Origin of the sequence: Trebonia kvetii (assembly GCF_007827045.1) — a bacterium.
GTDB lineage: Bacteria > Actinomycetota > Actinomycetes > Streptosporangiales > Streptosporangiaceae > Trebonia > Trebonia kvetii.
This window is the reverse complement of record NZ_RPFW01000004.1, coordinates 685,556-742,138: the sequence shown is the minus strand read 5'-3', so window position 1 is coordinate 742,138 and position 56,583 is coordinate 685,556. Positions and strand designations below refer to the sequence as shown.

The 56,583-nt window shown below is 70.3% G+C and carries 54 protein-coding genes, 1 tRNA gene and 1 pseudogene (2 of these 56 only partly in view); 23 read left to right on the top strand and 33 right to left on the bottom strand.

The annotated features are described in order from the left end of the window. A protein-coding gene (locus tag EAS64_RS23335; RefSeq protein WP_145856010.1) for an MFS transporter crosses the window boundary here: on the top strand, nt 1-494 show its 3' end. 793 nt of this gene lie to the left of the window's left edge; only the last 494 of its 1,287 coding nucleotides appear in the window; the start codon falls outside the window, past its left edge; its stop codon occupies nt 492-494. Here EAS64_RS23335 and EAS64_RS23330 read toward each other — a convergent pair. Then, on the bottom strand, nt 491-2,122 hold the full coding sequence (locus EAS64_RS23330; protein WP_222849525.1) for an amidohydrolase: 1,632 nt from the start codon (nt 2,120-2,122) through the stop codon (nt 491-493). The two genes, EAS64_RS23335 and EAS64_RS23330, sit on opposite strands and share 4 nt — an antisense overlap. A gap of 162 nt (nt 2,123-2,284) precedes the next feature. After that, nucleotides 2,285-3,496: a lytic transglycosylase domain-containing protein gene (locus EAS64_RS23325; protein ID WP_187366126.1), complete on the bottom strand. Its 1,212-nt coding sequence runs from the start codon at nt 3,494-3,496 to the stop codon at nt 2,285-2,287. Between the two features lie 194 nt (nt 3,497-3,690). Here EAS64_RS23325 and EAS64_RS23320 point away from each other — a divergent pair, with 194 nt between their 5' ends. Together EAS64_RS23320 and EAS64_RS23315 are read left to right on the top strand one after the other, a co-directional pair. Further along, nucleotides 3,691-4,431: a TetR/AcrR family transcriptional regulator gene (locus tag EAS64_RS23320; protein WP_222849524.1), complete on the top strand. Its 741-nt coding sequence runs from the start codon at nt 3,691-3,693 to the stop codon at nt 4,429-4,431. Nucleotides 4,432-4,535: 104 nt separating this feature from the next. Then, nucleotides 4,536-5,975: a GuaB1 family IMP dehydrogenase-related protein gene (locus tag EAS64_RS23315; protein WP_145856004.1), complete on the top strand. Its 1,440-nt coding sequence runs from the start codon at nt 4,536-4,538 to the stop codon at nt 5,973-5,975. Between the two features lie 43 nt (nt 5,976-6,018). On the opposite strand, the gene EAS64_RS23310 is transcribed toward EAS64_RS23315, so the two are convergent. Together EAS64_RS23310 and EAS64_RS23305 are read right to left on the bottom strand one after the other, a co-directional pair. Continuing rightward, nucleotides 6,019-6,885, bottom strand: coding sequence for an alpha/beta hydrolase (locus EAS64_RS23310; protein WP_246115821.1), 867 nt, complete (start codon nt 6,883-6,885; stop codon nt 6,019-6,021). A gap of 226 nt (nt 6,886-7,111) precedes the next feature. Next, a complete protein-coding gene (locus EAS64_RS23305; RefSeq protein ID WP_187366125.1) occupies nt 7,112-8,566 on the bottom strand; it encodes an ammonium transporter in 1,455 nt (484 codons plus the stop codon). A gap of 451 nt (nt 8,567-9,017) precedes the next feature. On the opposite strand from EAS64_RS23305, the gene EAS64_RS23300 reads away from it, so the two are divergent. After that, complete coding sequence (locus EAS64_RS23300) at nt 9,018-10,229, top strand: LacI family DNA-binding transcriptional regulator (protein ID WP_145856001.1); 1,212 nt, start codon at nt 9,018-9,020, stop codon at nt 10,227-10,229. Nucleotides 10,230-10,247: 18 nt separating this feature from the next. Here the strand turns inward: EAS64_RS23300 and EAS64_RS23295 are convergent, their stop codons facing one another. After that, nucleotides 10,248-11,090: an SDR family NAD(P)-dependent oxidoreductase gene (locus EAS64_RS23295; protein ID WP_145855999.1), complete on the bottom strand. Its 843-nt coding sequence runs from the start codon at nt 11,088-11,090 to the stop codon at nt 10,248-10,250. A 114-nt stretch (nt 11,091-11,204) separates the two neighbouring features. Here EAS64_RS23295 and EAS64_RS23290 point away from each other — a divergent pair, with 114 nt between their 5' ends. Continuing rightward, complete coding sequence (locus EAS64_RS23290; RefSeq protein WP_222849523.1) at nt 11,205-11,720, top strand: hypothetical protein; 516 nt, start codon at nt 11,205-11,207, stop codon at nt 11,718-11,720. A 43-nt stretch (nt 11,721-11,763) separates the two neighbouring features. On the opposite strand, the gene EAS64_RS23285 is transcribed toward EAS64_RS23290, so the two are convergent. The 8 genes from EAS64_RS23285 to EAS64_RS23250 all read right to left on the bottom strand — a co-directional run bounded on the left by EAS64_RS23285 (nt 11,764) and on the right by EAS64_RS23250 (nt 22,688). Next, nucleotides 11,764-13,116 carry an acyl-CoA dehydrogenase family protein gene (locus EAS64_RS23285; RefSeq protein WP_145855995.1) on the bottom strand — a complete coding sequence of 451 codons (1,353 nt, stop codon included), beginning with the start codon at nt 13,114-13,116 and terminating at the stop codon, nt 11,764-11,766. After that, a complete protein-coding gene (locus EAS64_RS23280) occupies nt 13,116-14,306 on the bottom strand; it encodes an acyl-CoA dehydrogenase family protein (protein WP_145855993.1) in 1,191 nt (396 codons plus the stop codon). Before EAS64_RS23280 ends, EAS64_RS23285 begins: the two co-directional genes overlap by 1 nt. A 19-nt stretch (nt 14,307-14,325) precedes the next feature. Further along, complete coding sequence (gene fabG, locus EAS64_RS23275) at nt 14,326-15,078, bottom strand: 3-oxoacyl-ACP reductase FabG (RefSeq protein WP_145855991.1); 753 nt, start codon at nt 15,076-15,078, stop codon at nt 14,326-14,328. 256 nt (nt 15,079-15,334) lie between these two features. Continuing rightward, complete coding sequence (locus EAS64_RS23270; RefSeq protein WP_145855989.1) at nt 15,335-18,220, bottom strand: FAD-binding and (Fe-S)-binding domain-containing protein; 2,886 nt, start codon at nt 18,218-18,220, stop codon at nt 15,335-15,337. A gap of 55 nt (nt 18,221-18,275) precedes the next feature. Beyond that, on the bottom strand, nt 18,276-19,997 hold the full coding sequence (locus tag EAS64_RS23265) for a DUF2079 domain-containing protein (RefSeq protein ID WP_145855987.1): 1,722 nt from the start codon (nt 19,995-19,997) through the stop codon (nt 18,276-18,278). A gap of 39 nt (nt 19,998-20,036) precedes the next feature. Then, the gene (locus EAS64_RS23260; protein WP_145855986.1) at nt 20,037-20,930 is read right to left on the bottom strand and encodes an ABC transporter permease; all 894 of its coding nucleotides are present in this window, start codon (nt 20,928-20,930) and stop codon (nt 20,037-20,039) included. Beyond that, nucleotides 20,923-21,759 carry an ABC transporter permease gene (locus tag EAS64_RS23255; protein ID WP_145855984.1) on the bottom strand — a complete coding sequence of 279 codons (837 nt, stop codon included), beginning with the start codon at nt 21,757-21,759 and terminating at the stop codon, nt 20,923-20,925. The genes EAS64_RS23260 and EAS64_RS23255 overlap by 8 nt, the downstream gene beginning before the upstream one ends. Next, a complete protein-coding gene (locus EAS64_RS23250; RefSeq protein WP_145855982.1) occupies nt 21,759-22,688 on the bottom strand; it encodes an ABC transporter ATP-binding protein in 930 nt (309 codons plus the stop codon). Before EAS64_RS23250 ends, EAS64_RS23255 begins: the two co-directional genes overlap by 1 nt. Before the next feature lie 97 nt (nt 22,689-22,785). Between EAS64_RS23250 and EAS64_RS23245 the strand changes: the two genes are divergently transcribed. After that, nucleotides 22,786-23,316: a GtrA family protein gene (locus tag EAS64_RS23245; RefSeq protein ID WP_187366124.1), complete on the top strand. Its 531-nt coding sequence runs from the start codon at nt 22,786-22,788 to the stop codon at nt 23,314-23,316. A gap of 10 nt (nt 23,317-23,326) precedes the next feature. On the opposite strand, the gene EAS64_RS23240 is transcribed toward EAS64_RS23245, so the two are convergent. Continuing rightward, complete coding sequence (locus EAS64_RS23240; RefSeq protein ID WP_145855978.1) at nt 23,327-24,175, bottom strand: biosynthetic peptidoglycan transglycosylase; 849 nt, start codon at nt 24,173-24,175, stop codon at nt 23,327-23,329. A gap of 85 nt (nt 24,176-24,260) precedes the next feature. On the opposite strand from EAS64_RS23240, the gene EAS64_RS23235 reads away from it, so the two are divergent. The 3 genes from EAS64_RS23235 to EAS64_RS23225 all read left to right on the top strand — a co-directional run bounded on the left by EAS64_RS23235 (nt 24,261) and on the right by EAS64_RS23225 (nt 25,229). Beyond that, a tRNA-Pro gene (locus EAS64_RS23235) sits at nt 24,261-24,336 on the top strand. Between the two features lie 269 nt (nt 24,337-24,605). Further along, nucleotides 24,606-24,935 carry a hypothetical protein gene (locus EAS64_RS23230; RefSeq protein WP_145855976.1) on the top strand — a complete coding sequence of 110 codons (330 nt, stop codon included), beginning with the start codon at nt 24,606-24,608 and terminating at the stop codon, nt 24,933-24,935. Nucleotides 24,936-24,977: 42 nt separating this feature from the next. Beyond that, nucleotides 24,978-25,229 (top strand): DUF6457 domain-containing protein, encoded by a 252-nt coding sequence (locus EAS64_RS23225; protein WP_222849522.1) that lies wholly within the window; start codon nt 24,978-24,980, stop codon nt 25,227-25,229. Nucleotides 25,230-25,308: 79 nt separating this feature from the next. On the opposite strand, the gene EAS64_RS23220 is transcribed toward EAS64_RS23225, so the two are convergent. After that, nucleotides 25,309-26,262, bottom strand: a complete 954-nt coding sequence (locus EAS64_RS23220) for a hypothetical protein (RefSeq protein WP_145855974.1) — start codon at nt 26,260-26,262, stop codon at nt 25,309-25,311. On the opposite strand from EAS64_RS23220, the gene EAS64_RS43755 reads away from it, so the two are divergent. Beyond that, nucleotides 26,252-26,401, top strand: coding sequence for a hypothetical protein (locus EAS64_RS43755; RefSeq protein WP_187366123.1), 150 nt, complete (start codon nt 26,252-26,254; stop codon nt 26,399-26,401). The genes EAS64_RS23220 and EAS64_RS43755 overlap by 11 nt on opposite strands. A 41-nt stretch (nt 26,402-26,442) precedes the next feature. Then, complete coding sequence (locus tag EAS64_RS23215) at nt 26,443-26,895, top strand: nitroreductase family deazaflavin-dependent oxidoreductase (RefSeq protein WP_145855972.1); 453 nt, start codon at nt 26,443-26,445, stop codon at nt 26,893-26,895. An 86-nt stretch (nt 26,896-26,981) separates the two neighbouring features. Here EAS64_RS23215 and EAS64_RS23210 read toward each other — a convergent pair whose 3' ends face one another. The 4 genes from EAS64_RS23210 to EAS64_RS23195 form a co-directional block, all read right to left on the bottom strand. Further along, complete coding sequence (locus EAS64_RS23210) at nt 26,982-27,755, bottom strand: MBL fold metallo-hydrolase (RefSeq protein WP_145855970.1); 774 nt, start codon at nt 27,753-27,755, stop codon at nt 26,982-26,984. Next, nucleotides 27,752-28,483: an SAM-dependent methyltransferase gene (locus tag EAS64_RS23205; RefSeq protein WP_187366122.1), complete on the bottom strand. Its 732-nt coding sequence runs from the start codon at nt 28,481-28,483 to the stop codon at nt 27,752-27,754. Before EAS64_RS23205 ends, EAS64_RS23210 begins: the two co-directional genes overlap by 4 nt. A 9-nt stretch (nt 28,484-28,492) precedes the next feature. Next, nucleotides 28,493-29,053, bottom strand: coding sequence for a DUF4232 domain-containing protein (locus EAS64_RS23200; protein WP_145855966.1), 561 nt, complete (start codon nt 29,051-29,053; stop codon nt 28,493-28,495). 130 nt (nt 29,054-29,183) lie between these two features. After that, nucleotides 29,184-29,732, bottom strand: coding sequence for a DUF4232 domain-containing protein (locus EAS64_RS23195; protein WP_187366121.1), 549 nt, complete (start codon nt 29,730-29,732; stop codon nt 29,184-29,186). A gap of 109 nt (nt 29,733-29,841) precedes the next feature. On the opposite strand from EAS64_RS23195, the gene EAS64_RS23190 reads away from it, so the two are divergent. After that, nucleotides 29,842-30,627 carry a class I SAM-dependent methyltransferase gene (locus EAS64_RS23190; protein WP_246115820.1) on the top strand — a complete coding sequence of 262 codons (786 nt, stop codon included), beginning with the start codon at nt 29,842-29,844 and terminating at the stop codon, nt 30,625-30,627. A 9-nt stretch (nt 30,628-30,636) separates the two neighbouring features. Continuing rightward, complete coding sequence (locus EAS64_RS23185) at nt 30,637-30,918, top strand: hypothetical protein (protein ID WP_145855963.1); 282 nt, start codon at nt 30,637-30,639, stop codon at nt 30,916-30,918. A gap of 113 nt (nt 30,919-31,031) precedes the next feature. On the opposite strand, the gene EAS64_RS23180 is transcribed toward EAS64_RS23185, so the two are convergent. Beyond that, the gene (locus EAS64_RS23180; RefSeq protein WP_145855961.1) at nt 31,032-31,595 is read right to left on the bottom strand and encodes a YceI family protein; all 564 of its coding nucleotides are present in this window, start codon (nt 31,593-31,595) and stop codon (nt 31,032-31,034) included. A 132-nt stretch (nt 31,596-31,727) separates the two neighbouring features. On the opposite strand from EAS64_RS23180, the gene EAS64_RS23175 reads away from it, so the two are divergent. Beyond that, entirely contained in the window at nt 31,728-32,138 is a 411-nt protein-coding gene (locus tag EAS64_RS23175) for a winged helix-turn-helix transcriptional regulator (RefSeq protein ID WP_145855959.1), read from the top strand. 278 nt (nt 32,139-32,416) lie between these two features. On the opposite strand, the gene EAS64_RS46850 is transcribed toward EAS64_RS23175, so the two are convergent. The 6 genes from EAS64_RS46850 to EAS64_RS23145 all read right to left on the bottom strand — a co-directional run bounded on the left by EAS64_RS46850 (nt 32,417) and on the right by EAS64_RS23145 (nt 38,014). After that, nucleotides 32,417-33,754: a dipeptide ABC transporter ATP-binding protein gene (locus EAS64_RS46850; RefSeq protein WP_281283304.1), complete on the bottom strand. Its 1,338-nt coding sequence runs from the start codon at nt 33,752-33,754 to the stop codon at nt 32,417-32,419. 29 nt (nt 33,755-33,783) lie between these two features. Further along, nucleotides 33,784-34,419, bottom strand: a complete 636-nt coding sequence (locus tag EAS64_RS23160; protein ID WP_145855955.1) for an ABC transporter permease — start codon at nt 34,417-34,419, stop codon at nt 33,784-33,786. Then, nucleotides 34,419-34,736: an ABC transporter permease gene (locus EAS64_RS46845; protein WP_222849521.1), complete on the bottom strand. Its 318-nt coding sequence runs from the start codon at nt 34,734-34,736 to the stop codon at nt 34,419-34,421. The genes EAS64_RS23160 and EAS64_RS46845 overlap by 1 nt, the downstream gene beginning before the upstream one ends. Next, nucleotides 34,682-35,323 carry an ABC transporter permease gene (locus EAS64_RS46840; RefSeq protein WP_281283303.1) on the bottom strand — a complete coding sequence of 214 codons (642 nt, stop codon included), beginning with the start codon at nt 35,321-35,323 and terminating at the stop codon, nt 34,682-34,684. The genes EAS64_RS46845 and EAS64_RS46840 overlap by 55 nt, the downstream gene beginning before the upstream one ends. Before the next feature lie 120 nt (nt 35,324-35,443). Then, a complete protein-coding gene (locus tag EAS64_RS23150; protein WP_187366120.1) occupies nt 35,444-37,342 on the bottom strand; it encodes an ABC transporter substrate-binding protein in 1,899 nt (632 codons plus the stop codon). 132 nt (nt 37,343-37,474) lie between these two features. After that, nucleotides 37,475-38,014, bottom strand: a complete 540-nt coding sequence (locus EAS64_RS23145; RefSeq protein WP_222849519.1) for an NUDIX hydrolase — start codon at nt 38,012-38,014, stop codon at nt 37,475-37,477. 410 nt (nt 38,015-38,424) lie between these two features. Between EAS64_RS23145 and EAS64_RS23140 the strand changes: the two genes are divergently transcribed. Then, on the top strand, nt 38,425-39,447 hold the full coding sequence (locus tag EAS64_RS23140; RefSeq protein WP_187366119.1) for a hypothetical protein: 1,023 nt from the start codon (nt 38,425-38,427) through the stop codon (nt 39,445-39,447). Nucleotides 39,448-40,185: 738 nt separating this feature from the next. Here EAS64_RS23140 and EAS64_RS46835 read toward each other — a convergent pair. Then, entirely contained in the window at nt 40,186-41,211 is a 1,026-nt protein-coding gene (locus EAS64_RS46835) for a hypothetical protein (RefSeq protein WP_281283302.1), read from the bottom strand. A 67-nt stretch (nt 41,212-41,278) separates the two neighbouring features. On the opposite strand from EAS64_RS46835, the pseudogene EAS64_RS47555 reads away from it, so the two are divergent. Next, a pseudogene (locus EAS64_RS47555) lies at nt 41,279-41,584 on the top strand (glycoside hydrolase family 73 protein); the annotation flags it as partial. Here the strand turns inward: EAS64_RS47555 and EAS64_RS46055 are convergent. Then, nucleotides 41,584-41,841, bottom strand: coding sequence for a hypothetical protein (locus tag EAS64_RS46055; protein WP_246115858.1), 258 nt, complete (start codon nt 41,839-41,841; stop codon nt 41,584-41,586). The pseudogene EAS64_RS47555 and the gene EAS64_RS46055 overlap by 1 nt on opposite strands. A gap of 917 nt (nt 41,842-42,758) precedes the next feature. Between EAS64_RS46055 and EAS64_RS46050 the strand changes: the two genes are divergently transcribed. The 5 genes from EAS64_RS46050 to EAS64_RS47975 all read left to right on the top strand — a co-directional run bounded on the left by EAS64_RS46050 (nt 42,759) and on the right by EAS64_RS47975 (nt 48,716). Then, complete coding sequence (locus EAS64_RS46050; protein WP_246115857.1) at nt 42,759-43,826, top strand: hypothetical protein; 1,068 nt, start codon at nt 42,759-42,761, stop codon at nt 43,824-43,826. Between the two features lie 113 nt (nt 43,827-43,939). Then, nucleotides 43,940-45,085 carry a hypothetical protein gene (locus EAS64_RS23130; RefSeq protein ID WP_145855947.1) on the top strand — a complete coding sequence of 382 codons (1,146 nt, stop codon included), beginning with the start codon at nt 43,940-43,942 and terminating at the stop codon, nt 45,083-45,085. A gap of 62 nt (nt 45,086-45,147) precedes the next feature. Then, nucleotides 45,148-46,110 carry an oxygenase MpaB family protein gene (locus tag EAS64_RS23125; protein ID WP_145855945.1) on the top strand — a complete coding sequence of 321 codons (963 nt, stop codon included), beginning with the start codon at nt 45,148-45,150 and terminating at the stop codon, nt 46,108-46,110. Next, entirely contained in the window at nt 46,107-47,465 is a 1,359-nt protein-coding gene (locus EAS64_RS23120) for an ABC1 kinase family protein (RefSeq protein ID WP_145855943.1), read from the top strand. Before EAS64_RS23125 ends, EAS64_RS23120 begins: the two co-directional genes overlap by 4 nt. A gap of 181 nt (nt 47,466-47,646) precedes the next feature. Beyond that, nucleotides 47,647-48,716 (top strand): IS630 family transposase gene (locus tag EAS64_RS47975; RefSeq protein WP_439333617.1). Its coding sequence is split into 2 segments (ribosomal slippage): nt 47,647-48,124 and nt 48,124-48,716, totalling 1,071 coding nucleotides; the frame shifts between segments, so codons are not numbered across the junction. Here EAS64_RS47975 and EAS64_RS23105 read toward each other — a convergent pair. Beyond that, the gene (locus tag EAS64_RS23105; protein WP_145855940.1) at nt 48,700-49,272 is read right to left on the bottom strand and encodes a CGNR zinc finger domain-containing protein; all 573 of its coding nucleotides are present in this window, start codon (nt 49,270-49,272) and stop codon (nt 48,700-48,702) included. The genes EAS64_RS47975 and EAS64_RS23105 overlap by 17 nt on opposite strands. 140 nt (nt 49,273-49,412) lie before the next feature. Between EAS64_RS23105 and EAS64_RS23100 the strand changes: the two genes are divergently transcribed. Next, nucleotides 49,413-50,399, top strand: coding sequence for an EamA family transporter (locus EAS64_RS23100; protein ID WP_222849517.1), 987 nt, complete (start codon nt 49,413-49,415; stop codon nt 50,397-50,399). Nucleotides 50,400-50,408: 9 nt separating this feature from the next. On the opposite strand, the gene EAS64_RS23095 is transcribed toward EAS64_RS23100, so the two are convergent. Then, nucleotides 50,409-51,971, bottom strand: a complete 1,563-nt coding sequence (locus tag EAS64_RS23095) for an outer membrane protein assembly factor BamB family protein (RefSeq protein ID WP_145855938.1) — start codon at nt 51,969-51,971, stop codon at nt 50,409-50,411. A 5-nt stretch (nt 51,972-51,976) separates the two neighbouring features. Further along, nucleotides 51,977-53,494 (bottom strand): outer membrane protein assembly factor BamB family protein, encoded by a 1,518-nt coding sequence (locus tag EAS64_RS23090; RefSeq protein ID WP_187366118.1) that lies wholly within the window; start codon nt 53,492-53,494, stop codon nt 51,977-51,979. Between the two features lie 217 nt (nt 53,495-53,711). Between EAS64_RS23090 and recQ the strand changes: the two genes are divergently transcribed. Beyond that, the gene (gene recQ / locus EAS64_RS23085; RefSeq protein ID WP_222849516.1) at nt 53,712-55,565 is read left to right on the top strand and encodes a DNA helicase RecQ; all 1,854 of its coding nucleotides are present in this window, start codon (nt 53,712-53,714) and stop codon (nt 55,563-55,565) included. A 15-nt stretch (nt 55,566-55,580) separates the two neighbouring features. Here the strand turns inward: recQ and EAS64_RS23080 are convergent, their stop codons facing one another. Together EAS64_RS23080 and EAS64_RS23075 are read right to left on the bottom strand one after the other, a co-directional pair. Next, nucleotides 55,581-56,066 (bottom strand): ArsR/SmtB family transcription factor, encoded by a 486-nt coding sequence (locus tag EAS64_RS23080; RefSeq protein WP_246115819.1) that lies wholly within the window; start codon nt 56,064-56,066, stop codon nt 55,581-55,583. Between the two features lies 1 nt (nt 56,067). After that, on the bottom strand, nt 56,068-56,583 hold the 3' portion of the coding sequence (locus EAS64_RS23075) for an SRPBCC family protein (protein WP_145855932.1). It continues 123 nt past the right edge of the window; 516 of the gene's 639 nt are visible here — the last part of the coding sequence; its start codon lies off the right edge, out of view — the gene reads right to left on this strand; it ends in the stop codon at nt 56,068-56,070.

Genomic DNA, 56,583 nt, shown 5'->3' with positions numbered 1-56,583 from the left:
ACCTGAGCACCGTCGACTTCGCCACCCGCCTCGGGCACAAGCCGCTCGCGGGCCTGCTGCTCGGCTGCTACGCGCTGGGCAGCGGCACCGGCGGCCTCTGGTACGGGTCGCGGAACTGGCACGCGCCCGCATGGAAGCGGCTCGCGGTGACCCTGACGCTGACCGTTTCCGGCGTGTGCACGTTCTGGGCGATGCCGAACCTGCTCGTGCTCGCCCCGGTGATCTACCTGTGCGGGCTGACGATCGCGCCCACGCTGATCGCCGGGTACAGCCTGCTCGAATCCACCGCGCTGCCTGGCAGGGCCACCGAGGCCATGTCCTGGCTGTCCACGGGCATCTCAGTCGGCGTCGCGTGCGGCGCGACCGCGGTCGGGTTCATCCTCGACGCCTTCGGCCCGCGCTGGGGCTACGCCTTCGCCGCGTCGATGGGGATCATCGCCACGCTGATCTACCTGGCAGGCGCGCGCCCGGTGTTCGGCGCGGGCCGCCGCTAGTCGTTTCTGTAGGCGAGCTCACCGCGGACCCAGGTCTGCGTCACCGCGGCCGCGCAGATCTCGTGGTCGCCGATGGCGGCGAGGTCGGCATCGGTGACGGCGAAGCTGGCCTGGTAGCCGGGCCTGATCCGGCCGGCCTGGCCGTCGACGCCGTTGACCGTGGCGGTACCCGACGTGTAGGCGGCGAGTGCCGTGGCGAGCGGTATCGCCTGGTCCGGCAGGAATGGGGTGTCCGCGCTGTCCGGCGTCGAGCGGTTGACCGCCACGTGGATGCCGAGCAGCGGGTTGGGGCTGCTGACCGGCCAGTCGCTGCCCGCCGCCAGGTGCGCGCCGCTGGCGGCGAGGCCGCGGAACGGGTACTGCCACGCCGCCCGCCGCTCGCCGAGGAACGGGATCGTCAGCTCGGTCATCTGCTCTTCCGCGGTGGCCCACAGCGGCTGGATGTTGGCGGTCGCGCCGAGCTCGGCGAACCGCGCGATGTCCGCCGGGTGCACCACCTGCAGGTGCGCCAGGTGGTGCCTGATCGTCCTGCCCGGGCTCCCCGTGTGCGCCGCGCGCGCCGCGGCGACGGCGTTCAGCGCGTTGCGCACCGCGCGGTCGCCAAGCGCGTGGAAGTGCACCTGGAAACCCGCCTGGTCCAGGGCGGTCACGTAGCGGGGCAGCTCGGCGGGGTCGATGAAGTCAAGACCCGAGTTGTGCGTCGCGCAGCCGTGGCCGTCGAGGTAGGGGTCGAGCATCGCGGCGGTGTGGTTTTCCGCCACCCCGTCGAGCATCATCTTCACGCTGGTCAGCCTGAAGCCGTCCCGGCCGTCGTGCTCGCGGCGGTGCAGCAGCCCGGGCAGCTGCTCAAGGCCCTCGTGCCGCTGCCACCACAGCGCGCCCACCACGTCCGCGCGCAGCGTTCCCGCGCTCGCCGCCTGATGGTAGGCGGTAGCGGCGTCCGCGTCGCCGAAGCCGCTGCCGATGATCGCGTCCTGCCAGCCGGTGATGCCGAGCGACAGCAGGTAGTCCTGGGCGGCGAGCAGGCCGCGATAGCGGTCCTCATCGGTGTCCGCGGGAATGAGATGGCGCACCAGGTTCATGGCGCCCTCCTGGAGCATGCCAACCGGCTCGCCCGCGGCGTCCCGCTCGATCCTGCCGTCGGCCGGGTCGAGGGTGTCCCTGGTGATGCCGGCGAGCTCCATCGCCCTGCTGTTGACCCACGCGCCGTGGCCGTCGCGGTTGGTCAGGATCACCGGACGGCCGCCGGAGACCGGGTCCAGCTGCGCCGCCGTGGGGATGCCGCCGGGGAAGGCGGTCATGCCCCAGCCGCCGCCGGTGATCCAGTCAAGGTCCGGGTTGGCCGCCGCGAAGCCCGCCACGATCGCCAGGTACTCCTGTGCCGTCTCGGCCTCGGACAGGTCGCAGCCGAGCAGCTGCATGCCGCCGAAGACCGGATGGACGTGCGCGTCTTGGAAGCCGGGCAGCAGGGTCCCGCCCGCGAGGTCCACGACGTCCGCGCCGCCGGGATCCAGGTCGGCGCCGACCGCGGCGACCTTGCCACCGGAGACGAGCACGCTGGTGCCCGGAGCGAGGAACGCGGTCCCATCGAAGACCGACCCACCGGTGAACAGGATTGCCTTAGCCACTTCGACCCTCCACGATGTCCGCTGCGGGGCACAGCAGATCATCTGGTAAGAGTCTTTGTCAATGCTTTTGACGATCGATATAGCTTTGGGCGGCAGCTCATGACTTGGGCAGATAGATCATGACCTTGGGCGGCAGATGGCGACTTCGGCAAGCTGCCCGGGTTAGCCGAACTCGCGGGCGTACTCGGCGGCCAGGGTGAGCACCTCGTCGACGTACCAGTTGGCGTGGTTGTAGCCGAAGATCGCCCGGCGGAGCCCGTCGCCGCCGGTGGCCGCGCCGTCCGCGCACAGCAGGCGGGCGGCGCTCGGCACGGCGTCGAACGGGTTCATGATGTCCGGCTTGCCGGTGTCGCCGAACCCGGTGATGCCCCAGATCTTCCAGGTCGAGGGCAGGAACTGCATCGGGCCGAGCGCGCCGGCGGTCGACGGGCCCATGTTCTGGCCGTCGGCGGACTCGATCTGGCCGATCGCGGCGAGAACCGTCCAGGACAGGCCGGGGCAGTACTGCGCGGCGGACTCCTGGAACAGCTGCAGGTAACTGGTCGGGCGGCCGGTCGGCGGCGTGCTGTCCACCGGCAGCTGGGTCGAGACCCGCACCGGGACCAGCCTGACCACCTTCGCGCTCGCCCCGAGCGCCGCCCGCACCTGTCCGGCCAGGGTGGTCACGTCGGCGGCCGGCGCGTTGACGAGCACCGCGACGTTCCTGACCAGGCCCAGCTTGCTGCCCTCGGCGGCGTTGACGACGCCGTCGACGCCCGCCACCCCGAGCAGCGCCGTGCCGCCCTCGGTGATCCGCGTGCTCGTCGCCGCGCTCACCGGGTAGTCGCTGCCGTTGACCAGCTTGGCGCCCGCCGCCGCCTTCTTGGTCGTGATCAGCTGCCCGGCACGGAACGCGGACCACACCTGCGCGCTGGACGCCGTCGTGGGCGGCGTCCAGGGGCGGAACGCGGCCTCGGGTGCGGCGAGCACGGTCAGCTGCTTCCCGTTGACCGTGATCCGCGCGCCGTCGATGGCGAGCACCGCGCGGACGCCGTCGATCTTCCTGAGCCTGGCCAGGTCCGCCCTGGTGACTCCGCCGGGCACCGAGGCGATCACGTCGGGCACCACCAGGCGCGTCGGGTTGCCGCCCTTCAGGCCGGAGGCCCGGCCGTGCGGCTTGCCGGTGCCGCTCGGCGTGCTGGCGGTGCTGGCCAGGCTGGCAGGGCTAGCGGGGTCGGCGGGCGTCGCGGACCGGGCAGCACGGCCCGCCGATGCGGCACTGGTGCGGCCGGCGGACTGGTCGCTCGCACCCCCGCTGGCGCCGCTGAGCGCGGCGACGCAGACGGCGATGGCGGCAGCGACCGCCACCAGCCCGCCCCCGGCGACGGTCGGCAACGATCGGCGGCGTATGGTCGGCAGCCTCACAGTGCATCAACTCTACAAAGCGCCGGACCGGGTCACCGCGCGCCCTCCGCCGACGGCGGGATCCGGCTGATCGCCCTGCCGATCACACCGCCGATCCCACGGGGCTGGCGGCCGCTTCCGACGGTAATCACAGTAACTGTCGCGCGTACGGCTACTCTTCGACTATGACGCAGGAGGCAGACCGGAGTCCCGCACAGGCGGGAGCCGGCGCGGGTCAGCAGCACGGTTCTGGCCCCAAGCGCGGAGCGGGTCGCATACCACGCAAACCGCAGGGACGGCCGTCGCTCGGCGGCGGCACGCCCGCGCAAGACCGCGAGCTGCGCGCACAGGGCAGGGAGACCGTGCGCAAGCTGCTCGAGGCCGGCATGATCGAGTTTGAGGAGCGCGGATTCAACGGGGTTCGCGTCGATGACGTGGTGAAGCGGGCGGGGATCTCGCACGGGACCTTCTACCTGTACTTCGCGAACAAGGAAGACCTGTTCAAGGCGCTGCTGCGGGACGCCCTGCACGACATGGAGATAGTCGCCGGCGACTTTCCGGTGGTCACCAGCGACGGCACCGGACTGCGGCTGCTGCGCGAGTGGGTGCGCAAGTTCTCCGCCGGCTACGCCGCGCACGGAACGGTGCTGCGCACGCTCAGCTCCGCGAACGCGCCTGGCGAGATGTACGCCGAGGGGCTGCAGCTGTTCTTCAGCATCACCGAGGCGATGACCACCGGGATGACGGCGGCCGCCGTCGCGGCGGGACACCACCAAGAGAACCCGGAGCTGACCGCGTTCGCCTGCCTGATGATGCTCGAGCGGGTCAACTTCGTCATCACCACCGAGGTGCAGCTGCCGGAGGACATGATGTCGGACAAGATCGCGGACATCATGTTCGCCGCCTTCGGCCTGATCGTCCCGTAACTTCGCGCTCCGCCTTCCGCTGGCGCTCCGCGCCTGTTGCTGTTATCCGGATGGAGTGCGGCCGATGAGTTGGCCGGGGCCCCGATCGGGTAACAATGAATAACGTGCGTTTTCTTCATGACACCTCGCCAGCGACCGACCTGACCTACAGCGACGTCTTCATGGTGCCCGGGCGGTCCGCCGTCGGCTCCCGGCTCGACGTGGACCTCGCCGCCAGAGACGGCAGCGGCGCCACCATCCCGATCGTCGCGGCCAACATGACCGCCGTATCCGGCCGCCGGATGGCGGAGACGATCGCGCGGCGCGGCGGGCTCGCGATCCTGCCGCAGGACATTCCCGGCGACGTCGTCGCCGACGTGGTGGCCTGGGTGAAGAGCAGAGACCTGGTCGCCGACACCGCCATCACCCTCGGGCCATCAGACACCGTCGGCGAGGCGCTGGCCCTGCTGCCCAAGCGGGCGCACGGCGCGGTGATCGTCACCGGCGCCGGCGGCGCGCCTGTCGGTGTGGTCACCGAGGCGGACTGCGCGGGGGCGGACCGGTTCGCCCAGCTGTCCACCGTGATGTCCGCCGACCCGTTCACGCTGCCGGCCGGCATCGAGCCCGCGCAGGCGTTCGACCTGCTGCACACGGGGCGGCACCGGCTCGCCCCCGTGGTCGCGCCGTCCGGCGAGTGCACCGGCATCCTGACCCGCACCGGGGCGCTGCGCGCCACCCTCTACTCGCCCGCCACCGACAGGCGCGGCAGGCTGCGGATCGGCGCGGCGGTCGGCGTCAACGGCGATGTCGCGGCGAAGGCCAAGCAACTGCTCGACGCCGAGATCGACGTGCTCGTCGTGGACACCGCGCACGGGCACCAGGACAAGATGCTCGCCGCGCTGCGCGCGATCCGCGGGCTATCGCCGTCGGTGCCGGTGGTGGCGGGCAACGTGGTCACCGCGCAGGGCGTGGCGGACCTGGCCGAGGCGGGCGCGGACATCATCAAGGTCGGCGTCGGGCCCGGCGCGATGTGCACCACCCGGATGATGACGGGCGTGGGCCGCCCGCAGTTCTCCGCGGTGCTCGAATGCTCCACGGCGGCCGCCGACCTCGGCGCGCACGTGTGGGCGGACGGCGGCGTGCGGCACCCGCGCGACGTCGCGCTCGCGCTCGCCGCCGGCGCGTCGTCGGTGATGATCGGATCGTGGTTCGCGGGCACCTACGAGTCGCCAGGCGACACGTTCCGCGACTCCTCAGGGCGGCTGTACAAGGAGAGCTTCGGCATGGCGTCGGCACGCGCGGTGCGGGTGCGCACCGCCTCGGACTCGGCCTACGAACGGGCGCGCAAGGAACTGTTCGAGGAGGGCATCTCCTCGGCCCGGATGTACCTGGACGCGGACCGGCCGGGCGTTGAGGACCTGCTCGACATGATCGTGGCCGGCGTGCGGTCCTCGTGCACCTACGCGGGCGCGGAGGACCTCGCCTCGTTCGCCGAGCGCGCGGTCATCGGGGTGCAGAGCGCGTCCGGCTACACCGAGGGCATGCCGGTCCCGACGAGCTGGTGAGGGGTGCGGGAGTTAGCCCAACCCGTTCGGGATCGACATGCCTTTAGCTCGCCGGCTGCTGTTCCTGCGCCCTGCTTGGCGCGCCTCCGGCCTGGTAGGCCGCGGCGGCGGTGTCCGCCCAGGCGGCTATCCTGTCCACCAGGGCGTCGTCGGTGTGCCGTTCCGCGTGGCCGAAGCCGGGGAGCAGCCACAGCTCCTTCGGCTCGGCGGCGGCGTCATAGAGCTGCCTGCCGTGGTCGGGCGGGAAGTAGATGTCCGCGTCGCCGTGCACGATAAGCAGCGGCACCGGGGCGATGCGGGCGGCGGCCGCGGCGGGCGGCAGCGGGTCGGGCGTGGGCCAGCCGTCCGGCGAGATCCGCGTGTTGAGCACACGCTTGGTGAACGCGCGGCCAAGGCGCTTCTCCGCCGCCAGGTGCACCCGGCGCATCGCGACGGTGCCGCGGTAGAACCAGCGGCCGGGGCCGCTGACCGAGACCACCGCGTTGACGCCGCCGCACAGTGCGGCGTGCCGCAGCACCACGGAACCGCCCATCGAGAAGCCGACCGTGACGACCCGCCGGTAGCCGAGCTCGCGGGCGTACCTGACAGCCACGTCGAGGTCGTAGACCTCCTTGTCGCCGAGCGTGGACAGCCCGGTGGAGCGGCCGTGGCCGCGGAAGTCAAAGGTGACCACGCCCGCGTGCTCGTTGAACCGGCGCACCAGGTTCCAGGTCAGCGGGCGCTGCCAGCTCATGGTGAACCCGTGCGCGATGACGATCGCCAGGTCCCGCTGCTCGGCGGGCACCTGCGGCGCGATGAGTTCTCCGTCGGGTCCCAGCGCGCCGGTCTTGCCCCTGGCGGGCAGGTGCACGGCGTCGATCAGGACGCCGTCCTCGGTGACCAGCGTGACGGTCATGACGACGGGATTCACAGCGCTCCATCCTTGCGGTCTTGCTGGCCGTGCTCGCGGCCTTACTGGCCGTACCTGCACCGGCGGGCGTACCCTCGCCGGTGCCAGCATTAACGGTAGCCAACGCTCGCCGTTACACAGGACAGTGCCCGGACATGCCGATGAGCCGCGGTCCAGGCAACCGTTTTCGGCTGCCTGGACCGCGGCTCGCTCTCGCTACGGCCGCAACGTAGCGCGAGTCCCTTGCCTAGTCGTCGATGCGGACCGGCTCCTCGGTCGTCGGCGAGGCCTCGGCCGCCGCAGTGATGCTGATCTTGCTGGTGAGGACGTCCTCCATCGGGTAGGCCTCCTCGCCGTGGACCGCCACGTCGCCGACCTCGAGCTCCGCGTCGTCGAAGCGGAGCTTGATGCGGAAGACGTACTTGATGATCATCCAGATGGCCGCGGTGACCAGGCCGTCCCAGACGATGATCGTCAGGGCGGCGAGGAACTGCACGAGCAGCTGGTGCGGGTGATGACCCCACAGCCAGCCGGCGCCGGCGAACGCCGTACCGCCCTTGGCCGCCGGGTACTCGATGATGTTCGGGTCCGCGAGTACGCCCACGAGCAGGCCGCCGAGCAGGCCGGCGATGCCGTGCGTGTAGATGACGCCGAGCGCGTCGTCCACCTTGTTGAACGGCCAGACGTACTTCGGCAGCGTGTACCAGGCGACCCAGACGACCGCCGAGGCAACAAGGCCGATGATGATCGCGCCGAAGCCGTTGACGAAGCCGGCGGCAGGCGTGATGCCGACGAGACCGCAGATCATGCCGTTGAGGCCGCCGAGGAAGGTCGGCTTCTTGTCCTTGGAGAAGCCCATGTCCATGATGATCCAGGTCATCATGGCCACTGCGGTCGCCAGGTTGGTGTTGACGATGGCGGCGGCCGCGTTCGAGCCCGCGAAGTACGGGTCTCCGCCGTTGAAGCCGTTCCAGCCAAGCCACAGGATGCCGGCGCCCAGCGCGACGAACAGCAGGTTGTTCGGCACCGCCTTCTCCCGGTCGCGCTTGAGGCGCGGCCCGATGATCGCCGCGGACACGAAGCCGGAGACGCCCGCCGCCAGGTGGATGACGTAACCACCGGAGAAGTCGAGCGCGCCCTTGGCCGCCCAGTAGCCGCCGCCCCACAGCAGGAAGGCGTTGACCGCGTAGGCAAAGGTGATCCACAGCGGCACGAAGATCATCCACGCCTTGAAGCTGACCCGGCCGAGCACCGAGCCGATAAACAGGATTGGGGTGATCGCGGCGAATACGAACTGGAAGTACTCGACGGACGCGCCGGGCAGCTTGAATCCGGTGTTGAGAATCTGGCCGGCCTTCGTCGCCGCGTACCCGGGCATCGCGGCATCGACATTGGGGATGTCCGCCTGGCCTGTCAGCGCGTTCGCGCCCAGGATGGAGCGCGGATCACCGAGCACGTTGACGCTGCCGAAATGGACCAGCGTCGTGCCGAAGCCCATCTTGTAGGCCCACAGCACCCAGGTGATGAGGACCAGGCAGAAGGTCACGAACACCATCAACGTGGTGTTCATGGCCCACTTCTTCTGCACCAGGCCGCCGTAAAGCACGGCAAGCGCCGGGATCGACATCAGCCCGACCAGCGTCGCCGCCGTCATCTGCCAGGCGTTATCTCCCGCGCTCAGCCAGGTAGGGTAAGGAATCACTGTGTTCGCTCCTCCAGGGGCTGCCTGATAGGAAGGGCCTCTCGGGTTCCAGGGTCGCCCCCCGGGTTGCTTATCCCGCCCCGGCCGTTCCGCGTTCTTCTGCGCAACGGTTCATGTTTCCCATACGCGGGTTTCGACGGCATTTCCCGTTCGTTACGCCGGCGGTAATGCACCAGGTCATAAACGGCGCGATGTTTCATGAATGTGTCGCGACGTCCGGGGCTCTTGACCTACTTATGCCGATATACGGCACCGCCAGTGCGGCGTCACATTGCCGTAACATTGCCCGGGTCTCGGGTTGAGACAGCGCGCGCACCGTCGTACAGTTGCTTCCACGCGACGTCCGGTAAGCGCTTACCGACCCTCGGCCCGGCTCCCGACCGCGGCCGGGAAAGCGCTTACCTCCGGCCTTGGCTAGCGCGGGGCCAGGCGAGAGCAGGAGGCACGAGCGGTGAGGGTCGACGCTAAGGTCGAAACGCCAGCGAATCCCGGGCCGGCCGCGGCCACGATCTACGACGTGGCCAGGGCCGCCGGCGTCTCCATCGCCTCGGTGTCGCGTGTACTCAACGGCCGGCGTAACCCCAGTCCGGAGATCGTGGAGCGGGTGCAGCGGGCGGTCATCGAACTCGGCTACGTCCCGGACAGCGCCGCGCGGGCGCTGTCTGTCCGGCTCAAGGAAGTCGTCGGCGTGGTGATGCGGCGGCCGCTTTCCGCTGGCTCCACGATCGCCGGCCCGTGGCTGCTGGCCGGGGCAGCGGGCGCCTGGGACACCGCGGGGCTGCTCGGCTATGACGCGTTCGCCGACGAGACCGAGTCGCTGCAGTTCCACGACATGCTCAACAGGGGCGTCGAGCGGGCCGCCCAGCGGCGCGGCTTCGACCTGCTGCTGCGCTCGGTGGACATCACCGACCACGAGGCGGGCCGCCGGGTGCTCGCCATCGCCCGCAAGAGCGACGGGCTGATCCTGCACGACGGAGTGCTCGAACCCGGCCAGATCGACGAGATCTCGCGGCAGGTCCCCATCGTCACCCTGGCGGGCATCCCGAGCCGCACCACGGCCAACGTGGGCAGCGACAACGTGATGGGCATGCGGGCGCTTTCCAGGCACCTGCTGTACGACCACGGCTACAAGACGCTCGGCTACCTCAGCGGATACAGCGACAGCCCGGACAGCCAGGCCCGGCTGCAGACACTGAAGACGGAGGCCGAGGCGGCAGGCGCGGTGCTGAACTACGGCCCGCAGTGGCAGGGCAACTACTACGCGGCGGGCGCGGCGGTGGTCACGGAACGGCTGATGGCCTCCGCCTCGCCGCTCCCCCGTGTCATCGTCTGCGCCAACGACCAGACCGCGCTCGGCGTCATCTACGCGCTGCGCAGGTCGGGGGTGGACGTGCCCGGCCAGGTCGCCGTCACCGGCTTCGACGACATCCCGATGGCCAGGCACATGCACCCGCAGCTGACCACCGTGAAGCAGCCGATAGGCGAACTCGGCGAGACCGCGTTCGAGGTGCTGTACTCCATGGTCAGCCGCGAGGAGCCGGCCGAGCGCGATATCTCGCTGCCGACGCGGCTGATGTGCCGCGAGAGCTGCGGCTGCCAGGCGGGCGACGGGCGGCTCGCCGGCGTCACCGACCTGTCCGCGGTGCGCCAGCTTCGGTCCTGACGCTGGCTGCTGGCCTCGTTAGAGTCCGGTCAGTTCCCTGGAGATCTCGCGCAGACGGGCGCGGGCTGCGCTGTCGTAGGCCTGGTCGTTGGCACGGCCCTCTTCGAGGCCATTGAAGAAGCCCCCGGTGCCCGTCTGCTCCGCCGGCGCGGCGATCAGCCGGAACGTCGCCGCGACGCCCTGCGCGATCGTGCTGGCCGGCGGGGCGGGCGACACCTTGGTCGGCATGAACGTGGCAGGATGCAGCGAGGTGACGGTGACGCCCAAACCGTTCAGCTCCGCCGCGAGATCGAAGGCGTTCATCACCTGCGCGAGCTTGGACTGCCGGTAGGCGCGCATCCCGTCGTAGCCCTCGGTGAGCTGGACGTCGCCGAACTCGATCGCCTGCTGGCCGATCGAGGCGACGTTAACGATCCGGGACGGCGCTGACGACACAAGCAGCGGCAGCAGGAGCCTGCTGAGCACGTATCCGGCGAGATAGTTGACCGCGAACCGCAGTTCGATCCCGTCGGCGCTCTCCTGCCGTGCGCCGTCGCCCGGCTGCGTGACGCCGATGCCCGCGTTGTTCACCAGGACATCCAGCCTCGGCTCGGCTGTCAGTACTTGCTCGGCAAGGGCGCGGACCTCGGCGAGGCTAGCGAAGTCCGCCTGGTAGCTGCGCACCGCGGGCGTGCTGCCCCTGCTATTGCCTGCTTCCTGCGCCGCCTCCGCGACCTCGACAGCGGTGGCCGCGATCCGGCCGGGATCACGGCCGTGGACGAGCACGGTCGCGCCCGCACGGGCCAGGTCGGCCGCGAGGGCCCGGCCCATCCCGTCGGTCGCGCCGGTGAGCAGGATGACCTTTCCGTCCAGTGTTGTCATGGATGCCACTGTTCCATGACGGCCGGGAGCGTGTCACCCGCCCTGATGCTGTGTTGCCGGTGGTGGCCCTGGGGTAGGTAGGCGGGTGGATGGTGCTGGTTTGGGGGGCCAGCGATGGATCTAGCGGTGCGGACGGTCGCGACGACTGGCCAGGTCTGGGCGATCGTGATCGTGTCGGTCCTGGTGACCGCGTTTCTGGTGGCCGCGACGGCGGTGGCCTACAGCTGGCAGAACCGCTATCACCGGCGGCTGCGGGCCGCGGGGCTATGGCAGATGGCGACCGCCCCGGTGATCGGCCCTGGGCCGACGGTCGACGCCCCTGGGATCGTCAGCACGGCGGCGGGCCGCATGGGACCCGACGGCCCGCAGATCGCCGACACGCTTGCCGCGCGAGCGGCCGTGGCGCCCATGGAGGAGACCGCGGCGGGCGAGGTGTACGTGCCTGCGCAGCGCCTACGGGAGGCGGCGCCCATGCCGGTTTCCGAGGAGGATCTGGCAGCGGAGGGGCAGGGAGAGGTGCCGACCCGGGTGGACCTTCCGGCTCAGCGCAGTGTGCGAGAGGACGAGCAGGCGCAGCCGATGCAGTCCCGGCCGGGCTCCACGGGTGCGGACGATCCCGGCCGGGTGTGACGGACCGCTTATTACGGGCTTGCCTGCTTACGGGCTTGCCCGGTTACGCGTCTGGTGCCGGCAGGTCCACCAAGCCCGCCAGGGCGGCCCGGTGGGCGCCCGGGGTGCCGAAGGCGACCGAGGCAGCCTTCGCCCGCTTGAGGTACAGATGAGCCGGGTGCTCCCAGGTGAACCCGATGCCGCCGTGCAGCTGCACGCATTCCTGCGCCGCAAGCACCGCGGCGTCGCTGCAGGCCGACTTGGCGAGCGCGATCGCCACCGGGGCGTCCTTGTCGCCGTCGGCCAGGCAGGCGGCGGCGTACCTGGACGCGGCGCGGGCCAGCGCGATCGTCGTCCACAGGTCGGCGAGCCGGTGCTTGATCGCCTGGAATGACCCGATTTGCCTGGCGAACTGCCGCCGGTCCTTGACGTACGCCACCGTCATGTCCAGGCAGCGCTGCGCCAGGCCGAGCTGCTCGGCGGCGAGAATGGCCGCGCCCGCGGCGAGCCCCGCCGCGAGCGCCGCGTCCGCCGCGGCGCCGATCGCGACCGGCCTGGCCTCCGCGTCATCGAAGGAGATCTGACACAGCTGCCGCGTCATGTCCAGGGACACAAGCGGGGTGCGGTGCACGCCGGGCGCGGTTGCCTCGACCAGGTACAGCGCGCCGGGCACTCCCTCGGCGGGCACAAGCAGCGCGCTCGCGAGGAGCGCGTCGGCCACCGCGCCGACCGCGCCCCTGAGCTTGACCGTCCCTTCGGTGTTACCGCGGCCGGTGACCCGGATGGCGGTCGGCAGCGGCGCGCCGGGCGCGAGACTGGTGTCGACGGCGAGGGCCGCCGTGAGCGAGCCGTCGGCCAGCTGGCGGAGCAGGCCCGCGGCAGGCGACACGGCCGTGTTGCGTGTGCCGGCCGCCGCGTCGCCGTTCGGCGTGCGCGCGGCCGCGCGCAGCTGGGCGGCGCGAAGGGCCGCCGCGGGGCCAGAAGAGGCGGAACCGAACCCGCCGTCATCGCCGGCGGCGCCTGCCGAATGAGTACTGCTCCCCACCGGAGAGTCGTCGGCCGCCGCGGCCCCATCCCGTGCGGCACTGCGCGCCGCGGAAAGCAGCACCGCCGTGGCGACCGCCGCGCTGCCCAGGTAGGGGATCGGGGCGACGGCCGCGCCGAACTGCTCGGCGGCGGCGGCGAGTTCGCGGTAGGAGGCGCCGGCCCCGCCGAGTGCCTCGGGGATCAGCAGGCCGGCGATGCCGATTTCCGCGGCGACAGTGTGCCACAGCGCGGCGTCATAGGTGTCCGGGCGCTCGGTGCGGGCGATGATGTCGGCGGGGGCGGCCCGGTCGGCGAGCAGGTCGCCGAGGGCGGCGGACAGGTGCCGTTCGGTCTCTGAATAGAGCAGGTCGGGGAGTTTTCTGGCGGTCATCAGCGCGGGAGATCCTTCCACGGGAGGGACGTGTCCGTGCGCGGCTCTTGTGGCAGGCGCAGCACGCGTTCGGCGATGATGTTGCGCATGATCTCCGAGGTGCCGCCCTCGATGGAGTTGCCCTTCGAGCGCAGGTAGCGGTAGCCGGCGCCGCGGGCGTAGTCGCTCGAGCCCTCCCGGCGCATCGACCAGTCGTCGTAGGTCAGGCCCGCCGTGCCGAGCAGCTCGATTTCGAATCCGGAAATTTCCTGATTGAGCCGGGCGAACGTGAGCTTCCCCGCCGACCCCTCGGGACCGGGCTCGCCCGCGGCAAGCTGCTGCCGCAGCCGCTCCCCCGCCAGCCGTGCGACCTCGGCCTGTGCCCACAGGCTGAGCAGCCGCTGGTGCAGGTCGTGGGTACGCAACTCCGGGTGCTGCCGCCAGGTGTTCGCCACCGCGCCGATGACACCCTCCTCGCGCGGCGTGCTGCGCGAGTTGCCGATCGAGACCCGCTCGTTCATCAGCGTCGCGTTGGCGACCCGCCAGCCCTCGCCGATGTCGCCGAGCCGGTTCGCGTCGGGCACGCGCGCGTCGGTGATGAACACCTCGTTGAACTCGGCCTCGCCGGTGAGCTGGCGCAGCGGCCGGACCTCGACGCCTGGCCCGTGCATGTCGAGTACGAAGTAGCTGAGACCCGCGTGCTTGGGCACGTCGGGGTCGGTGCGCGCGAGCAGCAGGCCCCAGCGGGCGTGGTGTGCGAGCGACGTCCAGACCTTCTGGCCGTTGACGATCCAGTCGCCGCTCTCGCCGTCCCTGACCGCCCTGGTCGCCAGGCCTGCCAGGTCGCTGCCCGCGCCTGGCTCGCTGAACAGCTGGCACCAGATCTCGTCGGCGAGCCACAGCGGCTTGAGCCACCGCGACTTCTGCTCCTCCGTGCCGAAGGCGATGATTGTCGGCAGGGCCATGCCGAGGCCGATGACGTTGCGCCGCTCGTCGAGCCGCGGCGCGCCCGCCCGGGTGAATTCCTCCTCGGCCGCCCGCTGCAGCGAGCGCGCGAGGCCGAGGCCGCCGTGCCCCACGGGGTAGTGCACGGCGGCCAGGCCCGCGTCGAACCGGGCGCTGAGGAAAGCGGCGCGCGAGGTGGCCGCTGGGTCATGCTCTGTGCAGAACGCGCGGACGCGCGCGCGAAGATCCGCTTCTGTTTCGCTCAACGCCCTGCTGCCCTTCGCGTTAGGATACTGGTCCGCCGGACAGGTACAGGATCTGGCCGCTGACGTAGCCGGCCCCCTCGCTGGCGAAGAAGGAGATCGCGTGCGCGATGTCCTCGACCTGGCCGACTCGCTGCACCGGGATCTGCTTGGCGGCGCCGGCCTGGAAGTCCTCGAAGGAGATGCCGAGGCGGGCCGCGGTGGCGGCGGTCATGTCGGTGGCGACGAAGCCGGGCGCGACCGCGTTGGCGGTAATGCCGAACTTGCCAAGCTCGAGTGCGAGGGTCTTGGTGAGGCCCTGCAGGCCGGCCTTGGCCGCGGAGTAGTTGACCTGGCCCCTGTTGCCGACGGCGGACAGGCTCGAGAGGTTGATGATCCGGCCCCACTTGGCGTCGACCATGTGCTTCTGGCAGGCGCGGGTCATCAGGAACGCACCCTTGAGGTGGACGTTCATCACCGTGTCCCAGTCGGTCTCCGACATCTTGAACAGCAGGTTGTCACGGGTCACGCCGGCGTTGTTGACCAGCACGGTCGGCCCGCCGAGCTCGGCGGCGACCCGCTCGACAGCGGCGGCCACCTGGTCACTGTTGGAGACGTCCGCCCCGACCGCGATCGCCCTGCCGCCCGCCTTCTCGATCTCCGCGACGGTCTGTGCGCCGTCGGCCTCATTGAGGTCAAGGACGGCGACGGCCATCCCGTCGGCGGCAAGACGCTTAGCGGTGCCGGCGCCGATGCCGCGCGCGCCCCCCGTCACGATCGCGATTCGCTGTGGCATAACGATTTACTTTCCCTTCCTCAGACCGACGCGTAGAGGAGCGAACGCCGGTGTTTCAGCGACATTATTCCGGAACCGGGTTCTGGGGCCACCGGCGGGCATCACGACAATCAAGGTAGGTACGTCCTCAAGCATCCCGGCCGAATGCTGGACCGCCACCAGCTGAGCACAGCCCGTCACAGATGGGCTCATTGGGTGTACTTGGGGGTCGGTATTTGACCGCTAAGTACCCCAATAATCCGCGTACGGATGCCGGTTACTGGTCGAGGCGGGAGGCGAGGAGCTCGGCTAGGTGGGCGCCCGGGATTCCGGCCAGCTGATCGAGCTGGGTGCGGCAGGAGAAGCCGTCGGCCAGGACGGTCGCCTTCTTCCCCGCCTTGCGCACCGCGGGCAGCAGCGCGGTCTCCGCCACGGCGACCGACACCTCATAGTGGCCGCGCTCCACGCCGAAGTTGCCTGCCAGGCCGCAGCAGCCGCCGACGGCGCTGATCGCCGCGCCGGCGTCGCGGAGCAGGGCGGCATCGGCGTCCCAGCCGAGTACGGCGTGCTGGTGGCAGTGCGGCTGCGCGATGCCCGTGACGCCGGACAGGTCCGGCGCCCGCCACCCCTCGGTCGTGGACAGCAGCTCCGCCAGCGTCCGCACCGCGCCGGCCAGGGCCGCCGCCTGCTTGTCGCCGTGCAGCAGCTCAGCGGCATCGCCGCGGAGGGCCGCGGTACAGGACGGCTCTAGTCCGACGATCGGGATGCCCGCGTCGAGCGCGGGCTGCAGCGCGCGCAGGGTGCGGCGCAGCTGACGGCGGGCGCCGTCGAGCTGTCCGGTGGAAATCCAGGTAAGTCCGCAGCAGACGTTCTGGCCGGTGACACGGACCTCGTAGCCGGCGTCCTCGAGGACCCGCACCGCGGCCTGGCCGACCCGCGGCGCGAACGCGTTGGTGAACGTGTCCACCCACAGGAGCACCGGCTTGCGGGCGGTGGTCGCCGTTTGCTGGCGGCCGGCGAACCACTGGCGGAAACTCTGCGGCGCGAACGTGGGCAGGTCGCGGCGGTGGTCGATGCCGCCGAGCCGCTTGGCGAGCGCCGCGACCGGTGCGACGCGCAGCGACGCGTTGGCCAGCCGGGCCAGCCAGGGTGAGCGCGCCGTCAGCCCGGCCCAGCGGGGCAGCCAGCCGAGTGAGTAGTGCGAGGCGGGTCGCAGCCGTCGGCGATAGCGCTGGTAGAGCGCCTCGGCCTTGTAGGTGGCCATGTCCACGCCTGCCGGGCAATCGGAGGAGCAGCCCTTGCAGGACAGGCACAGGTCGAGCACCTCGGCCACCTCCGGCGCTTGCCAGCCGGCGGAGACAAGCGAGCCGTTGGCCAGTTCCTGCAGGACGCGGGCGCGGCCACGTGTCGAGTCCTTCTCGTCCCTGGTGGCCAGATAGGACGGGCACATGACCCCACCGGACGCGGTGTTGTCCGCGCGGCACTTGCCCACGCCGGTGCAGCGGTGCACCGCAGCGGTGAAGTCGCCGGCGTCGTGCGGGTAGGCGAAGCCAAGGCCGCGCCTGATCGGCAGCGCCAGCGGGACCCGCAGGTCGGCATCGAGCGGCGCCGGGTCGACGATGACACCCGGGTTGAGCAGGTTCGCCGGGTCGAACAGCCGCTTCACCGCGCCGAACAGGCCGATAGCGGCTGGCGAGTACATCGCGGCGAGCAGTTCGCCGCGCGCCCGGCCGTCGCCGTGCTCGCCGGACGCCGAGCCGCCGTAGGACGCGGCGAGCTTCGCGGCGTCCTCCACGAAGGCGCGCAGCACCGCGGGCCGGTCGCGGAGCGGGAAGTCGATACGCACGTGCACGCAGCCGTCACCGAAGTGCCCGTAAAGCAGTCCGTCGACGCCGTGCCGCGCCATCAGCGGTGACAACTCCCGCAGGTACGGTCCGAGCGAGGCGGGCGGCACCGCGGAGTCCTCCCAGCCGGGCCAGGCAGGCGCACCGTCCGGTGTGCGGCCGCCAAGACCCGCGCCGTCCTCGCGAATGCGCCAAAGCGCCGCCGCCTTCGGCCCGGTGATCACGGCGCTGCCCAGGCAGGATGCGTCGGCCGCCAGCTTGCGCGCCGCGTCGGCGGCCTCGGCCTCGGTGGCCCCCGCGGTCTCGATGAACAGCCAGCCGCCGCCGCGCGGCAGTTCAGGGACCGCGGCCGCGCCGCGGCGATCGCGGAACAAGTCGACCATCCGGGAGTCCAGGCCCTCGAGCGCGACGGGCAGGTGCGGCAGCAGTGCGGGCACCGCCTCCGCGGCAGTGGCCATGTCCGGGTAGCCGAGCACCGCGAGCGCGGTGGCGCGCGGCGCGTCCACCAGTCGGACGGTCGCGCCGAGTGTCAACGCCAGCGTGCCCTCGGTGCCCGACAGGAACTTGGCGAGGTCGGCGCCGCTCTCCGGCAGCAGGTGCTCGAGCGAGTAGCCGGACACCTGGCGGGTGAACCTGCCGAACTCCGTCCTGATGACGGCCAGGTTGCCGCCGACGAGCGCGCCGAGTTCCGACAGCAGCGGCGCCTCCGCGCCGCCGGCCTCCACCGCGGCGCTCGCCGGGTCGCGGACCAGGCCGACGCCGTAGCGACGCGCGGTGAAGCGCACCCCTGCGCCGGTCACCAGGTCGAGCTCGACGACGTTGTCGGCGGTCCGCCCGTAGCGCAGCGCGCGCGAACCGCAGGCGTTGTTGCCGATCGCGCCGCCGATCGTGGCGCGCGAGTGCGTGGACGGGTCGGGCCCGAAGCGCAGCCCGTACGGCGCCGCCGCCCTGGTGATCGAATCAAGGACGGTGCCCGGCTGGACGACCGCGGTCCGCGCCTCAGGGTCGACGGCCAGCACCTGGCTGAGATGCCGCGAGGTGTCGAGCACGACGCCGGCCGACAGCGCGTTGCCCGCGATCGACGTCCCCGCGCCGCGTGTCACGAGCGGCACGCCAAGCTCGCGGCAGACCGAGAGCGCCGCCTCGATCTCCTCGGCATGGCGGGGGAACACCACGGCGGAGGGCACCACCCGGTAGTTGGACGCGTCCGATGAGTACTCCGCGCGCCGCCGGACGGCGGTGTCGATCTCGGACAGGCCCGCTTTGCGCAGCGCCGCGGTCAGGTCCGCCACCCGCGCCTCACCGGTCGTGGTCACCATTCCCGAAAGCCTAGTGCCGCCCCGCGATCCCGCGGCGCGCGGCCTTGCCGTGTGCTCAGGTGCGGCGGAAGACGTAGACGTAGTCGCGTTCGAAGACCTCTACGTAGCCGTCGTGCGGGTACAGGCCGGCGATGAAGGCGGGCACGTCCTTGATGGCCGGGCTGTAGCCGCTGTCGTTGTTGTCGAAGACGACGTACTGGGTGAGCGGATTGCCCGCGGTGCCGATCCAGAAGGTGTCGGTGCGCGCGGCGAGCGGCGCGAGCATGCCGAGTGTTGTCTGCACGGTCGCGCCGTCGGGGACGACGGCCATCGCGGCATCGGCCGCCTGCACGTGCGCGTCGATCCGGTAGGTGTCGCCGTGCCACAGGTTGTTGAGCGGGAACTGGAAGGCGAACGCGACCGCGATCGCCGCCATCATCGCCGGCCCGTGCCTGGCGACGCCGCGCCGCACGATGACCCACGCCGCCAGCCTGGTCGCCGGCGGCGACACCTCCGCGCCCGCCGGACGAGAGAGCCGCTGCCAGCGGCCGATCGCCTCCGCCGCCGCGATGAAAAGGACCGGCATGATCGTCGCGTTGTACTGCCAGTCCGTACCCCAGTAGGCGGTATTGGTCGACACGAAACGCAGCGCCAGGCCAGGCAGGCCGATCAGCGCGACAGGCGAGCAGAGCGCGGCGAACGCCGTGGGCAGCAGGAGCACCACGGTTGTCCGCAGCTTGACGGACCAGCCGTGGCCCAGCTGAACGGCGATGCGGCCAGGGGAGAATGAGCCGCGGGCGCCTCCGCCGACGACACCGCCGTCCTTCCAGAAGTAGTACTGATGGACGGGGTTGAAGTGCGGGATGAAGACCGTGATCGCGAACACCGTCCAGAACACGCCCCAGCCGACGAGGAACACCCCGCCCCACAGCGCGGTGTGGCGGTACCCCTCGGGGCTGACCCGGTCGGCGGCCGTGGAGCCGTCGCCCCATGCCGCGAAACCCTCGCCTGTGCCGCGGCCGGACATGGCCGAGGGCAACAGGGACAGCGCCGCGAGCAGCCGTGGCCGCAGCGCGGACAACACCAGGAGCAGGCCGATGGCGGCCACGCTGAACCCCTGGTCCTCCTCGATGAACACCAGCGGCATCGCCCAGCAGATCGCCGCCGCCGGACGGCGGCGGACGAGCGCGGACAGCGAAAACGCGAGCAGCGGCACGGCGAGGGCGATCTCGTGAAAATCGGCGTTGATCATCTGCTGCAGGCCCCAGGAGAAGCCGTAGGCAAAGCCGATCAGCCGTCCCGCCGTGCGCCCGGCGAGCGCGGTACCCGCCGTCGTTACCGGGAACACCGACACCGCGACCGCCAGCGCCTGGAAGAACAGCAGCGTGGCCGGCGAGGGGAAGGCGCGGAAGAACGGGGCGAGCACGGCCACCCCGACCTGAAAATGATTGCCGAGCAGGTTGAATCCCGGCGCCAGGATGTCGACGACCGGGGCGTGCAGCTGCGACAGCTGCTTGACGTACTCGGTGTAGATGCCCAGGTCGTACGACGCCGGGTTGAGCTGCAGCAACCGGTACAGCGACAGCGTGAAGTAGCCGCAGAACACGAGCGACGCGATCGCCCACGGCACGGGGTCCCGCCAGGCACTGCCCGGGGCCGCGGCCGCCGGGGACGACGCGTGCGGACCTGCGATATCCGGCTGGGTCAGGGCGGCAGACGGCACGGCAGGAGTGCGGTCGTCGGCCCCGGCCGCGGCGGTGTTCGCCGTAGTGGCGCGCGGGCGGCGCTCCCCCAGCACGCCCGTATCCTATCGCGAACAGTCGACCCCGAGCTGCCCTCAGACGAGCAGCAGTTTGGCGATCCGCCTGCCGGCGAGCGACAGCCCGACGACGCCGAGCGCGAGCAGGTACGCGGCCCGCCACAGCAGGTCGGGCGACGGCACGCCGAGCACCAGGTCACGGAGGATCACCACGCCCTGGTAGAGCGGAGTCCACTCCACGATCAGGCCGATGACGTGCGGGTACACCGATATCGGATAGAACGTGCCGGAGAACAGGAACAGCGGCACGGAGACGAGCATCACGTAGTCGAAGTCCTGCCATGACTTCATGAACGAGGTGAGGAACACCCCGATCGCCGCCGTGGCGAAGGCGATAAGGCCGGCGCCAGGCATCGCGAGTATCGCCCACGGCGAGGAGATCAGTCCCATCGCGGCCATCACGATCAGGAAGGACACCGAGTAGATCATGCCGCGCAGCACCGCCCAGCCGATCTCGGCGAACGCGACATCCCGCGCACCGAGCGGCGTGGTGAGCACCGCGTCGTAGAGCTTCTCGAACTTCAGCCGCCCGTAGATGTTGAACGTGGAGTCGGCGAGCGCGCCGTTCAGCGCGGACACCGCGAGCAGGCCCGGCGCGACGAACTCCCGGTATGGCACCTGCTGCCCGCCAGGACCGGCCACGGTGCCGATCAGGCCGCCGATCCCGACCCCCACAGAAAGCAGGTAGAACAGCGGTTCCGCCGCCCCCGACGCGACCAGGAGCCACAGCTTCCGGTAGAACCGCGCGTGCCGCTCGATGAGCCGCAGCCCGCGCGCTCCCGGGACGACGGTGATCCACGACGATGATCCGGAACCGTTGCGGGGGGCTCCGGGTGGTCGTCCCCCCGGGCGGATACCGCGTGCGACCCCCGCCGCCTCCGCTCCGCCTCCGGGCACGGGCAGGTCAGACATACAGCCGCCTGCGGTAGGTCCGCGCGCCGAACCACAGCCCGGTGGCCGTGAGCGCGGCCAGGTACCCCACGTGGAGCGCGGCCGAGCCCGCGGTCAGCGTGCCGAGGCTGAGCCCGCGGCACAGCGCCACCCCGTGCCACAGCGGCGTCGCGTAGGCGAGCGGCCTTATCCAGCCGGGCAGCTGGCTGACCGGGAAGAACGTGCCGGAGAACAGCATCAGCGGTATCGCGCCGAACCTGATCGGGTAGTTCATCGCCATATCGTGCTCGAGGGTGACCGCCCAGGCGGCGCACGGGGTCGCGAACGCCACGCCGAGCAGCACCGCGGCGGGCAGAAGCAGCACCGCCCACGGCGAGGTGATCAGCCCGAAGGCGGCCATGAACACGATGAAGACGGCCGCGTTCATCGCGATCCGCATCGTGATGAACAGCAGGTGCCCGCGGTAGATGTCGACGGGGCGCAGCATCGTCGCCTTGGCCGCGATGTAGATCCGGTTCCAGTGCATGCCGCCGAACACCGGGAACAGCGCGTTGCCCATGCCGGAGTTCATCGAGTGCACCGCCAGCACCGCCGGGGCGACAAAGACCACGTAGCTGACGCCGCCGAGCGCCGCCGTGCCGTTCTTGTCAACGAGCGAGCCAAGGCCGTAGCCCATCGCGCCCAGGTAGAAAAGCGGGCCGAGCACCGACGACCAGACAGAAGCGCGCCAGGTCCGCTGGTACATCAGCAGCCAGCAGCGGAACGCGCGGAACGACAGGACCACCGAGTTCGGCAGCTTCGGCAGTGTCTCCAGGCGAGGCGGCTCCAGGTAAAGGGCGTCGGCACTCATCAGTCGACCAGAGTGCGGCCGGTGAGGTGCAGGAACACGTCCTCGAGCGACGACCTGCGGACAAGTTCGGTGAGCGGCTCGATGCCCGCCGCGCGCACCCGTTCGAGGAACTCGTCGCCGTCCGCCGCGTAGAGCAGCATCCGGTCGGCGGTCACCTCCATCCGTTCCGGTGACAGGTCCTTGATCTTCGCCACCCACTCCTCCTGCTGCCCGGGAGGGAACCTCAGCTCGACGACCTCGGGCGTGGAGTACTGGGCGATCAGCTCCCGCGGCGTGCCCTGAGCGGCGATCCTGCCGTGGTCCATGACCACCAGGCGGTCGCACAGCTGCTCGGCCTCTTCCATGTAGTGCGTGGTGAGGATGAGCGTGACGCCGCGCTGCTTGAGGCTGAAAAGGCGGTCCCAGACCACGTGCCTGGCCTGCGGGTCGAGACCGGTGGTCGGCTCGTCGAGTATCAGGATCTCCGGGTCGTTGATCAGGCTCCGCGCGATCGTGAGGCGGCGTTTCATGCCGCCGGACAGCGGGTCGACCTGGTCGTTTGCCCGTTCTGTGAGCTGAACGAAGTCGAGCAGCTGGTCGGTCCGCTCGTTGATCAGCTTGCGGGACAGCCCGAAGTACCGGCCGTAGACCAGCAGATTTTCGCGAACCGTAAGCTCGCCGTCCAGTGTGTCTTCTTGGGGGACAACGCCAAGACGTGCGCGAATCGCCGCGCCATCTCGGATTGGGTCACCGCCGAGAATGGTAAGATCACCGAGTGTCGGCGGAGAGACGCAGCCGAGCATGCGCATGGTGGAGGATTTCCCGGCACCGTTCGGGCCGAGAAAGCCGAACGCCTCACCGCGGAAAAGATCAAAGTTGATCCCGTCCACAGCGATGAAGCTGCCGAACCGCTTCGTCAGGCCTCTGGCGCGAACAAGTACCTTAGGCACTTGACGGAGGATACCTGGCAGTTCAGGTCCGCTCCGAATGGTTTTGCGTGGGCGTCATCGGGAAGGCGCGTTCGCGCGTCTAAGGTGCATCCAGGTCATGACGTCCCGGCTGGCCACAGCAGGGGTGCCTGGCACGCGAGAGGAACTGAGCCAGTTGAGTCTGATCCGCGACTACTACCTCCGGTTTCGGGTGCTGATCCACGAGATTGGCAAGTTCGGTGTCGTGGGGCTGGTGGCCACGATCATCACCTTCGCGGTGCAGAACGCCCTGTACGGGCACGCCGGGCCGACCACCTCGGTCGTGGTGGCGAACGCGATCGCCACCTGCTTCGCCTACCTCGGCAACCGCTACTGGGCCTTCCGGCACCGCAAGACCGCGAACATGGGTCGCGAGACGGTGCTGTTCGTCTTCTTCAACCTGGTCGGCACGGTGATCCAGACCGCGTTCGTCGACTTCAACCACTACGCGCTTGGCAACCACGACCGGATCTCGCTTAACATCGCGACGGTCATCGGCATGGTGTTCGCGACGCTCTTCCGGCTGGTCTGCTACCGCAAGTTCGTCTTCAACTCGATACCGCCCGAGCAGGACGAAGCCGAGGAACTCGCCACGGCGACGCTGCCCTAGGCGCTGCTTGCTAGCAGCTCGAGCCGCCGCCGGTGGTCGTGGTGGCGGTCGCAGTGAGTCCGAGCGGCGTGCTGAGCACCGCAGTCCCCTGCGCGCTCGTCAGGTAACCGACGGCGACCATGCGCGCGATGACGTGCTCGAGCCTGGCCCTCGCATTGCCAGGATCGTTGATCGGGTCATCGATGCTCGGCGCGTTGACCACGCCGGCCAGCATCGCACCCTGGACCACCGTCAGCTCACTCGCCGGGTGGCCGAAGTAGCCGCAGCTCGCCGCCTCAAGACCGTAATAGCCGTGGCCGTAGTAGGCGACCTCGGCATACAGGTCGAGGATCTCGGCCTTGGAGTACCTCAGGTTGAGCTTGACGGCGAGGGCCACCTGCTTCAGCTCGGCGCCGAACCCTGACGGATGGGTCGGCGTGTACAGCATCTTGGCGAGCTGCTGCTCAATCGTCGCGCCGCCCTGGTCGTTGCCGCCGCTGAGCTTGGCCTGCACCACGCGGCCGACGGCGAGCAGGTCAACGCCCGGCTCACCGTAATACCGCTGATCCTCGGTGGCGATCAGTGGCCGCGCGAAGTTCTCCGGCACAGCGGGTCCGGGGTAGGCGATGCCGTGCGCCCTCGCCTGGGCTTGCGCCAGTGCGATCGCGTCGCTGGCGGACGGGGTGGCCACCCAGATCACGCTCAGGCCGGCGATCACGACGACGAGCAGCGCCGCGACGACGATCCCCGCACGCCTGAGCCACCGGCGCCTGCGGGACGCTGGCTGGCTTTTCTTTCCCGGTGGCTGACCCGCTTGGCCCGGCTCACCCGGCTGACCCGGCTGTGCTGATTGCGGCGGAAGCGGCCTGGTATCGCCCATCGCCCTTGATGCTAGCCGCTACCGTTACCCGATCACTGCTCCGGTGCGCTAAGGTATGTCCGCTGGCGCATTCCGTGGCCAGCAACGGGACGTGGCCTAGTTTGGTTCAGGGCACCTGGCTGGGGGCCAGGGGATCGGGAGTTCGAATCTCCCCGTCCCGACAGTGTGACCGCTCGCGGTCGAATGTCGTTGGTACGCCGTACGCTGCGCGTATGACCGGGCCTATTGCAACTCCGCAACCGTCGTGGACTGACACCCAGCTTGCCGACGCAATCATGGCGTCCACAAACTGGCGCAGTGTGATGCTCCTGGTGGGATTCGGCGAACGATCCCGGTCCGCCGGAGCGATCCGGGTCGTCCGGCGCCGTGCCTACTTTCGAGACTGGGACTTGCCACCAAGAGCGTCGGGACTCCCGGCGGCGTTAGCCGGGTGCAGGTCAAGACAACCACCTTCGCCCAGCAGAACGGCTGGACGGTGACAGTCGGGCATCATCCAGATACGCACTCGAAGAAGGGGCACCTGCTCGCCTACTCTCCTGACGAGATCGACCTGTTCTTCATCGTCGACCGGGACATGACGATGTACCTGATCCCGAGCCGCGCGCTTGCCGGACGGGTCCGCGTGCTCCTGCGGACCTACCGGAAGTACATCGTGGGGAATGCCCGGGGGCTGCTCGGAGTGGCGGCGGAGGAAGAGATGGCGGCGCGAACGGCGCAGGCGCTTACTCCTGCGTTAGCTCGTGGCAGTGAGCTGAGATGATTTCTTCGTGGGGGCAGACGGCTCTCGATAAGAGGGGTGACGATGGCGGACGTTGATGACTGGCTGTCCGATGTGGGGCTGGCTCTCGGGGTGCCGGTCGGCGAGCTGCTTTCCGAGCCGCTGCGCGAGGAGATCCTGGGACTGACCGGGGAGATCGCGCACAACGTGGTGCGGGTCGCGGTGCCGTGGACCAGCTATCTGATCGGGGTCGCGGTGGGGCGCGGCGCGTCGCCGCAAGAGGCGCTGCGCATCGTCGCGGAGCTGCTCCCGTCGGGTGAGAGTAGCGAACAGTAACGGTTAGTCCGTCTTTTCCTGCGGTTTTCCCGGTCAAGACAGGTGTAGGACGTCACTCTCCGTGGAATGACCACCCCCGTTAACTGATCCAGATCGGGGGAAGATCAGTGCCACCCACGAAGAGCGCGGCGACCACGACCGCTTCAGCACGGACCGCGAGCCCTAGCCGCGCCGGTTCCGCCGCTGGCACAAAAACCTCTGGCACCGCCAAGAAGACCACCGGCCCAAAGGCCGCGAGCACCAGGACCACGGGGACACGCGCCACGCGTGCGTCCGGCACGCGCGCCACCGGCACCGGGAGCACGGGCGCGAAGACCGCGTCCAGCAGGACAACAGGCACGCGGGAAACGGGCACCAGGACCACCGGCGCGAAGACCGCGGCGAGCAAGACGACCGCAAGCCGTTCGACGACCGCGTCGCGGTCCTCGTCAGCCCGAACGACCGCGGTGACGCCGCGGACGGTCAGCACCGCAGCGACCCGGGTGACCTCGGCCGCCAGCAAGCTGAACGTCGCCGCGACCAAGGCATCCACCTCGGCCAGGACGCTGACAAGCGCGCTGACCGCGATCTCGACCGCGACCAAGGCCCTTGAGACCGCGGTCACGTCGCTGAACAACGCCGCGAAGACGCTCGCCGCCGCGCCGAAGCCAGCCGCGGCGAAGACCGCATCGGCCAAGCCGGCCACCGCGCGCGCTGCAGCGGCCGGTCGCTCGACGACAGCGTCCGCGGCGAAGTCTCCGGCGAGGTCCGCGACTGCCAGGACCGCCGCCAGGGCGACGGCTTCCAGGGCGACGGCGGCGAAGGCCACGCCCGCGGCGTCCGCGGGCGCCGCATCGTCGAGCGCGGCCAAGGCCACGCCCGCCGCGTCAGCGGCCGGCGGCAAGGAGGCCAAGAAAACGGCCAAGCCAGGCAAGGCGGCCGCCAAGCCGAAGGCCGCCGCCAAGCCCAAGGTGACCGCGAAGGCCGCCGGGAAGCCGGCGGCCAATGGGAAGCCCAAGGCTAAGACCGTCAAGAAGACGACGGTGAAGGCCAAGGCGCCGGCCGCGCCCACGGAAACGGTCGCGACCCGTCCGTCGACCAGGCCGGCCACCAACGCCAACGGGGTCACGCAGACCGCCGCGCTTACTCCTGGCTCTGACCCGGACGACGTGCTGTCGGGGCTGATCCGCTAGCGTGCGGAAGATCACCTGCCGCCACGGTGTTGGATAGTGGCATGGCTATCGATGGTGAGTACGTGCCGAGCACGGCCGGCTGGGTGCGGGAGCAAGTCGAAGAGTACGAGGGTTCCGGCGGGACCACGGGAACGACGTTGCGCGACACGGGACTGCCGGTCGTGATCGTCACCAACCGCGGCGCCAAGACCGGCGTGGTCCGCAAGACTCCGCTGATGCGCGTGGAGCACGATGGTGCCTACCTGGCGGTCGGCTCCAAGGGCGGCGCGCCGCAGAACCCGGTCTGGGTGTACAACCTGCGGGCGAATCCGCAGGTGGTCGTGCAGGACGGTCAGCAGACCTGGGAGGCGACGGCCCGCGAGATCAGCGGAGACGAGCGCGCCCTGTGGTGGGACCGGGCCGTCGCGGCCTTCCCGCCGTATGCGGACTACCAGAAGAAGACCGACAGGCTCATCCCGGTCTTCGTGCTCGAGCCGTCGGGCAGCGGGTCCTGACCGCAACGCGCTGATGGTGGACGTTGAGGCACCTGGGAGTGTGCCTCAACGTCCACCATCGCTGTCCGGTGGCGCCGCTGCGCGGGCTACCGCGCCGCGCGCGCCCGGGCGAGGGCGCGAGCGTGCTCGATGCGCAGCCACTTCTCGGTGAGCCGCTCGTCGGTGATGTCGGTACCCGCCGCGACCGCGTCCAGGTAGGCGAGGTCGGCGGCGACCCGGCGGCGGAACTCGGGCCCGTCGCCCACGTGGCCGTGACCAGGCACAAGGACCGCGGCGTCCGCCTCGGCCAGCAGGCCGAGGCCTTCCCGGTACTCACCGAACGGGTTCGCGGTGTCCAGGTCAGGCAGCGGTATCTCGATGTCAGAGCACATGTCGCCGGCGATCAGCACTCCGGTGTCGGGAAGGAAGACGGCACCGTGGCCCGGGGCGTGCGCGTCGTGCGCGAGCACCACGGCGCGCGGCCCCGGCCAGTCGATCTCCCGGCCGGACAGCGCGGTGACGCGGGCGAACAGCGTCAGGTCGTGGCCGGGCGCGCTGGCCGTCACCCCCTCGATCAGGCCAGCCTCCTCGCGCGCCGCCGCCGCCACCGCACGCGGCGTCGCGTACCGCGGCGCGTCGCCAAGCGCCGCGGACCAGAGCAGGTGATCCCAGTGCGGGTGGGTGGACCAGCCGGCCACGGGCCGCAGGGCGTGCGCGCCGAGCCAGCCGGCTAGTGCGGCCAGGTCAGCGACGCTCACCGCGGGGTCGACAAGCAGGCAGCCTCCGTCGCTGCCGGCGACGATCGTCGTGGTCGTGGTGTACTTCCGCGCGGTGGCGACCCAGACGCCGCGGGCAACCTCACGGACCGCTGGCTCGTTCATGCCCGCTCCCCTGGCCCGGCGCCGCCCGGCTTGATGCCGGCGGCGCACAGCACCCGGCCCTCGGGTGCGCCTAGACCCTCGTGCACTCCGGGAGGCAGCAGGTCGAGCCCGGCGAAGAACGACCCGAGGTCGTCGGGGGTCAACGGCAGCGGCCAGGTGAAGTCGGGCAGCCGGCCAGTCGGCCCCGGTGCGGCCGTCGCGATGAGGTAGCTGCCGGGCGCGAGCGCGCGGACGAGCACGCCGGCGACGGCTCTGGCGGTGCCCGGGTCCAGCGTCTGCAGCACGAGCGTGAGGATCAGGCAGACCGGCCGGGACAGGTCGAGAAACCCGGCGACGTCGGCGCTTGCCAGGATCGCCTCCGGCTCGGCAAGGTCCCCCGTCGAGTAGCGGACGCCCGGTGGCACCAGCACGCGCCCGTGATCGGTCACCACGGGGTCCCTGTCGACGTAGGCGACGCGGGCGCCCGGTAGGAAGGCGCGGGCGGTCTCGTGGGTGGACGGGGTGGTCGGCAGGCCGGAGCCGATGTTCAGGTACTGGCTGACGCCGCCGCGCGCGACGCGCGCGACGGTGTCGGCCGCATAGGTGCGGGAGGAGAACAGCAGTTCCCGCAGGCCGGGATGGATCGCTTCCAGCCGCAGCGCGAGCGCCCTGTCGGCGGCGAAGCTGGCTCCGCCGCCGAGCAGGTAATCGCAGGCACGTGCGAGGTTCGGGGTGCTGGTATCGAGCACCCCCAGATCTTAGTCGTCGGCGTTCGGGCCAGGACGGACGGTCGTGACGAAGATGTAGGTCTCCCCCTTCACCGAGCACGAGCGCAGCGGGGCGAACCCGCGGTCGGAGTGCGTCGCGCCAGGCGGGAAGGCGCGGACGATGGTCGCCGTCGTCGGCTTGCACTTGCTCGCGGGGAAGTTCCCCACGTCGACCCAGCCCAGGTCGGCGTGCGCGGTGCCGCCCGCAGCGATGGTCACCGTGGTGGGCTTGAACCGCGCGTTGCGGCCCGCCGCGTTGCCGAGCTGCTTGCCGTTGCCGTTGAGCGCGGACACTCCCGGGTACCCGAACAGGTGACAGGCGTGGTTGCTCACGTTGGTGAACTCGAGCGGGTAGAAGGCGGTGCCCGCGGCAGCGTTGGCCTCGCCGAGGTTCAGCCAGACCGACAGGTCCGCGGCGGTGCACCGCGGCGTGCTCGCGGCGGGCGCGGCGGCGGACGCCGAGGCCGACGTTGCCCATACGGCCGCGCCGATGCCGAGGGTAAGTGCGGACGCCGAGGCGATGGCGGCCCGGCGGATGTTGCGCTTGAACATTGCGTCCTCCTACAAGTGCCGTGCTTGCGTTGCGAAGCTACGTCGGGGGGATTGTGTTTTCATTGCGAAGCTAGGTCGGCTGAATTGAGCCAGACCAGAGTCGGACGACTGCTCGGAGGTCATGTCGGTGCTAGATGTTCGTCCCCGGCTGGATCACGGCCACCGTCAGGTAGACGTGCCTGCCGCCGAGTGAGCAGGACGGCAGGTCGAAGAACGCGTGGATGGCGGTCTTCGAGTTCGGCGGGTAGACCCGCAGCTCCATCGCGGTCTTCGGCTTGCAGCCGGAGCTGGAGACCTCGGCGTTGCCGTAGGCGAACAGCGCGTGCGCGGTGCCGCCGGCCGGAATCGTCACGACCTTGCCTGCGTACACGTGGTTCCGCGCGGCCGCCAGGCCGAGCTGCTTGCCGTTCGCGCCGAGCGCCGAGACGCCGGGGTAACCGCCGGTGGCGCACGCGTGGCCGCTGTGGTTCGTGAACTCGAGCGGGTAGTAGAAGGTGCCCGCCGCGCCGTTCAGCGCGTCCGGGCTGATCCACACCGACAGCTGGCCGGCGGTGCACGCCTTGACGGTGGCCGGTGCCGATGCGGCGGAAGCGGACGTAGCCGCCCAGGCGGCGGAGCCGATGCCGATCGCGAGCGCTGCGCTGGCAGCCGCGATGAGGCGGCGGAATGGCTTGCCCATGCTCATGCTTCCTTTGACTCGAGGCGGTGCCGGGACCCATCCCCGGCGGCTAACCCCTCGTCTTAAGGACGCCACAGCGGGCTCAGCGGTTGTGACTACAGTGTTGGGCGTGGATGACGCGGATGTGTGGATGAGGCGGGGTTCGTCTTTCGGCGCCGTGGCGCAGGCGTACGCGGAATACCGGCCGGACTACCCGGCGGACGCGGTGCGCTGGTGCACCGCACCGGTTGGTGACATCGGGTCGCTGCGGGTGCTCGACCTCGGCGCGGGCACCGGGAAGCTGACCGCGCTGCTGGCGCGGCTCGGCGCGAATGTCACGGCGGTCGAGCCCGACGAGGCGATGCTGACGGAACTGCGGCGCCAGCTGCCCGCGGTGCGCGCGCTTGCCGGGTCTGCCGAGGCGATACCGCTGCCCGACGGCGCTGTGGACGCGGTGCTCTGCGGCCAGGCGCTGCACTGGTTCAACCTGGAGCGGGCGCTGCCGGAGATCGCCCGGGTGCTTGTGCCGGGCGGAACGCTCGGCGGGCTGTGGAACAGCGACGACGACCGGGTCGACTGGGTGGCGGGGCTGCAGGAGGCGGCAGCGGGCGCGGCGTCGCCTTCGTTGTCCCGCCGCAGGTCGGAGGCGGCCAGCTGGGGTCCTGCGCAGTTCGGCCGGGCCCTGTTCACGCCGACCGAGCGCGCTGAGTTCCCCAACTCGCACCGGCTGACGGCCGACTCGCTTGTCTCGCTGATCGGAACGCATTCGCAGGTGCTCGTCATGGAGCCGGGCGACAGGAACCCGCTGATCGCCAACATCCGCGCCTACCTCGGGTCCCGGCCGGAGACGGCCGCCGGCGAGTTCGACCTGCCCATGGTCACCTCGGTGATCCGTGCTGTCCGCAACGCGGGATAGAGTCCAGACGTGGACACCGAGACCGACCTTGACTCCCTGTCGTCGCAGGAACTGGCCGACCTGGCCACCAGCCGTGCGCGGCACCACGCCGACCTGGGCTTCTTCTGGGAGCTACTGCGCGCCATACCCGCTGCGGAGACCCTCGAGGGTGACGTGCGCGAGGCGGGCGAGGACCTCACCAAGGTGTCGTCGCTGCTGTCCGATGCGCTGACGCTCCGCGAGGGCAACCTGGCCGACGAACTGCGCCCGCTCTACCTGGACTACCTGCGCAAGCACCCGCCGAAGAAGTAGCGTCACCGCGGTCGCGCGGACCGCGGCGGGACGGCGAGGTAGGCGGGAAAATCAGCGAGCGCGGCATACCCCGTGGGGGCATGCCGCGCTCGGCCGACGACCGCGGGCCTGTCTTAGGCCTGCAGGACGCCCTCGATCTCGAGGTTGATGGTGACGTTCTCGCTGACCGCGACGCCGCCAGGCACACCAGGGATCGGGCCGTTAAAGGCCACGCCATAGTCCATGCGGTTGATGTGGCTGATCGCGGAGAAGCCGACGCGGGTGCCGCCGTAGGCGTCCGGGCCGAAGCCGCTGACCTCAAGGTCAAAGGCGACCGTCTTGGTGACGCCCTTGAGGGTCAGCTCACCCTCAAGCACGAATCCCTCCTCGGCCTCCTTGATGCCGGTGGAGACGAAGGTCATCGTCGGGTACTTCTCCACCTCGAAGAAGTCGGCGCTGCGGATGTGCGCATCGCGCTGCTCCTGGCCGGTGTTGATCGAGGAGAGGTCAACCGAGGCCGTGACGGACGAGGCGAAAGGGTCTTCTCCGGTCACGATGGTGCCCTCGAACGTGTCGAAGCGGCCACGGACCTTGCTGACCATCATGTGCCGGACGGTGAACGAGACCTCGGAGTGAACGGGGTCAATCGCCCAGGTCCCGGCGATATAGCCGGGGATTTGTACGGCGGACGTGCTCATCGAGCCTCCAGGGAAAGGGAACGGTCAAACTGCTATTGCTACGCTGGAGTGCGTTACTTCCTAACAGTAACCAAGGATGGTTGAAGTGTCAAGCACTGTCGTCACGCCAGGCTACCGCGTAACCTTGAAGTCATGACGGCTACAGACGGCGAAACGGCCCCGGGGTACGCGTCGTCCACGTGCCGGGTCCGCGCGGTGCTGGACCGCGTCGGTGATAAGTGGTCGATCTACGTGGTGGACCGGCTCGGCGGCGGGCAGCTCCGGTTCAGCGAGCTGCTGCGCGGCATCGACGGCATCACCGCGCGCATGCTTACCGTAACATTGCGCGGTCTGGAGCGGGACGGCATCCTCACCCGGACCGTGCACGCCGCCGTGCCGCCGCGGGTGGACTACGCCCTCACCCCCCTCGGCGAGACCCTGCGGGAGGCGATCGGGCAGCTGGTGTCCTGGGCGGACAGCCATCTGCCGGAGATCGAGGAGGCACGGGCCGCCTACGACGGCCGCGCCGATGAGCCCGCGTGTCCCGAAGCGGCGGCGGGCTAGCCCGGCTCTGCCGGCTTGGGCCGAGCCCGCCGACCTAAGCGGATGGCCCGCCGTGCGGGGACCCACCGCCCGCGAGCCAGGCCGCGCCGCGCGCGTACAGTTCCTCGACGGCGGGACCGCGCAGCCCCGGCATGTCCGGCTTCACCGGGTAGCCCGCCTGGACCTGCAGGTAGGCGAGGTAGCGGTAGCCCTCGGGGAAACGCTCGAGCAGGGCGACGCCGAACGGGCGCGGCCAGTGTCAGCCGCACCCGTTCCGCTCAATCCGCTCTCGCCCTGCCCTAGGACACCTGCTCCGCCGCGGTGGTCACCGCCTCCACCGGGGGCTGGAGCGCGAAGTGGCAGGCGGCCATGTGACTGGCCGCGCCGTAGGCCTTCAGCTCGGGCTCGACGGTGGAGCAGAGCTCCTGGGCGATCGGGCAGCGGGTGCGGAACCGGCAGCCCGTCGGCGGGTGCAGCGCGCTCGGCAGCTCGCCGGTGATCCCCGCGTTGACCTTGGCCCGTTCCGTGGCCGGGTCGGCGGTGGGCGCCGACTCGATCAGGCCCTTGGTGTACGGATGCGCCGGGCGCAGGTACACCTCGTCGGCGGTGCCGATCTCCACCAGCTTGCCGAGGTACATGACCCCAATGTGGTTGGACAAGTACCGCACGACGGACAGGTCGTGGGAGATGAACAGGTAGGTCAGGCCCATCTCCCGCTGCAGGTCGCGCATCATGTTGAGCACCCGCGCCTGGATGGAGACATCAAGCGCGGACACCGGCTCGTCGGCGATGATGAGCTGGGGGTTGAGCATCAGCGCGCGGGCGAAGCCGAGCCGCTGGCGCTGACCGCCGGAGAACTCGTGCGGATAGCGCTCGGTCCACGCCTCGGGGAGCCCGACCTTGCCGAGCATCTCCTTGACCTTGGCGAACGATCCGGCCGTCGGCTTCTCCAGGCCGACCAGCATTCGGCCGATCGTCGTCTTGCCGCAGCCGGACTCGCCGACGAGGCCGAGCGTCTCGCCCTTGCGGATCTCGAACGACACGTCGGCGACTGCGCTGACCGAGCCGACCTTGCGCTGCAGCATGCCCTTGGTGACCGGGAAATCCTTGACCAGGTTGCTCGCGCGAAGCACGACAGCGCCAGGCACGATCTCCTCGACCGCCGCGGTGCTCTGCTCCCCGGTCGGCTCCACGACGGTGAGCTGCCCGGCGACCGTCTTCTCCTGCGCGCCGACCGGGTAGAAGCAGCGGTAGGTGTGCGCCGTGGTCTCGCCGGTCAGCATCGGGTCCTCGGCGCGGCACTTGTCGGTGGCGTACCGGCAGCGCGGCGCGAACCGGCAGCCCTTGGGCGGGTTGACCAGGTCCGGCGGCGCGCCGGGTATCGAGTACAGCCGCTCCCGCGTCTCCGCCGACTTTTCAGGCAGGGCGTGGAAGAGCGCCTCGGTGTACGGGTGGCGCGGGTTGGCGTACAACAGCGACGTCTCGGTGGTCTCCACGACCTTGCCCGCGTACATGACGGCCACCCGGTCGGCCCGGCCGGCGATCACGCCGAGGTCGTGGGTGACCAGGATGACCGACATCCCCAGCCGCTCCCGCAGGCCGTCGATGAGCTCGAGGATCTGCTTCTGGATGCTCACGTCCAGGGCGGTCGTCGGCTCGTCGGCAATCAGCAGCTTGGGATCGCGCGCAGCGGGCGGCCGCCGACCACCCGGACGGCCTGCACGTACTCCCGGTTGCCCAGCGCGAGCGTCTCGCCGCGCACCAGGCGGGCGACGCCGAACCAGTAGAAGATCGCGATGATGAAGATGATCGTGGTCGGCGTCGGGTGGAAGATGACCGACAGGATGATGATGACCATCAGCGACGGCAGCGAAAGTCCGGCGTCCACGATCCGCATCATCAGCGCGTCGACGTAGCCGCCGGCGAAGCCGGAGATCGCGCCGTACAGGGTGCCGACGAGGACCGAGACGATCGCCGCCGCGAGCCCGACCTCGAGCGCGGTCTGCCCGCCGACCATCAGCCGGCCGAGCTGATCATAGCCGAGGTCGTTGCAGCCGAGCAGGTGCGAGCCCGACGGCGTGCACAGGTAGTTGCTCAGGTCTGTGTCCGTCTGGTTGGTCACGTAGATGTGCGGACCGACGAAGCAGAACAGCAGGATGAAGGCGATGAAGGCAAGGCTGGCCAGCGCGAGCCGGTTCTCCGCGAAGACCTCCCAGGCGCGCGTGAACATGCCGCGCGGCTTGGACGCGGGCACGATCCCCAGGTCGGCCTCGCTTGCCGCGATGATCTGCGCCTCAGACATCAGTACCTCACCCTCGGGTCGAGCACGGCGTGGCCGATGTCCGCGGCCAGGTTCCCCAGGACCGTCGCCAGCGTGGCGAGCACGGTGAACCCGAGCAACGTCTCGTAGTCGTTGTTCAGCGCGGCCTGGTAGAAGGCGAGGCCCATGCCCGTGTAGTTGAATACGGCCTCGATCAGGATCGCGCCGCCCACGAGGGCCGGGACGGACAGGCCGAGCAGGGTCACGATGGAGACCAGCGAGTTGCGGAAGACATGACCCCAGATCACCCGGCGCTCGCTCGCGCCCTTCGCCCGCGCGGTGCGGACGTAGTCCTGCACCAGGTTGTCGAGGGACCGACGAGCGCATGTACCGCGACCATAGGCGCGTACAGCAGGAAGGCGTGGGTGAACACCGGCAGGACGAGCGCCCGTGGATCGCTGAGAATCCCCCAGATCGAGTTCGTCTGCGGGGCGAACGGCGGGAACAGGTGGATGTCCACCGCGAACCAGTCGACCAGGACGAGGCCGAGGAGGAACGTGGGGGTCGAGTAGCCGAGGAAGGAGATGCCGGTCAGCACGTAGTCGGCGACGCTGTTGCGGCGGACCGCCTGGTACACGCCGAGCGGGATGCCGAACAGCAGGGAGACGACAGTGCCGAGCGTGACCAGGATGACCGTCTTCGGCAGGTCCTGGGCGATGAGCGTAGTCACCGACAGGTTGAGCTTGTCGGAGAAGCCAAGGTTGCCCTGCAGCAGCTGCCAGACCCACTTGATGTACTGCACGTAGAACGGCTGATCGAAGCCGTACAGGTGGTTGTAGTAGTTGATCAGGAACGGCGTCGCGCGCACACCGAGCAAGGCGCGGACAGGGCCGCCTGGAAAAAGGTGAACCATCCCGAGGGTTGCGACGGTCACGAGGAAAAGCACGAAAATCGACTGTCCGGCCGCCTAATCAGGAAACCGACCACGGTTTCAGTGTCCTTTCTCGCGCCGGCCGCGGTCACCCCCGATTTTGTCGGGGGTGACCGCGGCCAGGTTGCCCGCTGGTTACTTCGTGAAGTTCCAGTACTCGGGCAGGAGGGTCGCGAGCGGGTTGAAGCCCACGTTGGCCAGCTTGTTGCTGACCGCCCAGACGCTATAGAAGTCCGGCGTCCAGATGAACGGCAACTGCTGCGCGAGGTACGTGCCGTACTGCTGGAACACCGACAGGCTGCTGCTGGTGTGCGTGAGGTTGATCAGCTTGTCCATCGTCGCGTCGGAGTAGCTACCCGAGTTGGACGAGGCACCCGTCGCGAACAGCGACTCACCTGTCGGCTCGAAGCCTGGTCCGTTGAAGTTCCAGCCGCCGAAGTTGAGGATTTCCCACTTGCAGCCGGCGTCGGTCGGCTTGCAGGGGGCCGACTCACCGATGATCGTGTTAAAGGACTGGGGCACCAGGTTCAGCTGGATCCCGGCCTGCCCCATGTCCGACTTCATTACCGCGACCTCCTCCTGGAAAAACCGGATGCCGGTCGCGTAGTCCATCGTCATCGACAGCTTGGTGCCCGCGGTCACGCCGGCCCCGCACTGGTTGGCGCCGGTGCCAGGCGACTGGCAGGTCATCACGCCGCCGACGTTCTTCCAGCCATGACTGGTGAGCAGGGAGGTGGCGTTGGAGATGGAGAACGCGTACGGACCCTGGCCACCGTTGGCATTCTGCACCGAGGGGACCCACTGGCTCTTCGGCTGGGTCGGCACGCCGCCCGAGGTCGGGTAACCGTAGCCGCGGTCGACCGACTTGATCATGCCTTCCTGGTCAATCAGCTCCTGCATCGCCTGGCGCACGTACAGCTGCCTGTATGCCGGACCCAGGGTCGGGTTGTTGAAGTTGATATAGAAGTACTGGATGCCGAACGAGTAGGCCGGCGACAGGTTGTAGCTGCTGCCAAGCGGGTTGGTCGACGGCAGCACCTGGCCGTTGGTGACGGGGGGAAGGTCCTGCGGCGGGATGTAGCCCGCGTCGAGCTGGCCAGTCTTCAGCGCCGTGTACTCGGCCGAGTCATCGGTGTACGCGTAGTACGTGAGGTTCGCCAGCTGCGGCTTGGGACTGCCGGAGTAGGCCGCGTTCGGCACGAACGACGTGACCGGGCCGGACGCGGCGGTGCTGAAGCTGGACACCTTCCACGGGCCGTCGACGACCGCCCAGAGCGGGTTGGTCGCGTAGGTCTTCACGTTCTTCGCCTGCGCGGTGAGGAAGGTCCAGACCGCCTTGCACTTGGCGTACTTGTCGGCGGCGGTGTCGGCGGCGCAGCCTCCGCTGCTCGCCGCGGCACTCGCGGAGGTGACGTCCCAGGCCTTGGGCATCGGGGTGATCTCGGCCAGCTGGTTGTAGGTGAACCAGATGCTGGAGACCGCGGACTTCAGGTGCAGGACCACCGTGTTGGCGTCGGTCGCGCTGTAGGAGGCGAGGTTGTCGGGGAGAAGGCCAGGCACGTAGCCGTAGTAGTTGGCCGGCTCGGCCTTCATCATGTTGAGCCAGAAGATCACGTCGCTGGCGTCAACGGTCTCGCCGTTGCTCCACTTCCAGTCCTTCATCGTGATCGTGACCGTCTTGCCGCCGTCGGAGTAAACGGGGGCATTGGCCGGCGAAAGCGGGTAGTTCACGTCGACCGACGGGCCGTTGTTGCCGAACATGTACAGCGGCCGGTACAGGAGCATCTGGAACTGCTCGGCGTTGTACTCGTTGGCGCTGGTCAGCGGCATGTAGGGGAAGATCCAGCTGAGCGTAAAGCCCGATGGCAGCGCGAACCGCGCAGTGCCGCCAGACACTGCCGCGGCGGTTGAGGACGCTGATGCCGATGACGACGAGCTGCTGCTAGGGCTGCTCGGCGTGCTTGTCGAGCTGCTGCACGCGGCAATGCCGACCGCGAGCAGAGCCGCCGCTCCGGCCACGGCTGTGCGCGCCATGCGCGAACGCCGTCTGTTCCGAAACATCAATTGCGCTCCTTGGCTGTGCTGTTGTGCGCCCCCGACCGGCCTTGTTGGGGCCTGTTCCAGGCGCGAACTTGCCTGGAGGATAAGTTAGGCCCGTTAAGGTGCCTAGCGAAGCAAGGCCTTCACACGATCTAGTGTGCGACTCAAGTTGTTGGCGCCGGCCAGCGTGAGTGCCTCATCGACGGTGAGCCAGCGCAGCGGAGAAAGATCATTTTCCGGCTTTACGGCATTGGGCTCTTGCGTCGCAAGGATAAAACGAAGGTCAGCGTGCTGGTGCGCCGACTCGGTCGCGGACGCGCGGACGTCGCAGATGACCGCGTGACGCAGCGCGGCGTCGGGCCAGGGCGTCAGGTCCGCGAGGCCGGTCTCCTCGGCCGCCTCGCGCAGCGCGATAGCGAGCGGATCGCGCTCACCGGGATCGCCGTGCCCGCCGACCTGCAGCCAGCGCTCTTGCCTGGCATGCCAGCGGAGCAGCACCCGGCCGGTCGGCGGGTGCACCACGAGGGCGGACGCGGTGAAGTGCAGCGGCAGCAGCCCGCGGGACCAGGGGTCGGGCGCGCTCGCCGCGAGGCGGGTCATCCGTTCCAGGTCCGCGGCCTCGGTCTCCCCCGTGGCCCAGTACTCGGTCAGCAGCCCGCTCAGCACCTGACCATCGTGCCACGCGCGAGACAGGCGCGGCGACCCTTTCGCTTCCGTGGCCCTCCTCTGGCCCAATCATGAGCTTTAGACCCATGTACACCAGTAGTCACACCAGCATCATTCGTCGACAAAATCGAACGCTGCATAACAACTAAAGGTGCTGTTCGCAAATACTTTCCAGTAGAGTCGTACGTGTGTTCTAATAGGGAACATGAGTACGGACCGCGCGGCGATGATCGGCCAGGTGTCCGCGGCGCACTTCCCCGCGCCGCGGCGACCGGCCGCCGCGCGCGGGCGCTAACGGGTTTACAGCCGCCGAAAGGCAAGGCTGAAGTCCCAGCACACACTGCCAGCAAGGGGTGACCATGACGCACGACTTCGAATATACGAGCTATGATGACGCCGATAGGATCGCCATGCTGGAAAACAGGGCCGCCGAGCTCGAGCGCCGGCTGCTCGCCGTCGTCCCGCCCGGCGACGGTGGCGACTGGCCCAACCTCGGCGTCCCCGCCGAGGGGCCACGCGCTAAGGCCGGACGCACGCAGGCCCTTCCCGCGGCGAGTGACTCAGCGTCGGACGGCATAGGGATGGACGAGACGGCATTCGGCGACACCGGGATTCCCCGCGGGTCCGGCGTCCGTGGCACCGACGGGCGGACAGAGGCGCTGATCAACCATGGCCGCCAGCGGGCAAAGCGGTCGCGCGGTCTCTGGTTCCTCAAGCACTGGCGTTTCGTCGGTATCGGCGCCGCCGCGCTGCTGCTCGGGATCGGCGTCGCGCTGCTGGTCCTGCCGGGCGGCGCACCCGGCTGGCCGTCGAGCGTCGCCCAGGTGCAGACGCAGATCAAGCGGGCCTGCCAGAATCCCGACGTCGCGGCGGAGCCGAGCGGTCTTAACTTCGCCTGCGAGAAGGACACCCAGCAGGTCCTGTGGATCTTCTCGCTGCTGACGAGCGGCAACAACCCCGGCTACCTGGACTCCTCGACCGGGCGCAAGGGTCTCGAGCCGATCCAGCCCGCCCAGGGCGGCGACATCGCGTGGTCGCTCAACCTGCACCACCCCTACAACCCGGCTAATCCGATCGACAGCCTCGAGGTGGCCGCGCGGGCGATCAACAACATCATCAGCGGCGCCACGCTCACCGCCACCAACGGCGGCGCGCTCGTCGAGCCGGGCCTGGAGAGTACGCCGGCCAACTGCCAGCGGTACACGGGTTCTTCGCAGGTGGTGACCAGGCATGGCTACCCGACGCGCTGCGCGTCCGCCATCACGTCGCCCGGCGGCCAGGCGGCACTCGTGAGCGACGTCTTCAGTCAGTGGATGGGCGGCACCCCGTCGGCTCTGGCGGCACAGGCCGGAGTGCTTTTCCAGAACGCGGAAAATCCGGGTGACCCGCGGGTGCAGGCGATACTGCAGAGCCTGCCCGCGTTCGGCCGTTAACCGGGCCGCCAACCGGGCCGACGCCTGCGGCTGAGGCCCGCGAGGCGGATGGGGAGGCACTGAAACCAGCGACATTAATGTCGGGAAAAAGGCGCATCCCAAGCAGGACTGTAATCGCCGAAGGGGGGAAGTGGTACCCGTGCGTTCCGGCAGGAGGCCATGGTGGCAGCAGGCAACGGCGCTTGTGACCGTGAGCACTGGCGGCGTGATCACAGGGTTCAACTTCGTCCCAGGGGCGGCCGCGACGATGACCTCGCCGAACAGCGTGCCACTCCACCTGCTCGCGCTCGAGCGGGCGGCTAAGCCTGGCACCCTCGGTGACCTGGCCGCCGGCTCCGACAGCGCGGGCAGCGTGGCGAGCGACGCGCAGCTGCGCGCCGCGATCGTCAACGTGGCCGGCTACTACCTGCGGCTTTCCCAGACCAGAACGCCCGCCCAGATGGAGGCGCTTATCTGGGATAACACCAGCAGCAACGGCGCCGACCACGGCCCGTCCTGTGCGGCGTTCGCCAGCCTCACGCTGGACCTCGCGGCGCAGGCGGTTGGCCAGCAGAGCTGGGTCAGCGGCGGCTCGAGCTACCCGTACCCGCTGCCTGAGTGGGCCGACGTCCGGGTCGACACCAACCCCGACTCGCCATCCATCACGTCCATGGTGGCCGACGCGCAGGCGCACGACCGCTGGCATGCGCTCGGTGACGGCTATCAGCCGCGGCCGGGCGACTGGGTCCTGTATCCCGGTCACGTCGAGGTGGTCACCGGGTACCGCGATGGCGTTCTCGACTCCATCGGGGCGGACTCACTGCCCGGCCTCACCGTCAACGCGCACTCGTTCAGTGGCTCCTTTGCGGCCCACGGAGTCGAGGGCTTCATCGACAACGGCAACCTCAAGCCGTCGGGCACCACCGTCACCGGGCCGGGCAGCGGCGGGTCGGCCGCGACGCCGGCCGCCACTCCTTCCGCGCCGGTGACGCCGACCACGACACCGACCGCGGCACCCGGGAGCAAGCCGTCCGCGCACTCCGGACATCGCGCCGGCTCGTCCGGGTCCGGCTCGTCCGGGTCCGGCTCGTCCGGGTCCGGCTCCGTGCGCTCGCAGCCGTCCGTTCCGGGAGCCGCGATCATTCCGGGAATTGGTGCCTCCCAGGGAACGACCGGGACTCCCGGAGCGGGCTCCACCCCGGGGACGGGCTCCCCGCCTGGGACGGGATCGGCCCCAGGGTCGGGATCCGCTCCAGGGATGGGATCGGCTGCGGGTACAGACGCCATTCCCGGCACCGGTGCCATTCCCGGCACGGGCGCCTTGCCCGGCACCGGCGCTATGCCCGCTGCGGGCGCCCTGCCCGGCACTGGCGCCTTGCCCGGCGTGGCCGCCATCCCGGGAGCGGCGACTCCCGGCGGGACCGGCAGCGCGCGAGGCTCGGGTGCCGCCAAGGCGCCTGGCGGCTCGGGTGGCTCCGCGGCTTCATCTTCCAAGGGGGCCGCTTTCGCGCCGAAGGGCTCCGCGGCGGGGCTGGCCGCCATCCCAGGCGCGATGGGCACGCCGCCCGCCACCTCGCCGTCCGCGCAGCCCGCCGCCACGTCCCCGGCCCGCACCCCGGCGACTTCCCCCACGGCAACGTCAGCGCCTGGGGCGACGGCCTCGCCAAGCACGCCGGCGGCGACTCCGACCGCGACACCGACGGGCAGCCCGGCCGGATCGCCTGCCTCCTCACCCACATCCTCGTCGCCTGCCTCGTCCGGGCGGCAGTACGCGACGCCGGGCACCAGGGATCAGCAGGCGTTCATCAGCCTCGTCGCGCCCGGTGCGATCGCGGCGCAGCAGCGCTACGGCGTGCCGGCGGCGGTGACGATCGCCCAGGCGATCGAGGAGTCGGCGTGGGGGCGCAGCGGTCTCGCCGCCCGGTACCACAACCTGTTCGGCATCAAGGGCACCGGCCCCGCGGGGAGCGTGTCCCTGCCGACCTCGGAGTTCCAGGGCGGTCAGTGGGTTTCGATCGACGCGCAGTTCCGGGTCTACCACAACGACGCCGAGTCGATCGCCGACCACGCCGAGCTGCTCGCCACTAGCGGCTATTACACGCGGGCGATGGCCGACCGTGGCGTACCGGACGCGTTCGCCAACGATCTGACCGGCGTCTACGCCACCGACCCCGAGTACGGCGCCAACCTGATCGCGTTGATGCGGCTGTACAACCTGTACCAGTTCGACAGCGCGGCATCGCACGGCGGCGGAACCTCGACGCACGCGGCGCACCCGACGCAGGCGCCGGTGTCGCCGACCACGGCCTCCTCCCCGACGACCGCCCCTACTGGCACGCCGACGGCCTCACCGACCGTCACGCCCACCGCGTCACCGACCGTCGCACCGACGGTCACGCCCACCGTGTCGCCCACGGTGGGCATCCCAGGAACAGGCACCCCCGGCACCGGCATCCCAGCCACGGGCACGCCCGCCGCGGGGCCGGCGGGCACGCCGGCCCCGACCAGTCAGGGCTCCGCCGGCCGCACGGGCTTCCCCGGTGCCGGACGCGCCCAGGTGCCCGGCGTCACAACGCCCGCCCTCTCCCCGACGGTGCCCGCCGGAACGGGGGCCGCCGGCCGCGGGCGGGTGGGAGCGGGGCGCGTTTCACGGGGAACTACGCGGGCGGGTGCTACCGCGGCGGCTACCGGCCGCATCCCCGGGCTGATCTCCCCGGGGCAGCTGGCACCCGCGGTCACCGCGATCCGGTATGAGAAGCAGTTCCCGCACGCGGTGACCACCGCTTACTTCGCGACAGCCAAGACACCGCTTGCCCGCGGCGAGCAGCTGTACCGCGACGTCGCCGCCCGCAGCGACATCCCGTGGAAGCTGCTCGCCGCCGTCGACTGGATGCAGTGCAAGGCCGACCCGCGCTACTCCCCGGTGCACGGCGAGCGGCTCGGCTCGCTCAACGCCGACGGCACCTCGTTCGCCACCAAGTCGAGCGCGCTCACCCAGTGCGCGAGCGACCTCGTGCAGCTCGCCGCCGCCGTCTACGGCATCGACCTCACCGCGCGCAGGCCACTGTCGGTGCGCGCGCTCGCGGACGCGTTCGCCGCGTTCCGCTGGGGCGCGCTGCTGCGGCGGCATGGTGTTTCCGCCATGGAGTTCCCGTACTCTGTCGCAGGGCTCACTGCTGCGCACCAGAAGATGCACTGGCCAGGGATTGACGACCCGGACGCGCCTGACCGTCCGGGCGCCCGGTTCCGCGAGCCGTTCGGCGCGGTTCCCGTCGTGCTCAGCCTCGGCTACCCGGCGACCGTCTTAAGTGACAGAAAGCAGGTAAACCCCCGTGTTCCGCTTCATCGTCTGGCTCGCCCGCCGGCTCGGTTCCGGCCACGACTCCGGGCAGCCGTCATCCGCCACCGTCCTCCCCGGTCAGCTCGTCACCGTGCGGCTGGCCGACGGCAGTGCGGCCGGCCGTGCCGGGAGCACCGAGGGCGGCCCAGGCAACGGCAACCCGGGCACCTCCGAGCAGCAGAACCCGACGATCGTGCTGGTCGGACAGCCCGGCGGCCCGCCTCCCCGGCGGAACTGGTTCTTCCGGATTCCGCGCTGGCTGCGGTGGACGGCGATCATCGTCATCGTCGGCGTGTTCTTCCGCCGGATCGTCGCGTGGGCGGTGCTCGGCGCGCTGTCCGCCGCCCTGCACCTGTTCGGCGCCAACGTGCACCTGCCGCACATCACGTTCGGCTGGCCGTGGTCGTCGCCGACCAGTTCCAGCGTGCTCGTCGGGCCGCTGGTGCTGCAGAAGATCGAGGGGATCGACAAGCCCGCCCTCGGTACCACGACCTTCAGCTTCCTATTCACCCACTCGGTGTCCAAGCCGATGGGCTTCCTGCCGTGCTGGTATTCCGCCACCTTCTACGCGGTCGGGCACGCGTCCGCGACCGTCAACCTCAACCCTGGTCCCTCCTGGTGGAAGCGCTCCACCGGCCATTACGTGCTGCGCGTGCTCAGCAAGCCGTCTGGCAGCGCGCCCGGCCGGGTCAGCGTCTCGATGGCGCTGCCGCTGCCGCAACTGCCGCAGTCGGTGCACGATGTCACGGTCGACGACACGATCTCCAGGCCTGTTTCGTCCGATCACTCGTGGACCTACCCCGGTCTGGCCTGCGGCGTGCTCATCAAGCCGCAGTTCGCCCAGTCGGTGCTCTACTCGCAGGCGCAGACCGTGGCCTTTCAGAAGGCCACGCAGACCAAGAGCGTGACGCAGCCGCTGATCGCCGCGGCGGAAAAGGAAGCTACCACGATCATCGGCGGCAACTTCATCACGCCGACCCTCAACGCGCTCAACTACAAGGTCAGCTCGTTCACCATTCGCTGGGTGGCGCCCGGTGCGGGCGCCGGTGCCGGCGGGTGAGCTGGGCTCGTGGGTGAGCTGTGCTAGTGGTTGGCGTTGACAGTGGCCAAATCGCGATGTGACGCAGCGGGCGTTCGGCTGAACCCGGAGCCCGTTAGACCTACTATTTCGATATGCCGGGGATCGCGTCCCTCGAAGCTTTCCAGCGGGGCGTTCACGAATTTGATATTGACACTTTCCAGCTCGACATCGAGCCCGCCGCCCTCGAGGCTGCGCGCCGGTCGCTGGACGAGTCCGGCTTGTTGCTCCTCGGCGAGGTGCACGGGGTGCGGCAGAACTCGCTGATCGCGCGGGAGCTGATGACGTCCCTGGACATCACCGGGCTTGCCCTCGAGTGGCCTGCCGGTCTCGCCTCGGCCATCAGCGGCTTCTTCGAGGACGGCCAGGTGCCCGATCATCCGCTGCTGTGGGGCGGCGACGGGCGGATCACCGCCGGACACTTCGCCATGCTGTGGGAGCGGTTCTCCGCCGGACGACTGCTCGCGCTGACCCTGTTCGACGGCGTGAACGAGGTCGGCTGGTCCCGGCGCGAGGCCGCGATGGCAGAGCGGATCCTGACCGCGCAGGGGCCTGCGGCGCGCACACTCGTGATCGCCGGCAGCGCGCACACGGCCCTGGCGCCGACCGGGCTCGGCATTCCGCTCGGCGCCCGGCTCCGCGAGCAGCGGAGCGGGGTTCGCGAGGTTCAGATCAAATACGGAAACGGCGGGTACTACAACCTCAGCCCACAGCGTTTCAAGCGCCAGTGGTCGCTGCACCGCCGCGCCCGGCTGCGCCTCGAGGGCGCCGGCCTCGTGCTGGACCTGCCGAGCCCGGTGCAGGCACGAGTGCCGCATCGGGTGCTGCCCAACCAGCGTCCGCTGCGCCCCGCCGCGGCCGGCTTCACCGGCGCGTTCCCCGCGTACCACGACGCGCAGCCGCTGACCGGGCCGCAGCGGCAGCTTGGCCCGCTACGGCAGGGCCAGCCAACGGGCCCGTTCCCCGCCCACGGTTCCCCGTATCAGAGAGAGCCGCAGCAGGCTCAGCAGCGTCAGACCGGCTCATCCCCGGCGCTCCCCTATCCCGACCAGGCGTATGCCGACCGCGGGTATCCGGGTCAGCCGCATGGCGCGCCGAATCACCAGCCCGGGCCTGGCTACCCCGCCGAGCCCGGCCAGCCGCCCTTCATGGGTCATCCGCAGCAGTCGCAGCCCGACCCCGCCGGTTATCAGCGACACCGGCGGGTCCTGCCTTACGAGGTGGAATTGCCCACGAGGTAGCGTGGTCGCATGGGCATTGCGGCGACACGTCATGATCTGTACCCCGTCGGCTGGTCGTCCCCATGACGGCGGGTGTGTTCCCTGGCACCGGCCTGTTTCAGCGCGCTGCCGCGGCGTTCGCTGACTGCATTCCCGTCGATCCGGCCGACGACGGGCTGTTCGGTCCCGGCAGTGTCACCTGGCGGGTGCACGCCGACCTGTCCGCGCCCGTCTCCGGCCTGCGGTCGCTGCTGCTCCAGGCGCTGCACCCGCTCGCCATGGCCGGTGTCGACCAGCACAGCCACTGGCGCGAGGACCCGGCGGCCCGGTTCGCCTCCACCTCGGCGTACGTGCTGACCACGACCTACGGCGACAAGGCAGCGGCACGCGCGGCGGCGGCACGCGTGCGGCAGATCCACGAACACGTGCGCGGCACCGACCCGGTGACCGGCAAGCACTACGAGGCGAGCGACCCGGCGCTGCTGATCTGGGTGCACGCGGCGCTTGTGGACTCGGCCCTCGCCGCCGCCGACCGCTACGGCACCGGGCTCAGCGACGCGGACAAGGACCGGTACGTCGCCGAGATGACCGCAGTCGCCGAGATCATCGGGGTCCCCGCCGCGAGCTTCGCCGACGGAGGGGCGCCGGCGAACGTCGCCGAGCTCGACGCCTACTTCGCCGCAGTCCGGCCCGACCTCGCCACCAGCCGGTCGACGGAGGACACGGCGACGTACCTGCTCGGCATGCCCGACGTGGAGCCGGAACTCGCCGAGGTCTGGCAGGTGCTCGCGGCCGCCGCCGTCACGTCGCTGCCCGACTGGGCGCGTGCCATGTACCAGTTCGGCGAGGGCGGACCCGCGCCGGACTCGGTCCCGCCCGGCCGCGACGAGGTCCGGCAGGTCCTTGGCATCCTGGACGCGGTCTACCTCGGCGAGCCCGGCGTGCTCGAGGCCCGCCAGCGGCTGACGCTGCGGATACGCCGTGCCGAGCAAGCGCGGGCCGAAGAGACAAGTGCCGGGCAGGCACCGGCCGAGCAGACACGGTGAACGAACCGAGACTACGGGTCAGCCGCGGGCTGACCGCGATGCGGCTCGCCGCTCGCGGCGGTGCCAGGTACGCGGTGAACGCCCCGCGGCTGTTCGCGGCCGCGGGCGAGCACCGGCAGCGACTCCGCGATGACCTGGCGCTGCGCACGGCGCAGGACGTGGCCGACACGCTCGGCACCATGAAGGGCGTGCTGATGAAGATCGGGCAGCTCGCCAGCTACGTGGACGCGGGACTCGCGCCGCCCGCCAGGCGCGTGCTTTCCGCACTGCAGGACAGCGTGCCGCCGATGTCGTCCGAGCTGGCGGCCGGCGTGATCGAGGCCGAGCTCGGCGGCCCGCCCGAGTCGGTGTTCGGCGAGTGGGATCCGCTGCCGATCGCGGCGGCGTCGATCGGCCAGGTGCACCGCGCCATCACCAGAGACGGCCAGGCTGTCGCCGTGAAGGTGCAGTATCCGGGCATCGCGGAGACGATCGCGGCCGACCTCGGCAACGTCGCCCTGATCCGGTCGCTGCTGAAGATGACGGTGCCTGCGCAGGACGTCGAGGAGCTCATCGAGGAACTGCGCGAGCGCATCGGCGAGGAGCTGGACTACCGGCACGAGGCGGACAACCAGCGGCGGTTCGCCGCCTACTTCGACGGCCATCCGACCGTGCGCGTGCCGATGATCGTCGATGAGCTGTCCACCGCGCGGGTCATCACAAGCGAGCTCGCCGCCGGCGTGCGGTTCGGCGAGATGCTTTCCTGGTCACAGGAGGAGCGGGACCTGGCGGCGGAGACGATTTACCGCTTCACCTTCCGCTCGCTTTACGAGCTGCACGCGTTCAACGGTGACCCGCATCCTGGCAACTACCTGTTCGAGCCGGGCGGCCGGGTGACCTTCCTCGACTTCGGCCTGGTGAAGCACTTCACCGACGACGAGCTCGACCCGCTCATCGAAATGGTCGAGGCGCTGTGCCTGAACGAGGACCCGGAGGCATTCCGCAGCGCCATGGAGGGGGCCGGTTTCCTCAAGCGGGACGCGCCGATCCCGACGGCGGACGTCGTGGCGCACATGTCGCTGTTCTACGACTCGATCCGCGAACGCGGGCCTCGCACGATGACTAGCGAGTACTCCTCGGCCGTCGTCCGCCGGTACGTGGACTTCAAGAGCCCGCTCGCCGCCTACGCCAAGATCCCGCGCTCCTACGTGATCGTGCAGCGGATCAACCTGGGGCTGTTCGCGATCCTCGGCCAGATGAACGGGACCGCCGACTGGCGCTCGATCTCCGAGGAGATCTGGCCGTTCGTCCAGGCCCCGCCGTCGACGCCGATGGCGGAGGCCGAAATCCCCTGGCACGCGAAGGCGGGCGCCTGACCGTCGGAGCGAGGACTCAGCGCGTCGCGCTTCTTGCTGTTATCCCTTCGCGGCGCCTATCCCCTGCGGCGACTGTCCCCCGGCGGCGACGGCGCCGCCTGGCGGCCCCGTCAGCTAACGATCTTCAATTGCCTGGGTTACGGGTCTGGCGTGTGTCGCGGTGGTGGGTTATGCCGGTGTCATGAGGTATCCCGATGGCGGCGGGCTGACTGCTGCGGATCGTGCCCGCCGGGAGCAGGTGCGGCTGGCGGCGGCGGAGATGATCGAGGCCGGGGCGAGCGATGGTGAGGTCGCGCGGCGGTTGCGGGTGAGCCGGATGTCGGCGAACCGGTGGCGGCGGGCGCTGGCGGCCGGCGGCCGGGAGGCGCTGGCCTCCAAGGGGGCCGGCGGGGCGAAGTGCAAGCTGACGGAGGCCCAGGTCGCCGAGCTGGAAGCGGTGCTGGACGCGGGGCCCGCGGCGTGCGGTTATGAGGATCAGTGCTGGACCCTGGCCCGGATCGCCGATCAGGTGTGGCGGCGGTTCAGGGTGGAGTACACGCTGGGCGGGGTGCATGTGCTGCTGCACCGGATCGGGTGGAGCGTGCAGGTCCCGGCGCGGCGGGCGGCCGAGCGGGATGAGGCCGCGGTCGCCGCGTGGAAGCAGGAGACGTGGCCGGTCATAAAAGGGCGGCTGAGCAGCAGGGCGCCTGGCTGGTCTTCGAGGACGAGTCCGGGCAGGGTTTAAGGCCGCCGAAGGGCCGCACCTGGGGGCGGCGCGGCGCGACCCCGGTCGTCAAGGTGACCGGCGGCAGCAACAAGCGGGTGTCGCTGGCCGCGGTGATCGCCGTCAAGGCCGGGCAGCGGCCGCGGCTGATCTACCGCGTCCATTCCGGCCCCCGGCGCGGTGACAAGCGCAAGGGGTTCACCGAGACGGACTACGCCCGGCTGCTGGACGCCGCCCACCAGCAGCTCGGCGGGCCGCTCGTCCTGATCTGGGACAATCTCAATACGCACGTCAGCCGGGCGATGCGCGAGCTGATCGCGGCCCGGGACTGGCTCACCGTCTACCAGCTGCCGGCCTATGCCTCCGAGCTCAACCCGGTCGAGTCGGTGTGGTCGCACCTGAAAAGATCCCTGGCCAACCTGGTCAAGCATGACCTCGCCCAGCTCACCGCCCTGGCCAAGTCCCGGCTCCGCCGCATGCAGTACCAGCCCGGCCTGATCAACGGGTTCCTCACCGGAACCAGGCTTGATCTCACGTCCCTTGCGTAACCTCCGCAATTGAAAGATCGTTAGCACCGCGGCGGGACCGGTAGGCGGCCACGTTGACGCGGTTGGCGCAGGTCAGGCCGCAAAAGCGGCGGGAGCGGTTCTTCGACAGGTCGACAAGGACGTCGTCGCAGTCGTCCGCGGCACAGACCCGCAGCCGCCCAAGCTCGCCGGTGCGGATCACGTCGGCGAAGGCCATCGCCGCGTCCACGGCCATGCGGTCCGCGAGCGGCGCCTCGGGCGGGGTGGCGTGGATGTGATACTCCCAGCCGTCGTGCTTGAGCAGCTGCGGCAGCGCGTTCGCGTCCCGCAGCAGCGTGTTGACGAGGTCCACGGCCTCGTCCTCCGTCATCTCCCATAGCTGGGCGAGCCGCGGGCGCAGCGCGCGCACCGCGTCCAGCTCGGCCCGGTCGCGGGTGCGGCTGCCGGTCCACTGCCAGTGCTCCACGAAGGCGTCGAGTGCGGCGATGTCGGCCAGCCCGTCGGCGTCGCCCCTGGCGGTGTTCACAAGTTCCGCGGTCGCGTTCAGCGACAGCTCGGTGTCATGGGTAAAAAGCATTTGACCTCTTTCACCCAGCCTCGTTAAGGTAATAAGTGTAGCCCGGCATTACCACTTACAGCACCCGGGCAGCGCCGCCGCCGGCGCTCCCGAGCGGGTGCCGCACGAGACGAGGGCTGAGCGAGACGAGGAGCGAGCCGATGGCGACCGCGCGGGCACTAGATGACGAGATGGTACCCGCGGCAGGGACCGCGTCCACGGCGCGCGCCGGTCGCGCGGGGCAGGGGGCAGGGCTCGCGCTCGGGCTGCTGTCGGCGATGTGCTTTGGCACGTCGGGAACGTCGGCCGCCGCGCTGATCGCGGCCGGCTGGTCGCCCGCGGGCGCGGTGCTCGCCCGGGTGTGCGTCGCGGCGCTCGCGCTGACCGTGCCCGCCATCATCGCGCTGCGCGGCCGGTGGGGGCTGCTGCGCAGGTCGGCGGGGCAGGTCGTGATCTACGGCCTGGTCGGCGTGGCCGCGTGCCAGTTCTGCTACTTCAACGCGATCGCGCGGATGGACGTCGGCATCGCGATCCTGCTCGAGTACCTGGGGATCGTGCTCATCGTCGGCTGGCTGTGGGTCAGGCACGGGCAGCGGCCGCGGCCGCTCACCGTGCTCGGCGGCATCGCGGCGCTCGGCGGGCTCGCGCTCATGCTTGACCTGTCCGGCTCCGGCGGTGTCAGCCTTGCGGGGGTGGCGTGGGCCCTCGCCGCCGCGGTCGCGATGGCCGTGTATTTCTTCCAGTCGGCGAGCACGTCCGCGGCCGACGGCAGCGACGCGCTGCCGCCGGTGGCGCTGACCTGGGGCGGCATGGTGACGGGAGCGGCCGCGCTCGCGCTGCTCGGTGCCGCGAGGCTGACGCCGCTGAGCTTTTCCGCCGCCGACGTGACGCTGCTCAACGCGCGGGTCAGCTGGGTGGTGCCGGTGCTCGCACTCGGCGTGATCGCCGCGGCGATCGCGTACGTGACGGGAATCGGCGCGGCGCGGCGGCTCGGCGCGAAGCTCGGCTCGTTCGTCGCGCTTGCCGAGGTGCTGTTCGCGGCCGGGTTCGCCTGGCTGCTGCTGCACCAGGTGCCGACGGGCATGCAGTTCCTCGGCGGCCTGCTGATCCTGGCCGGCGTGGTCGCGGTGCGGCTCGACGAGGCCTGACGCGACGGGTCAGCTGTTCGCGGCGCCGCCGACGGCGCTGTCGAGGGCGGTGGCGCAGGCCAGGGTGTCGAGCTGGAGCACCGTGTCGTGGCCCGCGGTGACGGCGGGCGGCGCCTGCGCGGGCGCGGGAAGCGTTACCTTCGCGACCACCGTGCCCGTCGGGCCGATGACGAGCGCGCCCGCCTCGCCGCGCACCTTGACCTGGCCGTAGCTGAGCAGCCAGGTTCCGTTGCCGGTGAACGCCAGGTAGCGCGGCAGCGCGGACGGGACGGACAGCGACCAGCGCACCTTCCCCGACAACGTATCCCTGTCCACGACGGTGGCGGTGCTCGTGTTGGTGGTCTTGACGTAGAGCAGCTGATTGAACCAGATAAGCGGCGCCGTGTTCGTGTCGACCGAGGCCGCGACCGACCAGCGGACGTGGTGCTGGACCGGGTCGGCCACGATCAAGCGGGGACTGCTGCTGACGGTTGCGATGGCGATGGCCGGCCCGTCAGCCGAGTACCAGACCGCGCCGACAGGGCCGGCGGTCTTGACGCGCCAGACGGTCTTGCCGTTCGCCGGGTTCAGCTCGGTCACCGGGAACAGGGCCGGCTGCGGGTACACGTTCTGGTCGACGTCGTAAACGAGGACGCCGCCCCAGGTGGCGAGTAGCGTCGGCTGCTCGGGCATGCCGGTCCTCGTCCACCGCGGCTTGCCTGTCTGCGACCCGAAGGCGGTGATCGACGACAACGTCGGGGCCGAGACTGAGGTCTTCGCGGCGATCACCGCGTTGCCCGCCGCGGCGAGGGCCGGCTGACCGGTGGCTAGTCCATAGGCGCGCGACCACAACGGCTTGCCTGTCAACAGGTTGACCGCATTGAGCACGCCGTGGGGCGTGAAGAACGCGAGCACGCTGTCGACGGTGACCACCGGGGCGCCGACGACCGCGTAACGGCCGAGCGGCCGCCTCCAGACGATCGCGCCGGTCTTCTGGCTCAGCGCGACGAGACGGCTGTCGGCGCTGACTTGCCCGACCAGCACGATCACCTCGCCGTGGAAGCCGTAAAGGAAAGTGAGCTGCCCGGTGAGTGAGCTCTTCGCCTGGGGGAACACGTGCCGCCAGAGCCGGTGCCCGTCGCTCAGCCGCAGCCCCACCAGCGAGTGGCCCTCCGCAAGGAACGCCTCGCTGCCTGCGTCGTTAAGAACCGGCGGCAGGGAGTCGATCACCCCGTCGCTCGGTGCGAGCGGCAGGCTGACCTTCCACAAGACCTTGCCTTTGCTGCCGATCTCGTAGGCCCAGGCGGCGGTGGGACAGGATGCCGAACCCGTTACTCCTGATCCTGGTGATGCGGGGGCGACGGAAACCGGCGCGGTCGCCGACGCGGTGGCGGCGGGTCTTGTCGCGGCGGAACTGGCGGCGCAGGCGCTCGCGGCGAGGACCGCGGCGAGGGTGGCTAGGGCCGCGGCTGTGCGACCGACTGTCAGGGGTCGGCCGACGGTCAGCGGCCGGCCCACGGCGAGCGGGCCGGCGGAGGTAAAGACCCGGCCAGCCGGGAGGGGGCGGCCAGCCGGGAGCTTGACGGTGCACACGGCGGTTAGACGTGCCCTGCCCCAGGAGCGGTTCCGCTACCGCCGGAACCTGGAGCCACCGGCTGCTGGCAGGACAGCGTCTGCGGCTCGAACAGCGCATCCTGGCCGGCGACCGCGGGCGCGGCGCCCACCGTGGCCATGCCAGGCAGCAGGACAGTGGCGGTCGTCTTGCCTGTCGCGCGGTTTATCGCGAGCAGCCGAGACGGCTTGGTGCCGGTGGCGCCGGGGAAGATGGCCAGCACGTTCTTGCCGCGCGGCTGAACCAGGTACCGTCCGTCTGCCGGGGTGATGAGCGCCTTCCAGCGGACGGCGCCGGTCGCGGCGTTCCAGTCGATGACGGTCCCGGTGGCGGGGGTAGTCCCGACCGTGATCACATCGGAGCCGGTGACTATCGGGGTGGTATACGGGTCGGAGTGCGTGCCAGTCACCGACCAGCGGACCTTGCCTGTCGTGAGGCTGGCGAGGTAGAGGCCGGCCGTGGGGTCCTTGACAAGGACTGTGCCGCCGAGACCGGTCGCGACCGCGACGCCGGCCGGCGTCGGCCACACGGCGGTGATCTCGTTGGGCGTGTGCAGCGTCCACAGGGTCTTGCCCGTCGCCGCGGCGATGGCGATGAGCGGGTAGATCTTCTGCTTCGCTGGCGGCGGCGGCGGCAGAGCGAGGCCGTAGCCGGTGAAGATGCCGGCGGGGCCCGGCTGCTCTTCGAACCAGTTGGGCAGGTCGCTTCTGGTCCACCGTGTGTGGCCGGTACGCGCGACGACCCCGTGCAGCGTGGTGGGCGACTCGTTGGACGTCTTGTTGTCGACGATCAGCAGGTTGCCTTCGGCGATCACGCCCTCGTCCTTGCGATAGGCGCGGGACCACAGCGGCTTGCCCGTGGACAGGTCACTGGTTTTCAGCGAGTCGCTGTGGGTGACATACGCCACGACGCCGTCGGCGGTGACCACTGGGTCGCGGATGATCGCGGGGTACCCCTGGGGCACCTTCTCATTGTCAAGCTTCACCCGGTAGCGGACCGCGCCGCTCTCGGACAGCGCGACCAGGGACGGTGCCGCCGAGCCGAGCCCGAGCGCCGCGATTACCGAACCCTTCCATGCCCACAGCCCGTCGACCGTGCCGGTGATGCCGGCGGTCAGGGTGTTGCTCTGGTTGGGGAACGCACGATGCCACACGCCGTGCCCGTCGGCCACCCGCCGCGCGTACAGCGCGTTGCCGTCGGCGAACACGGCGACGCCGCCGACGACCACCGGCGAGAGCGGCTGGGTGTCGTTGTACGGCTTGGGCACGGGGAGGCTGACTCGCCAGGCGAGCGTGCCCGCGTCGGTGTAGTTCTCCGCCCAGACGCCGGTGCGGCAGCCGGGGATGGTGCCGGCGGGCGAGGCCACTGTCTTGAGTACGGGCCGCTTGACCACGGACACGGCGGCAGCGGCGGAGCCGCATGCCGCGAGCGCCAGGACGGCGGTCGCGGCGATGACGGCTGTGCTAACGGCTGCGCTAACGGCGGGGACGCTTCTTCCTGGCACGCTTATTAGACTCGCCGGGGAGCGCTTTGGTTGCATTCCGCCCGGGCGTGTTTGGCGGCAACCAAGCGGGAGTGTCGGGCCAGGAACGTAGGATTTTCCCGTGCCCTCCCCCACCCCGCCGCCGTCTCCCGCCGAATCTTCCTCTCCCGCTGAGCTCGCAGCTGGCATTGAGCCGGGCGCCAGGCCGGCTTCCGCCGCGTCCGCGGAGGCTGGCAGTGTGCCTGACGGCGGGAAGCGGGCGGCGACGGTGCTGCACCGGGTGTTCGGCTTCGAGTCGTTCCGCGGGCGGCAAGAGGAGATCATCGCGCACGTCATCGGCGGCGGCGACGCGCTTGTGCTGATGCCGACCGGCGGCGGCAAGTCGCTGTGCTACCAGATCCCCGCGCTTGTCCGGCCGGGTACCGGCATCGTCATCTCGCCGCTCATCGCGCTCATGCAAGACCAGGTGCAGGCGCTGCGGCAACTGGGCATCAGGGCCGACTACCTCAACTCCACCCAGGATCCGGGGACTCGGCACGTCGTCGAGCAGCAGTTCAAGGCCGGCGAGCTCGACCTGCTCTACCTCGCACCGGAACGGCTGCGCGCGCCCGGCACCCTCGACCTGCTCGCCGCCTCGCGGATCTCCGTGTTCGCGATCGACGAGGCGCACTGCGTGTCCCAGTGGGGGCACGACTTCCGTCCCGACTACCTGGAGCTCCAGGTGCTGCACGAGCGCTGGCCGCAGGTGCCGCGCATCGCGCTGACCGCGACGGCGACCGCGGCGACCCGCGAGGAGATCGCGATCAGGCTCAAGCTCGCCGGGTCGAAGCTGTTCGTGTCCTCTTTTGACCGGCCGAACATCCAGTACCGGATCGTGCCGAAGAACGAGGCGAAGCGTCAGCTGCTTTCGCTGCTGCGCACCGAGCACGCCGGCGAAGCCGGGATCGTGTACTGCCTGTCGCGCGACTCGACGGAGAAGATCGCGGCGTTCCTCACCGACAGCGGCATCCCCGCCCTGCCGTACCACGCCGGCCTCGACGCCGCGGTGCGGGCGGAGAACCAGGCGCGCTTCCTGCGCGAGGACGGCCTGGTGATGGTCGCGACCATCGCGTTCGGCATGGGGATCGACAAGCCGGACGTGCGGTTCGTCGCGCACCTGGACATGCCGCGTTCCGTCGAGGGCTACTACCAGGAGACCGGGCGCGCGGGCCGCGACGGGCAGCCCGCGACCGCATGGCTGACCTACGGCCTGTCCGACGTGGTGCAGCAGCGGCGGCTCATCGACTCTTCCGAGGGCAACCTGGCGCACCGTCGGCTGATGGCTTCGCACCTGGACGCGATGCTCGCGCTGTGCGAGACGACCGACTGCCGCAGGTCGCAGCTGCTCGCCTACTTCTCCGAGCGGGCGGTGGCCTGCGGCAACTGCGACACCTGCCTGTCGCCGCCGGAGACCTGGGACGGGACCGTCCCCGCGCAGAAGCTGCTGTCCACGATCGTGCGGCTGAACCGGGAACGCGACCAGCGGTACGGTGCGGGCCAGGTGATCGACATCCTGCTCGGCAAGAAGACCGCCAAGGTGTCGGAGCAGGGGCATCACGAGCTGAAGACGTTCGGCATCGGTCTTGAGCTGAACGAGTCGCAGTGGCGCGGGGTGGTGCGGCAACTGCTTGCCCAGGGGCTGCTCGCGGTGCAGGGCGAATATCAGACGCTCGCGATCACCGAGGCGAGCGGCGAGGTGCTGCGCGGCCAGCGGGCGGTCACCCTGCGCAGGGACATGCCGCAGCCGCGCGGCTCAGGGCGCGGCTCGCGCGCCTCGGCCGGCGCCGCGGGCGCCGGGGCTCAGGCGGCGGCGCTGGCGGCGGCCGACCTGTCGCCTGAGCAGGAGACCGTGTTCGAGCGGCTGCGCGCCTGGCGCGGCGCGACCGCCAAGGAGCAGGGCGTGCCTGCCTACGTCGTCTTCCACGACGCGACGCTGCGCGCGATCGCGGTCACTGCCCCGTCCACGCTGACCGCGCTGGCCGGCGTGAACGGGGTGGGCGAGTCGAAGCTGGCCAAGTACGGCGAGTCGATCCTGGATCTGCTCGCGTCCTGACGGCACCGCCGCGACTCAGGCGGGCCGACGGTCGTGCGCGTCCGGCGGCTCCGCTGCCCGGTCGGACCTGCTGGCAGTGTTAGCCCTGCTGGCCGTGTTGGGTGTGCTGGCCGTGTTGGGTGTGCTGGCCGTGGCGGCCTTGTTTGCCCGGCGGCCGCGCGCGACTTCGGTGGCCAGCGCGTCGAGCGGCTGAGCGAACGGGGCCAGCTGAGCGAGCGGGTCGGCGAGCCGGTCGAGCCAGGCCCGCGCGGCATCGAGCCCGGCGGTGTCCAGGGCGTAGAGCCGGCGGGTGCCCGAGGCGCGCACGGTCACCAGGCCGGCGTCGAGCAGAACCTTGAGATGCTGCGACACCGCGGGCTGCGAGATCGGCGTCAGTGACCGCAGCGCCACGACGAGCGGTCCCACTGGCCGCTCGCCGCCGGCGAGCAGTTCGAGGATGCGCCGGCGTACCGGCTCGCCGAGCGCCTCGAAGACTCCTACCGCCTTGGCTTGTTGAGCCACCTCAGCCGGCGGGCGGCGGCGCGTAGAACGCGAAGGTGCGGTCGGCCGCCTCGCGCGCCGTAGCCGGCGCTTCGCCGTCCCCGACCGCGGCATCTCCCCACCCGGTCGCGGCCAGCCTGATGAACTCGCGGCCTTGCGGTGAAGCGGGGAAGGTGACCGCGGTCGCCGGGTCGACCTGCTTGCCGCTCTCCAGGTGCAGGCCGAGTCCCATTAGGGCGAGGTCCCACCCGACGCCAACCGCACCGGGACCGAACTGCCCCCACATGGTCGGGTCGATGTGCGCCTCGTGGGCGAGTTCGAGCCTGGTGCCCGCGCCATCCGGGGTGAGCGTGACGGCGAGCCAGGTGACCATGTCGCCGAACTCCCAGGTCACAGCGAACGTTTCCGGCTCATCGCACCGTTCGACCACGCCGCCCGCGTTCCCCTCGAGCTGGTAGCGGCCGCCGACCTTCAGCTCGCCGCTGACCGGCAGGAACCACCGGGGAATCCGGTCGGGGTTGGTGAGCGCGTCCCACAG

What these genes read in the sequence shown, in the direction of transcription:
- EAS64_RS23320 (WP_222849524.1), top strand. Translation starts at nt 3,691, where the DNA reads ATGACGCAGGAGGCAGACCGGAGTCCCGCACAGGCGGGAGCCGGCGCG.
- EAS64_RS23295 (WP_145855999.1), bottom strand. Translation starts at nt 11,090, where the DNA reads ATGACAACACTGGACGGAAAGGTCATCCTGCTCACCGGCGCGACCGAC.
- EAS64_RS23290 (WP_222849523.1), top strand. Translation starts at nt 11,205, where the DNA reads ATGGATCTAGCGGTGCGGACGGTCGCGACGACTGGCCAGGTCTGGGCG.
- EAS64_RS23285 (WP_145855995.1), bottom strand. Translation starts at nt 13,116, where the DNA reads ATGACCGCCAGAAAACTCCCCGACCTGCTCTATTCAGAGACCGAACGG.
- fabG (WP_145855991.1), bottom strand. Translation starts at nt 15,078, where the DNA reads ATGCCACAGCGAATCGCGATCGTGACGGGGGGCGCGCGCGGCATCGGC.
- EAS64_RS23270 (WP_145855989.1), bottom strand. Translation starts at nt 18,220, where the DNA reads ATGGTGACCACGACCGGTGAGGCGCGGGTGGCGGACCTGACCGCGGCG.
- EAS64_RS23260 (WP_145855986.1), bottom strand. Translation starts at nt 20,930, where the DNA reads ATGTCTGACCTGCCCGTGCCCGGAGGCGGAGCGGAGGCGGCGGGGGTC.
- EAS64_RS23255 (WP_145855984.1), bottom strand. Translation starts at nt 21,759, where the DNA reads ATGAGTGCCGACGCCCTTTACCTGGAGCCGCCTCGCCTGGAGACACTG.
- EAS64_RS23245 (WP_187366124.1), top strand. Translation starts at nt 22,786, where the DNA reads ATGACGTCCCGGCTGGCCACAGCAGGGGTGCCTGGCACGCGAGAGGAA.
- EAS64_RS23240 (WP_145855978.1), bottom strand. Translation starts at nt 24,175, where the DNA reads ATGGGCGATACCAGGCCGCTTCCGCCGCAATCAGCACAGCCGGGTCAG.
- EAS64_RS23225 (WP_222849522.1), top strand. Translation starts at nt 24,978, where the DNA reads ATGGCGGACGTTGATGACTGGCTGTCCGATGTGGGGCTGGCTCTCGGG.
- EAS64_RS23215 (WP_145855972.1), top strand. Translation starts at nt 26,443, where the DNA reads ATGGCTATCGATGGTGAGTACGTGCCGAGCACGGCCGGCTGGGTGCGG.
- EAS64_RS23210 (WP_145855970.1), bottom strand. Translation starts at nt 27,755, where the DNA reads ATGAACGAGCCAGCGGTCCGTGAGGTTGCCCGCGGCGTCTGGGTCGCC.
- EAS64_RS23200 (WP_145855966.1), bottom strand. Translation starts at nt 29,053, where the DNA reads ATGTTCAAGCGCAACATCCGCCGGGCCGCCATCGCCTCGGCGTCCGCA.
- EAS64_RS23195 (WP_187366121.1), bottom strand. Translation starts at nt 29,732, where the DNA reads ATGGGCAAGCCATTCCGCCGCCTCATCGCGGCTGCCAGCGCAGCGCTC.
- EAS64_RS23180 (WP_145855961.1), bottom strand. Translation starts at nt 31,595, where the DNA reads ATGAGCACGTCCGCCGTACAAATCCCCGGCTATATCGCCGGGACCTGG.
- EAS64_RS23175 (WP_145855959.1), top strand. Translation starts at nt 31,728, where the DNA reads ATGACGGCTACAGACGGCGAAACGGCCCCGGGGTACGCGTCGTCCACG.
- EAS64_RS23160 (WP_145855955.1), bottom strand. Translation starts at nt 34,419, where the DNA reads ATGTCTGAGGCGCAGATCATCGCGGCAAGCGAGGCCGACCTGGGGATC.
- EAS64_RS23150 (WP_187366120.1), bottom strand. Translation starts at nt 37,342, where the DNA reads ATGGCGCGCACAGCCGTGGCCGGAGCGGCGGCTCTGCTCGCGGTCGGC.
- EAS64_RS23140 (WP_187366119.1), top strand. Translation starts at nt 38,425, where the DNA reads ATGCTGGAAAACAGGGCCGCCGAGCTCGAGCGCCGGCTGCTCGCCGTC.
- EAS64_RS23130 (WP_145855947.1), top strand. Translation starts at nt 43,940, where the DNA reads ATGCCGGGGATCGCGTCCCTCGAAGCTTTCCAGCGGGGCGTTCACGAA.
- EAS64_RS23125 (WP_145855945.1), top strand. Translation starts at nt 45,148, where the DNA reads ATGACGGCGGGTGTGTTCCCTGGCACCGGCCTGTTTCAGCGCGCTGCC.
- EAS64_RS23105 (WP_145855940.1), bottom strand. Translation starts at nt 49,272, where the DNA reads ATGCTTTTTACCCATGACACCGAGCTGTCGCTGAACGCGACCGCGGAA.
- EAS64_RS23100 (WP_222849517.1), top strand. Translation starts at nt 49,413, where the DNA reads ATGGCGACCGCGCGGGCACTAGATGACGAGATGGTACCCGCGGCAGGG.